Source organism: Bittarella massiliensis (ex Durand et al. 2017) (assembly GCF_009876955.1).
In the GTDB taxonomy this organism is placed as follows: domain Bacteria; phylum Bacillota; class Clostridia; order Oscillospirales; family Ruminococcaceae; genus Bittarella; species Bittarella massiliensis.
Window position 1 is genome coordinate 359,878 of record NZ_WWVY01000002.1, and the last position, 56,269, is coordinate 416,146.

The 56,269-nt window shown below is 61.6% G+C and carries 60 protein-coding genes and 1 pseudogene (2 of these 61 running past the window's edge); 41 read left to right on the forward strand and 20 right to left on the reverse strand.

From position 1 onward, the window contains the following. The 3 genes from GT748_RS02750 to GT748_RS02760 form a co-directional block, all read left to right on the forward strand. Positions 1-14, forward strand: partial view of a helix-turn-helix transcriptional regulator gene (locus tag GT748_RS02750; protein WP_161213270.1) — the 3' portion only. Its footprint begins 589 nt before the window's first position; only the last 14 of its 603 coding nucleotides appear in the window; its start codon lies off the left edge, out of view; it ends in the stop codon at positions 12-14. A 148-nt stretch (positions 15-162) separates the two neighbouring features. After that, positions 163-378, forward strand: coding sequence for a DUF378 domain-containing protein (locus GT748_RS02755; RefSeq protein WP_021660486.1), 216 nt, complete (start codon positions 163-165; stop codon positions 376-378). 184 nt (positions 379-562) lie between these two features. Next, positions 563-1,750 (forward strand): M20 metallopeptidase family protein, encoded by a 1,188-nt coding sequence (locus tag GT748_RS02760; RefSeq protein ID WP_243147929.1) that lies wholly within the window; start codon positions 563-565, stop codon positions 1,748-1,750. Positions 1,751-1,874: 124 nt separating this feature from the next. Here the strand turns inward: GT748_RS02760 and GT748_RS02765 are convergent, their stop codons facing one another. Beyond that, a complete protein-coding gene (locus GT748_RS02765; protein ID WP_021660483.1) occupies positions 1,875-3,068 on the reverse strand; it encodes an acetate/propionate family kinase in 1,194 nt (397 codons plus the stop codon). A 125-nt stretch (positions 3,069-3,193) separates the two neighbouring features. Between GT748_RS02765 and GT748_RS02770 the strand changes: the two genes are divergently transcribed. After that, entirely contained in the window at positions 3,194-4,333 is a 1,140-nt protein-coding gene (locus GT748_RS02770; RefSeq protein ID WP_073261003.1) for a tRNA(Met) cytidine acetate ligase, read from the forward strand. Between the two features lie 161 nt (positions 4,334-4,494). After that, the gene (guaA, locus tag GT748_RS02775; protein WP_044992577.1) at positions 4,495-6,030 is read left to right on the forward strand and encodes a glutamine-hydrolyzing GMP synthase; all 1,536 of its coding nucleotides are present in this window, start codon (positions 4,495-4,497) and stop codon (positions 6,028-6,030) included. Between the two features lie 140 nt (positions 6,031-6,170). Here guaA and GT748_RS02780 read toward each other — a convergent pair whose 3' ends face one another. Continuing rightward, complete coding sequence (locus GT748_RS02780) at positions 6,171-6,707, reverse strand: helix-turn-helix domain-containing protein (RefSeq protein WP_021659477.1); 537 nt, start codon at positions 6,705-6,707, stop codon at positions 6,171-6,173. Between the two features lie 300 nt (positions 6,708-7,007). Between GT748_RS02780 and GT748_RS16080 the strand changes: the two genes are divergently transcribed. The 16 genes from GT748_RS16080 to GT748_RS02860 all read left to right on the forward strand — a co-directional run bounded on the left by GT748_RS16080 (position 7,008) and on the right by GT748_RS02860 (position 20,147). After that, on the forward strand, positions 7,008-7,328 hold the full coding sequence (locus tag GT748_RS16080) for a hypothetical protein (protein ID WP_438819066.1): 321 nt from the start codon (positions 7,008-7,010) through the stop codon (positions 7,326-7,328). Continuing rightward, positions 7,328-8,401, forward strand: coding sequence for a site-specific integrase (locus GT748_RS02790; protein ID WP_021659475.1), 1,074 nt, complete (start codon positions 7,328-7,330; stop codon positions 8,399-8,401). Before GT748_RS16080 ends, GT748_RS02790 begins: the two co-directional genes overlap by 1 nt. A 3-nt stretch (positions 8,402-8,404) precedes the next feature. Beyond that, positions 8,405-8,740, forward strand: coding sequence for a plasmid mobilization protein (locus tag GT748_RS02795; protein WP_021659474.1), 336 nt, complete (start codon positions 8,405-8,407; stop codon positions 8,738-8,740). After that, the gene (locus GT748_RS02800) at positions 8,730-10,004 is read left to right on the forward strand and encodes an AAA family ATPase (protein ID WP_081692988.1); all 1,275 of its coding nucleotides are present in this window, start codon (positions 8,730-8,732) and stop codon (positions 10,002-10,004) included. Before GT748_RS02795 ends, GT748_RS02800 begins: the two co-directional genes overlap by 11 nt. Continuing rightward, positions 10,001-10,234, forward strand: a complete 234-nt coding sequence (locus tag GT748_RS02805; RefSeq protein ID WP_021659472.1) for a hypothetical protein — start codon at positions 10,001-10,003, stop codon at positions 10,232-10,234. The genes GT748_RS02800 and GT748_RS02805 overlap by 4 nt, the downstream gene beginning before the upstream one ends. 469 nt (positions 10,235-10,703) lie before the next feature. Continuing rightward, positions 10,704-12,038, forward strand: a complete 1,335-nt coding sequence (locus tag GT748_RS02810; protein WP_044992575.1) for a plasmid recombination protein — start codon at positions 10,704-10,706, stop codon at positions 12,036-12,038. Between the two features lie 145 nt (positions 12,039-12,183). Further along, entirely contained in the window at positions 12,184-12,483 is a 300-nt protein-coding gene (locus GT748_RS02815; RefSeq protein ID WP_021659470.1) for a hypothetical protein, read from the forward strand. Positions 12,484-12,626: 143 nt separating this feature from the next. Then, the gene (locus GT748_RS02820; RefSeq protein WP_021659469.1) at positions 12,627-12,842 is read left to right on the forward strand and encodes a helix-turn-helix domain-containing protein; all 216 of its coding nucleotides are present in this window, start codon (positions 12,627-12,629) and stop codon (positions 12,840-12,842) included. Continuing rightward, on the forward strand, positions 12,826-13,875 hold the full coding sequence (locus GT748_RS02825; RefSeq protein ID WP_243147928.1) for a DNA cytosine methyltransferase: 1,050 nt from the start codon (positions 12,826-12,828) through the stop codon (positions 13,873-13,875). Before GT748_RS02820 ends, GT748_RS02825 begins: the two co-directional genes overlap by 17 nt. After that, on the forward strand, positions 13,823-14,698 hold the full coding sequence (locus GT748_RS02830) for an NgoMIV family type II restriction endonuclease (protein ID WP_021659467.1): 876 nt from the start codon (positions 13,823-13,825) through the stop codon (positions 14,696-14,698). Before GT748_RS02825 ends, GT748_RS02830 begins: the two co-directional genes overlap by 53 nt. Then, positions 14,698-15,120, forward strand: a complete 423-nt coding sequence (locus GT748_RS02835; RefSeq protein WP_021659466.1) for a very short patch repair endonuclease — start codon at positions 14,698-14,700, stop codon at positions 15,118-15,120. Before GT748_RS02830 ends, GT748_RS02835 begins: the two co-directional genes overlap by 1 nt. Positions 15,121-15,149: 29 nt before the next feature. Then, complete coding sequence (locus GT748_RS02840) at positions 15,150-17,072, forward strand: AAA family ATPase (protein ID WP_021659465.1); 1,923 nt, start codon at positions 15,150-15,152, stop codon at positions 17,070-17,072. After that, on the forward strand, positions 17,069-17,218 hold the full coding sequence (locus tag GT748_RS15895) for a DUF3825 domain-containing protein (protein WP_143161568.1): 150 nt from the start codon (positions 17,069-17,071) through the stop codon (positions 17,216-17,218). Before GT748_RS02840 ends, GT748_RS15895 begins: the two co-directional genes overlap by 4 nt. 255 nt (positions 17,219-17,473) lie before the next feature. Next, a complete protein-coding gene (locus GT748_RS02850; protein WP_021659464.1) occupies positions 17,474-18,316 on the forward strand; it encodes an HNH endonuclease in 843 nt (280 codons plus the stop codon). A gap of 170 nt (positions 18,317-18,486) precedes the next feature. Continuing rightward, a complete protein-coding gene (locus GT748_RS02855) occupies positions 18,487-18,837 on the forward strand; it encodes a cupin domain-containing protein (protein ID WP_021659463.1) in 351 nt (116 codons plus the stop codon). 143 nt (positions 18,838-18,980) lie between these two features. Next, positions 18,981-20,147 (forward strand): iron-containing alcohol dehydrogenase, encoded by a 1,167-nt coding sequence (locus GT748_RS02860; protein ID WP_021659462.1) that lies wholly within the window; start codon positions 18,981-18,983, stop codon positions 20,145-20,147. A gap of 51 nt (positions 20,148-20,198) precedes the next feature. Here the strand turns inward: GT748_RS02860 and GT748_RS02865 are convergent, their stop codons facing one another. After that, positions 20,199-21,095: a DMT family transporter gene (locus GT748_RS02865; protein ID WP_044992571.1), complete on the reverse strand. Its 897-nt coding sequence runs from the start codon at positions 21,093-21,095 to the stop codon at positions 20,199-20,201. A 117-nt stretch (positions 21,096-21,212) separates the two neighbouring features. On the opposite strand from GT748_RS02865, the gene GT748_RS02870 reads away from it, so the two are divergent. From GT748_RS02870 to GT748_RS02890, 5 genes are all read left to right on the forward strand, one after another. Next, positions 21,213-21,920, forward strand: a complete 708-nt coding sequence (locus GT748_RS02870) for a Crp/Fnr family transcriptional regulator (protein WP_021659460.1) — start codon at positions 21,213-21,215, stop codon at positions 21,918-21,920. Continuing rightward, positions 21,917-22,300 carry a MerR family transcriptional regulator gene (locus GT748_RS02875; RefSeq protein WP_021659459.1) on the forward strand — a complete coding sequence of 128 codons (384 nt, stop codon included), beginning with the start codon at positions 21,917-21,919 and terminating at the stop codon, positions 22,298-22,300. Before GT748_RS02870 ends, GT748_RS02875 begins: the two co-directional genes overlap by 4 nt. Before the next feature lie 180 nt (positions 22,301-22,480). After that, entirely contained in the window at positions 22,481-22,981 is a 501-nt protein-coding gene (locus GT748_RS02880; protein ID WP_044992569.1) for an RNA polymerase sigma factor, read from the forward strand. Then, the gene (locus GT748_RS02885; RefSeq protein WP_021659457.1) at positions 22,971-23,576 is read left to right on the forward strand and encodes a zf-HC2 domain-containing protein; all 606 of its coding nucleotides are present in this window, start codon (positions 22,971-22,973) and stop codon (positions 23,574-23,576) included. Before GT748_RS02880 ends, GT748_RS02885 begins: the two co-directional genes overlap by 11 nt. Beyond that, entirely contained in the window at positions 23,573-24,823 is a 1,251-nt protein-coding gene (locus GT748_RS02890) for a DUF6688 domain-containing protein (RefSeq protein ID WP_021659456.1), read from the forward strand. Before GT748_RS02885 ends, GT748_RS02890 begins: the two co-directional genes overlap by 4 nt. Positions 24,824-25,333: 510 nt before the next feature. Here the strand turns inward: GT748_RS02890 and GT748_RS02895 are convergent. Beyond that, positions 25,334-26,845: a catalase gene (locus GT748_RS02895; protein ID WP_021659453.1), complete on the reverse strand. Its 1,512-nt coding sequence runs from the start codon at positions 26,843-26,845 to the stop codon at positions 25,334-25,336. An 823-nt stretch (positions 26,846-27,668) separates the two neighbouring features. Next, a complete protein-coding gene (locus GT748_RS02900) occupies positions 27,669-28,397 on the reverse strand; it encodes a Bax inhibitor-1/YccA family protein (RefSeq protein ID WP_052537645.1) in 729 nt (242 codons plus the stop codon). Between the two features lie 300 nt (positions 28,398-28,697). Here GT748_RS02900 and fucO point away from each other — a divergent pair, with 300 nt between their 5' ends. Next, on the forward strand, positions 28,698-29,852 hold the full coding sequence (gene fucO, locus GT748_RS02905) for a lactaldehyde reductase (RefSeq protein ID WP_021659450.1): 1,155 nt from the start codon (positions 28,698-28,700) through the stop codon (positions 29,850-29,852). A gap of 88 nt (positions 29,853-29,940) precedes the next feature. Here fucO and pnuC read toward each other — a convergent pair whose 3' ends face one another. Further along, a complete protein-coding gene (pnuC, locus tag GT748_RS02910) occupies positions 29,941-30,675 on the reverse strand; it encodes a nicotinamide riboside transporter PnuC (RefSeq protein WP_021659449.1) in 735 nt (244 codons plus the stop codon). Positions 30,676-30,913: 238 nt separating this feature from the next. Next, positions 30,914-31,951 carry a peptide-methionine (S)-S-oxide reductase MsrA gene (msrA, locus tag GT748_RS02915; protein ID WP_081692985.1) on the reverse strand — a complete coding sequence of 346 codons (1,038 nt, stop codon included), beginning with the start codon at positions 31,949-31,951 and terminating at the stop codon, positions 30,914-30,916. 354 nt (positions 31,952-32,305) lie between these two features. Here msrA and GT748_RS02920 point away from each other — a divergent pair, with 354 nt between their 5' ends. Next, entirely contained in the window at positions 32,306-32,893 is a 588-nt protein-coding gene (locus GT748_RS02920) for a sugar O-acetyltransferase (protein ID WP_021661346.1), read from the forward strand. 548 nt (positions 32,894-33,441) lie between these two features. Here the strand turns inward: GT748_RS02920 and GT748_RS15660 are convergent. Next, positions 33,442-35,172, reverse strand: coding sequence for an adenine deaminase C-terminal domain-containing protein (locus GT748_RS15660; protein ID WP_161222306.1), 1,731 nt, complete (start codon positions 35,170-35,172; stop codon positions 33,442-33,444). Between the two features lie 192 nt (positions 35,173-35,364). On the opposite strand from GT748_RS15660, the gene GT748_RS02930 reads away from it, so the two are divergent. Further along, a complete protein-coding gene (locus GT748_RS02930; RefSeq protein WP_044993506.1) occupies positions 35,365-36,270 on the forward strand; it encodes a helix-turn-helix transcriptional regulator in 906 nt (301 codons plus the stop codon). A gap of 93 nt (positions 36,271-36,363) precedes the next feature. Next, entirely contained in the window at positions 36,364-37,374 is a 1,011-nt protein-coding gene (locus GT748_RS02935) for an AlkZ-related protein (RefSeq protein ID WP_021661350.1), read from the forward strand. On the opposite strand, the gene GT748_RS02940 is transcribed toward GT748_RS02935, so the two are convergent. Further along, positions 37,362-38,252, reverse strand: coding sequence for a LysR family transcriptional regulator (locus GT748_RS02940; protein WP_021661351.1), 891 nt, complete (start codon positions 38,250-38,252; stop codon positions 37,362-37,364). The two genes, GT748_RS02935 and GT748_RS02940, sit on opposite strands and share 13 nt — an antisense overlap. A 126-nt stretch (positions 38,253-38,378) precedes the next feature. On the opposite strand from GT748_RS02940, the gene GT748_RS02945 reads away from it, so the two are divergent. The 11 genes from GT748_RS02945 to GT748_RS02995 all read left to right on the forward strand — a co-directional run bounded on the left by GT748_RS02945 (position 38,379) and on the right by GT748_RS02995 (position 49,083). Beyond that, complete coding sequence (locus tag GT748_RS02945; protein WP_021661352.1) at positions 38,379-39,569, forward strand: coenzyme F420-0:L-glutamate ligase; 1,191 nt, start codon at positions 38,379-38,381, stop codon at positions 39,567-39,569. A gap of 138 nt (positions 39,570-39,707) precedes the next feature. Then, positions 39,708-40,616 carry a transglutaminase-like domain-containing protein gene (locus GT748_RS02950; protein WP_021661354.1) on the forward strand — a complete coding sequence of 303 codons (909 nt, stop codon included), beginning with the start codon at positions 39,708-39,710 and terminating at the stop codon, positions 40,614-40,616. Positions 40,617-40,646: 30 nt separating this feature from the next. Further along, positions 40,647-41,690, forward strand: a complete 1,044-nt coding sequence (locus GT748_RS02955; RefSeq protein WP_021661355.1) for a type II secretion system F family protein — start codon at positions 40,647-40,649, stop codon at positions 41,688-41,690. Between the two features lie 14 nt (positions 41,691-41,704). After that, positions 41,705-42,031 carry a hypothetical protein gene (locus GT748_RS02960; RefSeq protein ID WP_161213268.1) on the forward strand — a complete coding sequence of 109 codons (327 nt, stop codon included), beginning with the start codon at positions 41,705-41,707 and terminating at the stop codon, positions 42,029-42,031. Between the two features lie 34 nt (positions 42,032-42,065). Then, the gene (locus GT748_RS15365; RefSeq protein WP_021661357.1) at positions 42,066-42,536 is read left to right on the forward strand and encodes a DUF4860 domain-containing protein; all 471 of its coding nucleotides are present in this window, start codon (positions 42,066-42,068) and stop codon (positions 42,534-42,536) included. After that, positions 42,533-42,964, forward strand: coding sequence for a hypothetical protein (locus GT748_RS02970; protein ID WP_021661358.1), 432 nt, complete (start codon positions 42,533-42,535; stop codon positions 42,962-42,964). The genes GT748_RS15365 and GT748_RS02970 overlap by 4 nt, the downstream gene beginning before the upstream one ends. Beyond that, a complete protein-coding gene (locus GT748_RS02975; RefSeq protein ID WP_021661359.1) occupies positions 42,961-43,422 on the forward strand; it encodes a hypothetical protein in 462 nt (153 codons plus the stop codon). The genes GT748_RS02970 and GT748_RS02975 overlap by 4 nt, the downstream gene beginning before the upstream one ends. 40 nt (positions 43,423-43,462) lie before the next feature. Further along, on the forward strand, positions 43,463-44,530 hold the full coding sequence (locus GT748_RS02980; protein WP_021661360.1) for a type IV pilus twitching motility protein PilT: 1,068 nt from the start codon (positions 43,463-43,465) through the stop codon (positions 44,528-44,530). Positions 44,531-44,555: 25 nt separating this feature from the next. Beyond that, entirely contained in the window at positions 44,556-45,197 is a 642-nt protein-coding gene (locus GT748_RS02985) for an AfsR/SARP family transcriptional regulator (RefSeq protein WP_161213267.1), read from the forward strand. Positions 45,198-45,203: 6 nt separating this feature from the next. Then, positions 45,204-45,764, forward strand: a complete 561-nt coding sequence (locus GT748_RS02990; protein WP_161213266.1) for a hypothetical protein — start codon at positions 45,204-45,206, stop codon at positions 45,762-45,764. A 241-nt stretch (positions 45,765-46,005) separates the two neighbouring features. Further along, positions 46,006-49,083, forward strand: coding sequence for an InlB B-repeat-containing protein (locus tag GT748_RS02995; protein ID WP_161222307.1), 3,078 nt, complete (start codon positions 46,006-46,008; stop codon positions 49,081-49,083). Positions 49,084-49,616: 533 nt separating this feature from the next. Here the strand turns inward: GT748_RS02995 and GT748_RS03000 are convergent. The 11 genes and pseudogenes from GT748_RS03000 to GT748_RS03040 all read right to left on the reverse strand — a co-directional run. After that, positions 49,617-50,441: an NYN domain-containing protein gene (locus GT748_RS03000; RefSeq protein WP_021661365.1), complete on the reverse strand. Its 825-nt coding sequence runs from the start codon at positions 50,439-50,441 to the stop codon at positions 49,617-49,619. 823 nt (positions 50,442-51,264) lie between these two features. Then, the gene (locus tag GT748_RS03005; protein ID WP_021661367.1) at positions 51,265-51,540 is read right to left on the reverse strand and encodes a DUF3781 domain-containing protein; all 276 of its coding nucleotides are present in this window, start codon (positions 51,538-51,540) and stop codon (positions 51,265-51,267) included. Then, positions 51,537-51,959 carry a pyridoxamine 5'-phosphate oxidase family protein gene (locus tag GT748_RS03010; protein ID WP_021661368.1) on the reverse strand — a complete coding sequence of 141 codons (423 nt, stop codon included), beginning with the start codon at positions 51,957-51,959 and terminating at the stop codon, positions 51,537-51,539. The genes GT748_RS03005 and GT748_RS03010 overlap by 4 nt, the downstream gene beginning before the upstream one ends. A 56-nt stretch (positions 51,960-52,015) precedes the next feature. Beyond that, positions 52,016-52,429: a DUF3788 domain-containing protein gene (locus tag GT748_RS03015; RefSeq protein ID WP_044993508.1), complete on the reverse strand. Its 414-nt coding sequence runs from the start codon at positions 52,427-52,429 to the stop codon at positions 52,016-52,018. A gap of 82 nt (positions 52,430-52,511) precedes the next feature. After that, positions 52,512-52,697: pseudogene (locus GT748_RS03020) on the reverse strand (hypothetical protein); the annotation flags it as partial. A gap of 990 nt (positions 52,698-53,687) precedes the next feature. After that, entirely contained in the window at positions 53,688-54,398 is a 711-nt protein-coding gene (locus tag GT748_RS03025; RefSeq protein WP_052537735.1) for an alpha/beta hydrolase, read from the reverse strand. 83 nt (positions 54,399-54,481) lie between these two features. Then, positions 54,482-54,604 carry a hypothetical protein gene (locus GT748_RS15665; protein ID WP_279286024.1) on the reverse strand — a complete coding sequence of 41 codons (123 nt, stop codon included), beginning with the start codon at positions 54,602-54,604 and terminating at the stop codon, positions 54,482-54,484. 17 nt (positions 54,605-54,621) lie between these two features. After that, a complete protein-coding gene (locus GT748_RS03030) occupies positions 54,622-54,924 on the reverse strand; it encodes an HIRAN domain-containing protein (protein ID WP_021661374.1) in 303 nt (100 codons plus the stop codon). Positions 54,925-54,940: 16 nt separating this feature from the next. Further along, positions 54,941-55,081 carry a hypothetical protein gene (locus tag GT748_RS15135; protein ID WP_021661375.1) on the reverse strand — a complete coding sequence of 47 codons (141 nt, stop codon included), beginning with the start codon at positions 55,079-55,081 and terminating at the stop codon, positions 54,941-54,943. A gap of 162 nt (positions 55,082-55,243) precedes the next feature. Further along, a complete protein-coding gene (locus GT748_RS03035) occupies positions 55,244-56,248 on the reverse strand; it encodes a helix-turn-helix transcriptional regulator (RefSeq protein WP_021661376.1) in 1,005 nt (334 codons plus the stop codon). Positions 56,249-56,263: 15 nt separating this feature from the next. Further along, positions 56,264-56,269, reverse strand: partial view of a secondary thiamine-phosphate synthase enzyme YjbQ gene (locus tag GT748_RS03040; protein ID WP_044993512.1) — the end only. The gene runs 411 nt beyond the window's last position; the window shows 6 of its 417 coding nt (coding positions 412-417); its start codon lies off the right edge, out of view; its stop codon occupies positions 56,264-56,266.

Sequence of the window (56,269 nt, forward strand, 5' to 3'; positions counted from 1 at the left end):
TCTTTTGGGGATGAGCAGAAAAAAAGAACAAAAAATAAAAAAGGCCGTTTTTTCAAATTCGTTTGCCGGTGCATAAATCCTCCCCTCCCACCCATACTAGAGGTGAAGCGTTTGCAAGGCGCTGTCATTTTCAATATTTCTGCGGATGGAGGTACCATTTGTATGGGAGTCGTATCCAAAATTGCCCTGGTACTGGTCATCATCGGGGCCCTCAACTGGGGGCTGGTGGGCATCTTTTCCTTCGACCTGGTGGCCTACCTGTTCGGCGGAATGGCCTCTCTGGTGAGCCGGATCATCTACACTGTGGTGGGGATCGCCGGGATCTGGTGTATCGCCCTGCTGTTCAAAGACAGCCGTGCGCTGGATGTCACCGAGTAGACACGGGCGCAAAATCCACAAAAAAGGGGCTTGGCAACTGCACAAATGCAGTGGCCGCGCCCCTTTTTTGCAGCCTCTTTTTGTGGTATGATAGCCGCAGAGCGGCTGTCGGGCCAGATCCTTGCACCCTGTGCAGATGGCCCGGCGGCTGAAAAATCGCGAAAGTGAGAAAGAGGTGTTCGCATTGGAGAATCTGTTTTTGAACCGCGCCAAGCAACTGGAGGAGGAGATCCGCTGGAACCGCAGAGCGGTGCACAGCTACGCAGAGGTGGGGCTGGACCTGCCCCAGACCACGGCTCTGGTCGCCGAAAAGCTGCGCTCTTTCGGCCTTGACCCCCAGCCCTGCGGCCCCGGCATCGTCGCCCTGGTGGGCAAACCGGCCGGCACCGGCAAGACCTTTCTGCTGCGCGCCGACATGGACGCCCTTCCCATGCGGGAAGTGACCGGCCTCCCCTTTGCCGCAGACAACAGCAACTGCCACTCCTGCGGGCACGACTGTCACACCGCCATGCTGCTGGGCGCGGCCAAGCTGCTCAAGGAGCGGGAGGCGGAGCTGGACGGCACCGTCAAGCTGATGTTCCAGCCCGGTGAGGAGCAGCTGGCCGGGGCTAAGGCCATGGTGGAGGCCGGGGTGCTGGAAGGGCCCAAGGTCGACGCGGCCATGGCCATCCACCTCTCGGTGGGGCTGCCCGACTCCTACACCGGGGCCGTTCAGTACGTGCGGGGGACCGCCGCCAATTCCGGCGACATGGTGCGCATCACCGTCAAGGGCTTTGGCACCCACGGCTCCACCCCCCAGCTGGGGGTGGACGCCATCAGCGTGGCGGCCCACATCGTGGTGGCTTTGGAAGAGGTCATCGCCCGCGAGGTGTCCACCACCGAGGGCTCGGTGATGATCGTCGGCAAGATCGAGGGCGGCGACACCTGCAACACCGTCTCCGGCCACTGCGTAATGGAGGCGTCCATCCGCGCCACCACCCACGAGCGCCGCGAGTTTTTGAAAAAGCGGATCAAAGAGGTGGCCGAGGGCACCGCCCAGGTCTACCGGGCCGAGGCCGAGGTGGAGTTTGTCTACGGCATGCCCCCCCTGGTCAACGACGCCGACACCTGCGACGAACTGGCCGCCTACTGCGCCAAGGTCGTCCCCGAGAAGGACGTGCAGGCGGTCCCCCCCTCCAGCGGGACCGAGGACTTTACATACGTGGCCCAGTACGTCCCCTCCTGCTATCTCAACCTGGGGGCCGGCAGCATCGGCGAGGGGCACCAGTGCTCGATGCACAACCCCGGCATGGTGCCGGAGGAGTCGGTCCTCCCCACCGGGGCCGCCCTCTACGCCCAGTGCGCACTGGATTGGCTGAAGGCCCACAAGTAAAGGCCGCTTCTGTCCCCACTGAAACCGGGGTCCTCCCTCTCTGGCAGAGAGGGAGGACCCCGGTTTTTGCCGACCAAAAAGGGCCCGCGCCACAGAAGGCGCGGACCCTTACCGTCAAACGGCTCTATTTCTCGATCAGTTCCAGGGTATCCCGGGCAATCATCAACTCTTCGTTGGTGGGGATGACCCAGGCCTCCACCTTGGAGCCCTCGGCGCTGAACTTGGCGTCCTGGCGGGAGGCGGCCTTGTTCTTCTCCTCGTCGAAGGAGAGGCCCAGGGCCTCCATCTCGCGGCAGACCTCGGCGCGGAAGACGTCGTCGTTCTCGCCGATGCCGCCGGTGAAGATGACCGCGTCCACCCCGTTCATGGCGGCGATGTAGCTGCCGATGAACTTTTTGATCTGGTAGACCACGATCTCCAACGTCATCTTGGCCCGGTCGTTGCCGCTGTTGGCGGCCTGGCGCAGGTCACGGCAGTCGCTAGAGACGCCGGAGAGGCCCAGGAAGCCCGACTTTTTGTTGAGCAGGTCGCTCATCTCGTCGGGGGTGAAGCCCTCTTTGTTCATCAGGTAGGTGACCACCGAGGGGTCGATGCCGCCCGAGCGGGTGCCCATGATAAAGCCGTCCAGCGGGGTGAAACCCATGGTGGTGTCCACCACCTTGCCGTCTTTGACCGCGGCGATGGAGCTGCCGTTGCCCAGGTGGCAGGTGATGATCTTGGTGCCCTCGAGGCCGCCCTTGATCTTGCCGTAGCGGGCGGTCACATAGCGGTGGCTGGTGCCGTGGAAGCCGTAGCGGCGGATGGAATACTTCTCGTAGTACTCGTAGGGGATGCCGAACATGTAGGCCTTGCGGGGCATGCTCTGGTGGAAAGAGGTGTCAAACACCGCCACCATCGGCATCTCCTTGCCAAAGACCTCCTGGCAGGCACGCATGGCGATGGCCTGAGGGGGGTTGTGCAGGGGGCCCAGCTCTTTGAAGGAGAGGATGTCGTCGATGACTTGGTCGGTCACCACGGTGGAGACCTTGTACTTCTCGCTGCCGTGCAGCACCCGGTGGCCGACGGCGGAGATCTCCTGCACGTTGTCGATGACCTTGCCCTCGCCGGAAGTCAGCATCTCGACCACGGCCATGAAGGCCTCTTTGTGGGTCGGGAAGGGCATGTTCTTCTCGATTTTTTTATCCCCAGCGCTGTGGGTGATGAGACCGTCTACGCCGATGCGCTCGCAGTTGCCCTTTGCCAGAACGCTCTCGTCCTGCATGTCGATGAGCTGGTACTTCAGCGACGAACTGCCGGCGTTGATGACCAATATTTTCATGAAAAAAGTTCCCCCTCAATTGATTTTTCGCCTGTCCTCGTTTGTTGACGAACACACTTGCGTACTATATAGTAGTATAAAATGGGAAAAAGTGCAAGGGGAAAAGCCGGAAGGAGGGCGTATTTGTGCGGATTTTCGGGGTCGTCTGCGAGTGCAACCCCCTCCACACCGGGCACATCTGGCTGCTGTCGCAGGCCAGGGCCCGCGGGGCGGAGGCGGTGGTCTGCGCCATGAGCGGCAACTTTGTCCAGCGGGGGGAGCCGGCCCTCCTCCCCTGGTGGGTGCGGGCGAGGGCCCTGCTGGAAAATGGGGCCGATCTGGTGGTGCAGATCCCCACCGCCCACTGCCTCTCCTCGGCCCAATTTTACGCCCAGGGCGGGGTCTCCCTGCTGGCCGCGCTGGGGGTGGACACCCTCTTTTTCGGCAGCGAGAGCGGCGACCGGGCCGGGCTGGAGGCGACTGCCGACCTGGTGGAGAGCAAGGCCTTTGTCCAATTGGCCAAAGCGCTGCAGCGGGGGAACCTGGGGTACCCCGCCGCCCGGGCCGAAGCCTGCCGCCGCCTGGGGGGAGAGGCGGCGCTCCTCTCCTCCCCCAACGACACCCTGGCGCTGGAATACCTGCTGGCCATCCGCCGCGCCGGGGCGGGGATGGATATCCTCCCCATCCGGCGCATCGGCGCGGGCCACCACGACGGCCGCCTGGGGGGACAGACCGCCAGCGCCAGCGCCCTGCGCGCCCTGCTGCGCGCCGGAAAGGGCGAGGAGGCGGCCCCCTATCTGCCGAAGGGGCTGCCGGGGCCGCACCCCCTGGCAGATAGCCGCTGGTTGGGGCGGGCGGCGGTGCTGGCGGTGCAGTTGGCCCCCCTCGAGCGGCTGGCAGCCCTCCCCTTCTGCGACGAGGGGCTGGCCCGCCGGCTGCAGGCCTGTGCCGACGGCGCCGCCGATTTGGAGGAGCTGGCCGCCCGCTGCGCCAGCCGCCAGCACACCCGCGCCCGGGTGCGCCGGGCCGTCTGGTGCCTGCTGCTGGACATCCGCCGGGAAGAGGTCCTCACCCCGCCCGACTGCCTGCGCATCCTGGGGGCCACCGAGACCGGCCTCGCCCTGCTGCGGGGGCCCCAGCGGCTGCCGGTCTGCCACAGCCTGGCCCGGGCGGAGGGCACCTCCTTCGGCCGGGTGGAGGCCCGCGCCGACACCGTCTATGCAAACTGCTTTGAGAAACCGTTGCCGCAGGGGGAAAGCTATCGGCAAAAGTTTACAAAGATATGAGAAGCGATTGCTTTTTCGACAGCCCCATGGCACAATAGATGGAGTGAGAGACAGCCTGTCCGGCAGCGCGCCAGGCAGGCGGACGGTCCGACGCGCCGGTGGCGCCGGTTGGGCCGCCTTTTGTACGCCTTGACATCAAAACAGACAGCGGGGGTATCAATTTGAAACATCAGCTCATCTATGTCATTGACTTTGGCGGCCAGTACAACCAGCTGATTGCCCGCCGGGTGCGGGACCTGGGGGTCTACTGCGAAGTGCTGCCCCATACCGCGCCGGTGGAGCAGATCCGGGCCGGGAACCCGTCCGGCATCATCTTTACCGGCGGGCCCAACAGCGCCTACCTGCCCGACTCGCCCCAGTGCGACCCGGCCCTCTACCAGCTGGGGGTGCCGATCCTCGGCATCTGCTACGGCGCCCAGATGATGGCCCACATGTTCGGCGGCAAGGTCGAGGCGGCCCCGGTGGGCGAGTTCGGCAAGACCGTCTGCAAGGTGGTGGGAGAGACCCCTTTTTTTGCGGGCATCCAGCAGGAGAGCGTGGTCTGGATGAGCCATGTGGACTACATCTCCCAGCCGCCCGCCGGCTTCTCCGTCACCGCCGTCACCGACAACTGCCCGGTGGCCGCCATGGAGTGCCCCGAGAAAAAGCTCTACGCGGTGCAGTTTCACCTGGAGGTCAACCACACCCAGCAGGGAAGCGAGATGCTGCACAACTTCCTCTTTGACATCTGCGGCTGTGTGGGCGACTGGAACATGGAGAATTATCTGGACAGCGAGATCGCCCGGCTGAAAGAGCGCATCGGCGGCAAAAAGGTGCTGCTGGCCCTCTCTGGCGGGGTGGACTCCTCAGTCTGTGCGGCCCTGCTCTCCCGCGCCATCGGCAAGCAGCTCACCTGCATCTTTGTGGACCACGGCCTGATGCGCTACAAAGAGGGCGACGCCATCGAGGAGACCTTCGGCAAGATGGACGTCAACTTCAAGCGGGTCAACGCCCAGGCGCGCTTTTTCGGCAAACTGGCCGGGGTGACCGAGCCCGAGGCCAAGCGCAAGGCCATCGGCGAGGAGTTCATCCGCGTCTTCGAGGAAGAGGCCAAGGCGATCGGCAAGGTGGACTTCCTGGCCCAGGGCACCATCTACCCCGACGTGGTGGAGTCCGGCCTGGGCGGCGAGAGCGCCGTCATCAAGAGCCACCACAACGTGGGCGGCCTGCCCGAGCACGTGGACTTCGAGGACATCGTCGAGCCGCTGAACATGCTCTTTAAAGACGAGGTCCGCCGCCTGGGCATCCTGCTGGGTCTGCCTAAGGAGATGGTCTGGCGCCAGCCCTTCCCCGGCCCTGGCCTGGGCATCCGCGTCATGGGTGAGGTGACCCCCGAAAAGGTTGACTTGCTGCAAAAGGCCGACTTCATCTTCCGCGAGGAGCTGGACAAGGCCGGCGAGTCCGGCAGTTTGAGCCAGTGCTTCGCCGTGCTGACCGAGCAGCGGACGGTGGGGGTCGTGGGTGATTTCCGCACCTACGGCTACACCCTGGCACTGCGGGCGGTCACCACCGACGACTTCATGACCGCCGACTTTGCCCGCATCCCCTATGACGTGCTGGAGAAGATATCCACCCGCATCATCGGCGAACTGCCGGGCATCGGCCGCATCGTCTACGACGTGACCACCAAGCCCCCGGCCACCATTGAGTGGGAATGATTTCAGAGGCCCGGAAAAGCCCGTGATTACTAGGCTTTCTAAGGCTTGATGCCCTCCGTGGCAACGATTTGGCAACAGTTTTCATTATTCCAAAGAGAAAGAGCTACCTGATTTGTGAAAGTCAGGTAGCTCTTTTTGTTTTACTTCTCTTTGCCAGGCTGCTTCTTCAATTCATCCACCAGCAGATCGCTAAGACCCTGGGAGGGAATGACCTTGTGCCAGTGGCCTGTGGTATCAAACTCCGGGTAGCGGTAACGCCAGCGATCGTAATCCTCTTTACTGATCTCTCCCGACTTCAGCTTGGCTGCCTGTTCTCCCCAGGCGCAGAGCATCTCATGGAGCCTTGCTGCGTCCTTGCCCTGAAATACATCTACCCGGAGATGTATTTCTCCGTCGCACTCGCAGATTTTCAGGCCGTAGCGGTCCTCCAAGGTAAAGAGAGTGTGCATAAGCCCCACATAGGAGTCTATGTCCGGCACAGCCAAGGCTTGGGGTGAGACCTCCAATATCTGTGCCAGTGCAGCAGTTAGGTCTGCCTTGGGCGTCCGTGACCCATTCTCATACTGGGCGAGACGGACATCGGCGGACTTCTCCGGGAAGCCCAGCGCCATACCGAGATATTTCTGCGTCATGCCCCGCAGGGTGCGGAAAAAGTGAATGCGCTCTCCAATCGCCATAACGGCCAACTCCCATCTGGATTCTTGATAAATTCAGCATAGCAGAAATGTTTAGGATAGTCAAGATGATTCTAAACAAATTTATTTAATATTTTTTTGCAAATCGCTTGACTTTAACTGATATGCTTAGTATAATGAAGATGATATAAGCAAATAAGTTTAAGCAACAGAAATTTTACAAATTGGACGCCCTCAAAACGGCGAAAAAATGTCCGTTGTAAAGTGAAGGGGGGAATTTCAGACGAAACAAAACTGAATGACCGTCCGACAGATACTTTCTCCGGGGAAGCAGGCGACGATATGAGCGTGCCAAGGAGAAGAACAAACGGCACAGCGCCGGGAAGGGTTGCCTGCCAGAGTCTGAGAGAGAAAGCGGCAAATAGAAACCACTACGACAAGGAAAGGAAGGTATTTTTGTGTATGGCAGAAAAACAGTCGTTTATGCGAGTCGATGAAGTGGCGCAGGAATTGGGCGTTTCCAAGTCCTATGCTTACAAGATCGTACAGAAACTCAATGCGGAACTGAAAAGCCTCGGTTACTTGACCATATCCGGCAGAGTCAACCGAAAGTTCTTCTATGAGAAGCTGTGCTACGGCGAAAAGGAAGGGAGGGGTATCTGATGGCGGTCTATAAGGAAGAAAAGACCAACACCTGGCGGGCGGTCTACCGCTATACCGACTGGAACGGCGAGCGCAAGCAGACTCAAAAGCGGGGCTTCAAGACCAAGCGGGAGGCTCAGGCATGGGAGCGGGAACAGCTCAATAAAGCCACCGCTGATTTGGACATGACCTTCAAGAGCTTTGTGGACCTCTATACGGCAGACATGAAAACCCGGCTCAAAGAAAACACTTGGGCCACCAAGGAGCATATCATCCGCACCAAGCTGCTACCCTATTTCGGTAAACTGAAAATGTGTAAAATCACGGCTCAGCAGATCATCACCTGGCAGAATGAAATGATGAACCACAAGGACGAGCAGGGCAAGCCCTATTCGCCGGTCTATCTCAAGACCGTCCACAACCAGCTCAGCGCCATTTTCAATCACGCGGTGCGGTATTACAATTTGCGGGAGAATCCCTGTAAAAAGGCCGGGAGCATGGGCAAAAAGAAAAACCGGGAGATGTTGTTCTGGACCAAGGAGGAGTATCTGAAATTTGCAGAGGCTATGATGGACAAGCCTCTATCGTTCTATGCGTTCGAGATGCTCTACTGGTGCGGCATCCGGGAGGGGGAGTTGCTGGCCCTCACTCCCGCTGATTTCGATTTTGAGAAAGGCACCGTGTCCATCAATAAATCCTATCAGCGGCTGAACGGGCAGGATCTGATTACCACACCCAAAACGGAGAAAAGCAACCGCGTCATCACCATGCCGCAGTTTCTGGCAAATGAAATCCAGGACTATCTCAAAATGCTCTACGGCATTGGGCCGCATGATCGGATGTTCACTGTCACTAAGAGCTATCTCCATCGGGAGATGGAGCGGGGTGCGAAAGAGGCTGGGGTCAAGCGCATCCGAATCCACGACATCCGGCATAGCGCGGTATCGCTTTTGATTGATATGGGCTTCTCCGCCACGGCCATCGCAGACCGGGTGGGCCATGAGAGCATCGACATCACTTACAACTATGCGCACCTTTTTCCGTCCAAGCAGGCGGAAATGGCGGACAAATTGAACATGGAAAGGGGCAGTTGAATTATGTCACATAAAAACAGGGACGAACACAACCGCTGGCGGAATAAAACGGTAGCTTTCCGCGTTTCGCCGGAGGAGGACGAGCAGCTTGAAATCTTTGTCAAGCTGTCCGGCCTGACGAAGCAGGACTACATCACCCGGCGGCTACTGGAAAAGGAAGTGGTGGTCCAGGGCAATCCCAGGGTCTACAAGGCCCTGCGGGAGCAGTTGGCCGCCGTGCTGGACGAGCTGCGGCGCATTGAGGCTGGGCAGGGCGTGAACGACGATCTGGTGGACACCATCCAGATGATCGCAATTATTATGAACGGAATGCAGGAGGAAACTGCCTATGGAAATTGACGCAAAAGAAAAGACTGCCCGAAGCACATCTGTTGGCGCAGATGAAAGGCAGTCCATTCAAAAAGATTCTGGCAATAGTATACCCGCTTCGGAGGCAAAAGGCAATGGGGAAATGGAAAATTTGGAGGAAATGTACCGTAAGATGCAGCGTATGGCTGACCCGCGCTACCTGCACACGCTCACCATGACGGAACTGTTTCAGACCGCCTACAAAAGTCGCCCGCCCATTATTGAAAACTTGCTCCATTCAGGGGCGTACCTTCTCGCTGGCGCGCCCAAGATCGGCAAGTCGTTCCTGGTTGCGCAGATTGCCTACCACGTCAGCACCGGGCAGGACTTGTGGGGGTGCAAAGTCCATCAGGGAACCGTCCTCTACCTTGCGTTGGAGGATGACTTCCAGCGCATCCAGAACCGGATGTTTATGATGTATGGTGTGAACGATACTCCGAACCTGCACTTTGCCACCGCCGCCGGAAAAATCGGGAACGGATTGGATGAGCAGTTGGAGAATTTCATGCGGGAACACCCGGATACCAAACTCATTATCATTGACACCATGCAGAAAATCCGGGAAGTGGGCGGCGAAGCGTACAGCTACGCCAGCGACTACGAGATCGTGGGCAAGCTCAAGCAGTTTGCAGATAAGCACTGTATCTGCGTGCTGACCGTCCACCACACTCGGAAGCAACCCGCCGGTGACGCCTTTGAGATGATCTCCGGCACCACGGGCCTGCTGGGCTGCGCGGACGGGTCGCTGCTGATGCAGAAGAAAAAGCGAACTGCGTTGGAGGCCACCATTGATGTAGTGGGGCGCGACCAGCAGGATCAGATTCTCTATCTGAAAAAAGACCCGGAAACGCAAATCTGGAATTTGGAGCGCATGGAAACGGAGCCGCACAAAGAACCGACGGACCCTGTGCTGGAAGCGGTGGCCCGGCTGGTCAATGCCGGTCAACCGGAGTGGACGGGCTCTCCCTCGGAGCTGGCCGCAGAGGTACAGGTGGGCATGGCGGCAAATGCGCTGACCAAGTACCTGAATGTCAAATCCGGCAGGCTGCTGGAAGAATATCATGTGGGCTACGAGAATAGGGCGCGCCACGCCGGACGGCAGGTAAAGCTCACCTACATGCTGGTGGAGGCTCCGGCCTTTGAAGTGGTTGATGATGGGCGCGACGGTAGCGACGGTTGCAACGGTGAAAATGCTGCCGCCCAAACAACCGTCGCTATCGTCGCAGCCGTCGCGGAGAGGAACGGAAGCGAATGAAGAATGTGCAGATTCCCTATGACTTGTTCGTGGCGCTGGTGGAGTATCACCTCGGCTATGATGACGAATACGAGGATGAAATCCGGCAGGGATTGGAGCAAAAGCTGGACGCTTTGGTGCGGCACGAGCTGTATGCCAAATATAAAACTGCGCCCAGCCCGGAAGAACGAGAACAGGCCAGGCAGGCGTACCTGGACCGGCGAGGTGTGTTCCCAGATTTTCGCTGGTAACAGGGATTTACTTTCGTACTAATCTCGCAGATGAAATTAGCACCAAAGTCAATCTTCTCCCTGCCGGCATGGACAGGAGCGTGACACGCTCCTGTGGCTGGCGGACAAGGTAATTGGTCAGCAGCGTGTCTTCTGCATCCCCGTCCCCATCGAAAAATCCGCAGAGTTGGAGATGGCTAAGGCCGGGAAAATCCAGTAGATTTTCCCGGCCTGTGGGCGGTTGATTTGGAGCAAACACGGTTGCGAAAAATCCGCCGGTCACACCGCATTTTGAGGCTGTGGGTATCACCTGCAAGCCGAAAAAGGCGGCGAGGCTCCCGCAGGAGCCGCACTCCCCCTCGGAGAGCCCACGATACTTTGCAGCCGCAGGATGAAAGTATCATAGTGGGTTATTACACTTCCGCAGAAGTGCATCCCCCAAAAGCTACCCGCATCTCAACCGCCCCTCGTGGGGCGAGAAAGGAGTTCTATGGCAAGAGGCGACGGTATCCATCGTACCAGCGCAAGAAATATGAGACTGACCACACCCAAACTGAAAAACGCGCAGCAGCACAACGAGCGCGAAAAAGGATCGTATGTCAACCAGGATATAGTCCCGGAACGTGCCCACTTAAACGTCCATTTCAAAAAACCGGACGGCGGCTACCTGGAACAGTTTGAACAGATGGAGGCAGACGGGATGATCTCCACACGCGGCATCAAGGAGGACGCTTTCCGCTATGGGGAGCTGATCTTCGATGTGAACTCCGCCTACTTTTTCAACCATGGCGGATATGACTTCGCAAAACAATTTTACCACGACGCCTACCAGGCTGCAATCAAAATCGTGGGCGGCGAACAGTACATTCTGTCGGCGGTCATGCACGCCGACGAGCGCAACCGGGCTATGTCCGAGGCATTGGGGCAGGATGTGTACCACTACCACCTTCATGTGGTCTATGTGCCGGTGGTGGAGAAGCAAATCCGTTGGTCCAAACGCTGCAAGGACAAGTCGCTGGTGGGCAAGGTAAAAGAAACGGTCATGCAGGTCAGCATGAGCAAGAAGTGGGCATCCAAGCCGGTTCTGGATGAGACCACCGGCGAACCGCTGAAAACGGCGAAGGGTAAGCCTGTTCTCAAAAAATCGTACAGCGTGTTGCAGGACGATTTCTTTCAATATATGCGCGAGGCTGGATACGCGGATATAGAGCGCGGTGAGCGCGGCAGTTCCGAGGAACATCTGACGGTGACGCAGTTTAAGGTGGAAAGAGAACAAGCGCGGCTGGCGGAGCTGCAAACAGAAAAATCGGAGGTTCAGGCGGAGATCGGCCAGCTTCGGACGGATAAGGCTGAGGCGGAAAAATCTGCCAAAGAAGCGCAGACGGAACTCCGGCTGCTGGCTCCCAAACTCAAGAGCATGGAGAAGCTGGCAGCTGAGTATTCTTCCGACCCGGAGGACCTGCTGCCACTCCCCGATCGAATGGAGTCCGCCAAATCCTACCGGGAGAAAAAGTCCAAGCCGCTGCTGGAGAAGATCGTCAAGGTGGTACGCTCCGTTTACCGGGCTTATCTGGATGTCTGCCAGAAATTCGAGCTGTTGCAGCGCAAATATGATACGGAGGTTCCGTATTTGAAAAAGCAGTTGGCCGAGGTCAGGGACGAAAATGCGGAATTGCAGGAAACCGCCAGAGACTATGACCGGCTGTGCCGGGCCTATGGGCCGGAGCGGGTAGCTGAAACGGTTGCCGCTGTCAAGCGGCAGGAACAGGCAGAGAAAGAGCAGAAAAGCAGTCAAAAACGGCGGCATGACCGGGATGTACGGTAATCCCGTGTAGAGCTGAGAAACGTTGATTTTTGCGGATAGAGTTACCTGAACTGAATCATGTATCGTTTGGGTGCTTTCTATCCGAAAATCCGCTTACTTTTGCCAGTGTAGAGCTGGAGAAAATTTGTGAAAATACGGAGGTTTTATGAGAACAGGTCTTTCCAAGAAGCAAAAGACAACCAGTGTCTTTTTTGACGAGGCAAGCCCCATCATTGAGGTGTGTACCTACAACACTTCCCTCAAAAAGAGGTTAAGCGAGTATGCGGCAAAGTATCCGGTCGAGTGCCGGTTGGTGGATGACGATGAGAACGGTTGCCTCACATTCGAGATCAGGAAAGGGCGGTTCAGTTTCAAGCTGAACGCCCCATACAGCGCGGAGCGCCGGAGGGCAGCCAGCGAGCTGGCAAAGAAGAATATCCAGAATTTGCAGCAAGGCAAGAAGTGATGACACGCCGCCCGTGGGGAGAATGTTTCCCTGCGGGCGGTTTTTTCTGTTTTTGATGCTCATGTTTTTGTGAGATTATCTTGAATATTCGTGCCTGTCGTGCTATAATAAAAAAGAATTCGACAACGAATGGAGATTTCGTTATGCCGGTTAGCTATGATAAGTTATGGAAAATGCTGATAGATAAGAAAATGAATCGGACCGATCTAAAAGATGCGGCTGGTATCAGCTTTAATGTTTTGGCAAAAATGGGACGAAATGAGTTTGTTTCAATGGAAAGCCTGCATAAAATCTGTCACACCTTATCTTGTGATATAGGCGAAATCATGGAGTTTACTGACAATGATGAACACGAATAATACCAAAGTTTCCCCGTTTTACGGAACTGCCAGGAGAGATCAATTTATGCAGCAACCATTGACTTGCGTTGAAATTTGTGCCGGAGCAGGTGGACAGGCTCTGGGCCTGGCTATGGCGGGCTTTGTCCACGTCGCCCTTGTGGAATATGAAGCTGACTATTGCAAAGTTTTGAAAGAAAACCGCCCGGAATGGAATGTCATTTGTGCCGATGTCCACGATTTTGATGGGCGTCCATATAGAGGTGTAGACTTGCTTGCTGGTGGCGTTCCTTGCCCGCCCTTTTCTGTTGCGGGCAAACAACTCGGGAAAGATGATGAACGCGACTTGTTTCCGGAAGCGATCCGGCTTATTGAGGAAATTAAACCAAGAGCAGTCATGTTGGAAAATGTGCGTGGGTTCTTGGACCCTGGATTTGATGAATACAGGGAGCATATTTTCTCCGAAATCCAGAAACTCGGTTATGTCACTCACATTAAATTGCTTAATGCATCCAATTTTGGAGTTCCGCAGCTGCGGCCAAGGGTTGTAATTGTTGGAATACGGAAAGACCAGCTTGGTGCGTTTGCTTATCCCGAAGAAAAGCCAGACAGTGCGCCCCCAGTTGGAAAAGTGCTATATGACTTGATGGCTGAGAACGGATGGGAAAAAGCCAAGGAATGGGCGGCTCATGCTGACCGGATTGCTCCCACCTTAGTTGGCGGATCAAAAAAGCATGGCGGGCCCGATCTCGGCCCCACACGAGCCAGAAACGCATGGGCTGAACTTGGAGTTGATGGACGGGGGATTGCCAACGAAGCACCGGCTGCTGGATTCGAGGGAATGCCTCGGTTGACGAGCCGGATGATGGCCAGAATTCAGGGATTTCCAGATACATGGACGTTTGGCAAACGAAAGACTGTGGCTTGCCGCATGATTGGTAACGCTTTTCCGCCCCCGGTTGCCCAGGCAGTAGGAGAAAAAATTAAGGAGTGTCTTGAGTATGGATGCGCTGATTGCAAACGCGAGGTTCCACTTTCACAAGCAGTTATTTGAAACGAATACGTTGACTTTGACTTCGGCCGGTGTGGCGTCCAACGCCGATACCAGTAGCCGCGGCTCCAAGGCAATAGCCCGCAGGATTGTTGATATTCTGGTAGATGAGCAGCATCATGCGGTTTCAACGGTTGATAAGATTTCCGGTCAGACGCTTGGCAAGCAATTTGAGACTTTGACTATGGATTTCTTGCGGGAAACTTTTCCCAATCTCCAAAACCTTCGTCCTGGGCGCTGGACGATACTGCAGCTCGGCAATAATAACAAGCTAAAAACCAGCGATTTTGCCCAGTATGAGCATCTGGCATACTTGAATGAGCTTACCACTCAGAACGCTCAGCTGGCCGCTGCATTGGGGAACGATTACTTAGTCGCGCCGGATGTGGTCATTTACCGTGACCTGTATGAGGATAGCGAAATTAACGCTGCCCAGTGCATCGTTGATGGCGATGTTAGCAAAATGGCGGATATTCGTAAGGCGAACGGCGGAAAGCCTTTGCTCCACGCCAGCGTATCTGCCAAGTACACCATGCGGAGTGATCGGGCGCAAAATAGCCGGACCGAGGCTCTGAATTTAATTCGTAACAGGAAGGGACATCTGCCCCATATCGTTGTAGTGACAGCGGAGCCGATGCCTAACCGGCTTGCTTCTCTCGCTTTAGGAACAGGTGATATTGACTGTGTTTATCACTTTGCTCTTTATGAACTGATTCGTGCTGTAAAAGAAGTAGGGTCCGAGGATGCTGTTGAAACTTTGGAAACACTGGTCCAAGGGAAACGGCTGAAAGATATTTCCGATCTCCCGTTGGATTTGGCTGTATAATGGCTGATACGATTTCTTCTGACCGGAGAAGTAAAATCATGTCCCACATAAAGAGCAAGGATACCAGCATTGAGATGATGGTACGCCGCCGCCTCTTTGCAATGGGATACCGGTACCAGGTCAATTATAAGGCGCTGCCGGGCAAGCCTGATATTGTCTTTACCAAGAAGAGAATAGCCATTTTCATTCACGGATGCTACTGGCACGGGCATGACTGTGGAAGCCGGTACGCCCATACGAGTCAGTCAAACAAAACATATTGGGGACCTAAGATAGAGAGGACAAAGCAACGAGATCAGGAGCATATTCAAGAATTGGAGGCTCTTGGGTGGAAGGTTGTTGTGCTTTGGGAATGCGAAATTAAGCAGGACTTTGAAAATCTGCTATCAAAGCTTGATGACCTCCTAAAAAATGACTGGTAATATACTTTATCTGCAAAGGATGTGAAAAAATGCTTCTAATTGATGTCAGGATAAAAAATTACAAGTGCATTTTAGATTCTGAGACATTTTCAATTGATCAATTGACCTGCCTTGTTGGAAAGAATGAATCCGGGAAAAGCGCCATTCTCCAAGCACTATATAAACTAAACCCTGTCGACAAGGAAGATACCTACGATGCGTTGTATGAGTATCCAAAAATGTACCAAACAGATTTTGAGGCAGGTCTTATTGAGGATGGGGATACAGTTGTAATCTCGCATTGGAAATTCACTGCCGAAGAGATTGAAGCATTGGAAAAACAGTTCGGTACTGATTTTATAGGTGATTCAACTGTTGTCACTATTTCAAATGGCTACAAGAACAAGCGTACATGGGATTTTGATGCAAATTTTCATTCGCTATTTGAAAAGAAAATGGAAGAGTTTGGATTTGAGACCTCTGATCGAGCTCAAATTCCGTCGTATGATTCCATCGGTGAAGTGCGCGCACAGTTAAAAAGTATTAGTACATTATCTGAAGCCGAGCAAGAATTTAAGAAATGGTTTGAGGTATCTTTTCCTAACGACAGGTTAGATGCGTTCGCCGAAAAGAATTTACTACAGTATTTGCCCAAATTCTCTTATTTTTCAGAATACCAAAAGCTCCCCGGCAGAATTGCGTTAAATAATTTCGTTAGAAAAAGCTCTGAAGGAAAACTTACAGCGAATGAAAAGGTATTCGAGGCGCTGTTATCCTTGGCTAATACGTCTGTCTCTGAGATCAAAGAGTCGAACAAGTTAGAGGCATTGATAAATAAAACGCGTGGCATATCGAGTAAAATTACGCGAGAAATTTTTACATATTGGAGCCAAAACAAGCATTTGAAGGTCGAATTTCGGTGTGATATGGCAAAAGCGGGCGATGAGCCTCCATTTAATGATGGCTACATTTTTTCAACTCGCATAGAAAATACACGCCATGATTCTTCGGTATCTTTTGATGATCGAAGTGCTGGCTTTGTCTGGTTCTTTTCTTTCTTAATTTGGTTTAATTATTTGCAAAAAGTAGAGGATAATCTGGTCATCTTGTTGGATGAACCAGGACTTACTCTTCATGCAAAGGCGCAAGGAGATTTGATTCGCTACTTCAAAGAAAAAATTATCCCGAAGTTTCAATTAATCTACACCACGCATTCTCCGTTTATGCTGGATTTCTCAGACATTCTTTCGGCAAGAACTGTTGAAGATGTTACAGACGAAAACGAAAATATACTCGGAACGAAGGTGGGGTCGAAGGTTTTAAGTAAAGACCGCGACACTACTTTCCCGCTTCAAGCTGCTTTTGGGTACGATATTACCCAAACCTTATTTATCGGGAAAAATACACTGTTAGTTGAAGGCCCATCTGATATACTATATCTAACGTATTTTTCGGAAAAACTCCAAGAATTAGGGCGAAATGGGTTGAGCAAAGAGTGGACAATTTGCCCATCTGGAGGCATTGATAAAATTCAAAGCTTCGTTTCACTTTTTGGAGGGAACGCACTTAAAATTGTCACGTTGACAGATTATCATCCAGGAGATAAAAACAAGATTGACCGGCTTAAAAAGAGCGGGTTACTGGAAACAAGTCACATTCTTTTGGCCAGCGATTACACCCAATATTCTTCGAGCGACATTGAAGATATTATCGGCGCTGCAGCTTATGTAAAACTTATAAATGCTTGCTACGAGTTAAGTGGTGATAAAGCAATTGCAGTAGAGTCAGTCAAAGATGGGGAAGTTCTGCACTCAACTGAAGCAATACTTTCGCAAAATCCATCTATACGTTTTGACCACTACAGGCCAAGTATGTATTTAATTAAACATCCTGACATTTGGAAAATCGAGGATATATCCGATGCATTAGACAGATTTGAACGGGTGTGCTCTGACATAAATAAAGCGTTATGAGGAGTATTGCTCCCTTGATAGCTGTAATCGGCAAGTTTGCATTATTTCCGAGGTTGAAAAACACATCAACTTGTTTGACACTTGATCAAGCTATGAATAACGCACGCCTTTTAGCTCGGCCTGATCGCGATTGGCTCAATCCTTGATGTAGCGTTTGGCAACACCATGGCAACAAAAAATCAGATAGCCCAAACTATCTAGATAATGAAAACAATACAAACACTCTGAGCTAAATCCCATAAGCAAATCCGTTTAGAATATAGCTGACGGGAGCGAGTGGGAATAACTATCTCAAGTAAAGTAAGTGTTTGATGACAGGCGCGCCTAGGCTCGTCTGTCATTTTTGCAAGCGGGTCGTTTTGTCTTCCCGCGAGATGCCCGTGAGAAAAGGGAGGTAGCCCATGCCCTTTAGTGAGCAGACCAAGTTGACCGCCAAGAGGAAAAGCAATTTTAGATGTGTGGTTTGTGGGGAGCCGTTTGTGGAGGTTCACCACATTAAGCCACAACACGAAGGCGGCGATGACACGCTGGACAACGCCGTTCCGCTGTGCGCAAGATGTCACGACCTATTTGGTGAAAATCCCGCCAAGAGAAAGCAGATCAGGGAGATGAGGGACCACTATTACCAACAAGTCGAATCAATGACAGCCAGCGGCATTCTTGACAGAGGGCTCAGCGATAGCGCTTACACAGCACTGGAGAGTGAAAAAGTGGCTATCTACCACGTCGTATACGAAGATGAGGACTTCGATACGTCGGCGTGCATTCTAATGGACCTGGCAGCTGAGGCGCAGAGGGCTCATCCCGGGAAAAAGCGCGTTTTATATCTCGACATCGACGGGCATCGCAATCCAGCTGGAGGCTTTGACAGGGATATGCTGGAACTCCAAAAAGAGTTTCTCATTTTTCTGATGCAGTACATAAGTGAAGCCCACACTCCCCTAATCCACCTGAAAAATTCCAGGCCACAAAACGACGATCTCCCGGACCAACTTTTTGTTCAGGACGGCGATCGCGGCATCATCCGCTACCTGGGGGACGATGCAAAAACACTCATCACCATGGCCAAACAAGAAGAAAAGCCCATTGAATGGCGCTTTCTGACAGGATGTAAAAAAACCAGTGGACCCTGTGCCTCCTTCGCACATTGGACATCCTCCCTTTTCGCCCGTCTTCCTTCTCTCTTGTGGTCTCCCAAAACCGCCCCCTGGAGCAGTGCTCCAGGGGGCATTTTTGCCGCTTGACCCCTACTGAAAGGCAGCGCAAAACTGGCCCTTGACTTGGAGTGAACTCCAGGGTTTATCCTAGAACCAGACAACAAAACAGCGGCCCTTGCACGCCGCCGTTTGAGGAGGGATGAGAGATAGACGAAGAAAAGGGACTGCACGACCTGGGCGTTGGCGCCGCCTTCCCCATGGGGGCGGAAAACACCGCCTTCGCCGCTCACTTCAGCGGAAAATCCTATCTAAAAATGCTCACCGGCAGGGGGGTGAACATCGCCAACGTCACCTTTTCCCCTGCCTGCCGCAACGACTGGCACATCCACTGCCGGGGCGGCCAGATTTCATTGGTTACCGGGGGTCGGGAGTACTACCGGGCCTGGGGCGAGCCCGCCCAGGAACTCCGCCCAGGGGATGTGGTCAACATCCCGCCGGATGTCAAGCACTGGCACGGTGCGGCGCCGGACAGCTGGTTTTCCCACCTGGCGGTCGAGGTGCCTGCCGACGGCGGCGCGACCGAGTGGCTGGAGCCGGTGGACGGGTAGACCGATTGCCGCCTGCACCAAAAAATCCGCCCAAGAGGGCTATTGACCCCGGCCGACCGGCGCTTTAAAATGGGGTCGAGAGGAACTTGCGCCGGAGGGGTGCCGCATCTGCCCCCCTTCGGCCAGATGAAAGGAGTTTTCCAATGCAAAATTTTGTTTACGATATCCCCACCAAGGTCTATTTCGGGCCCGACCAGCTCTCCCATCTGGGAGAGGAGCTGAAGAAATTCGGCACCCGGGTACTGCTGACCTACGGCGGCGGCTCCATCAAAAAGACCGGTCTCTACGACCGCGTCGTCGCGGAGATCGAGCGGGCGGGGCTCACCCTCTTCGAGCTCTCGGGCATCGAGCCCAACCCCCGCATCACCTCGGTCAACAAGGGGGTCGCCCTCTGCCGGGAGCACAAAATCGACGTGCTGCTGGCGGTGGGCGGCGGCTCCACCATTGACGCCACCAAGTTTATCGGCGCGGGGTACTACCACGACGGCGACGCCTGGGACCTGCTGTCCGACAAAACCCCCATCACCAACTGCCTGCCCATCGTCACCGTGTTGACCCTGTCCGCCACTGGCTCGGAGATGGATGCGGGCGGCGTCATCAGCAACCTGGAGACCCGGGACAAGATCGGCCGGGGCCATCCCGCCATGCGGCCGAAGGTCTCCTTCCTCGACCCCACCGCCACCTACACCGTGGGGCCTTACCAGACCGCCTGTGGGGCGGCGGACATCCTCTCTCACCTCATGGAGACCTACTTCAACGCCGATGGCAGCCTTTACATGCTCGACCGGATGATGGAGGGGCTGATGGAGACGGTGGTCCACGCGGCCCCGGTGGCGCTGGCGGAACCCGAAAACTACGAGGCCCGGGCCAATTTGATGTGGGCCTCCTCCTGGGCCATCAACGGCTTCACCCGCACCTGCCAGACCTGTGAGTGGAGCTGCCACCCCATGGAGCACGAACTCTCCGCCTTTTACGACATCACCCACGGCCTGGGGCTGGCCATCCTCACCCCCCGCTGGATGGAGCACGTCCTCGACGAGGAGAGTGCCCCCCACCTCGCCCGCTTTGCCAGGAGCGTCTTCAGGGTCGATGCCGCCCTGCCCGACAGGGAGGCCGCCAGAGAGGGCATTGCCCGGCTCTCCGCCTTCCTCTTTGACACCCTGGGACTGAAGAGCACCTTCACCGCCCTGGGTATCGACGACACCCACTTCGCCGAGATGGCCAAAAAGGCCTGCGGCGGCGGGGTGCTGCAGGGCTATCGCCCCCTGCGCCCGGCCGACGTGGAGGCCATCTTCCGCGCCTGCCTCTAGCCCCAAAAGAGGGCGGCCGACTGTATACTGGCCGCCCTCTTGCGATAGGCGCTAGTCCTCCCCCTTCTCCCCCTTGCGGGCGGCCCACCTCTCCACCACAAGGTTGACAATGACCCCCGCGGCAATGACCAGCCCGCCGCGGAAGGTGGCGTCGGAAAAGCGGTTGCCCAGGAGAAGGTCCAGCAGGACGCCGGTGAAGATCTGCCCGATGAAGAGCAGGAGGGTCAGGCGGAAGGCCGGCACGCGGGGGACGGTCAGGTTGCTCAGCAGCACCACCGCCACCCCCAAAATGCCCCCGAGGTAGATCCAGGGCCGTCCCGCGCCGCTGCCGACTTCTGCCCCGCCCGCCAGGCAGATGGAGCCCAGCGCCAGCGCCACCGTGATGGGCAGCCCCACCAGGTGGTTGATGAGGGAGCCCCGCAGGGGTCCCGTCTGCTCGGCCAGCCGGGCGTTGACGGTGCGGGAGAGGACCACCGTCACCCCCGCGCCGAGGGAGACCGCCACCGCCACCGCCGCGGCGGCGACCGTGTGGTCGAGCATCATGGCGATGCCCGCCAGGGAAAAAGCCAGCCCGATGAGGGAGCTCTTTTGAAAGGGGCGCTTCTCCATCCCCAACAGGCCGAAGTGGTCGATGGCGAGGGCCGCCACCGTCTGCCCCAACAGCCCCAGGGCGACGATGCTCGTCATGCTGATTTTCCCGTAGGCGAGGTTGTTGAAGACGGTGGTAAAGACCCCGATGGCACCGCCCAGGTAGATCCAGCGAGGGCGGTGGCCCCACAGTGGCCGCTTCTCCCGCTGGGCCGCGCAGAGGACCAGGGCGAAGAGCGAACCCACCAGGTGGACGATCGCCGCCGCCACAAAGACGCTGTATGCAGCGGTGAGGTTGCCGTTGATGGACACCATGACCGCAAGGGTGACACCGGTCAAAAGAGCGAGCAGTTGATACATGGTTTCATCCCTCCCTGCCATGAGGATACCAAATCGCGCCGGGACGGCATAGGACATTTGTCATGGTGTTTTGGGGGAAGGGGTGCGATCCTATCTTGTAGAGAGGGGGCGAAACCGATGGAGCGGTGCGAGCTGGAGGAGCGGCATCTGGCCAAACTCGCCGAGTACAACCTGCAAGGGGTGGCGCGGGAGCACTGCGCGGCCCTGCGCTACCGTCCGGGAGAGGTCATTGTGCGGGAGGGGGACGAGATCGAGGGCCTGGCCCTGACGGTCAGGAGGCTGGCCAAGGTCTCCCGCTCCACACCGGGCGGCAAAAATCTCATCCTCTGCTACTACCTCTCGGACGGGATGATGGGGGAAATCGAACTGCTGACCCACCAGCGGTCGGCCACCACCACGGTGACGGCCATCTCCGACTTTGAGTGCGTCTCGGTCGACCGCGCCAGCGTCGCCGAGCAACTGCGGGTAAACATCCCCTTCTGGCAGCGGCTGGGGGCGGTGCTGGCCGACAAGTTGCAGAGGAGCTCTGAAAACTACGCCCTCTCCTCCCTCTGCTCGGCACAGGAGCGGCTCTGCGCCTACATCTGCAAGAACGCGCCCGGCGGGCTGTTCTGCGACCAACTCACAGACGTGGCCTGCTCCGTCGGCACCAGCTACCGCCATGTCTTTCGCCTGCTGGCCGACCTCTGCCGCGAGGGGGTGCTGCAAAAGAGCCGGCAGGGCTACCGGGTCAAATGCCCCGAGGAACTCGCCCGCCGGGCGCAGGCCGGCAGAGGGACGACAAAAACAGACGATCCAAACAAGAGAGAGGAGACTGCGCCATGACCATTGCCGAGGTGAGCCGCACCTACGATCTGTCCGCCGACACTCTGCGCTACTACGAGCGCATCGGGCTGATCCCCCCGGTGCACCGCAGCGCCGGCGGCATCCGCGAGTACGACGAGGAGGACTGCCGCTGGGTCGAATTCATCAAGTGTATGCGGGGGGCGGGGCTCCCCATCGAGTCGCTGGTGGAGTACGTCGCCCTCTTCCAGCAGGGGGAGGAGACCGCCCCGGCCCGCAAACTGCTGCTGGTGGAGCAGCGGCAGCGGCTGGCGGAGCGCATCGAGGAGATGCAGGCGGTGTTGGCAAGGCTCGACCGCAAGATCGAGGGCTACGACCGGCTGGCAGCCGCTGAGAGCAAGCTGCGCCGCAGCCGGGACTGACCGCCGACCCGACCGCAACGGGCCGTTCGCCAGAGGGCGGGCGGCCCGTTTCTCTGCCCCTCCCCCCTCGCCCGCCCCGACGGCCGGATGACCGCCGGGACGAAGGGGCAGAAAAAAGTGGGATGCTGTAACGGCGGGGAGGGGCAGGACGTCTTACCAGAAGAGAGGGGGGAAGCCGCCGTGGATGAATTTGAACAGCTGTACCGGGAGAACGCCCCTCTGGTCTACGGCTACCTGCTGCGGCTGACCGGCGATCCCGGCGAGGCGGAGGAGCTGTTGCAGGAGACCTTTGTCCGCGCCCTGACCCGGCTGGACGGCTTTCGGGGGGACTGCCGGCTCTCCTCCTGGCTCTGCCAGATCGGCAAAAACCTCTATCTGGACGCCCGGCGCAGACAGAGTCGCCAGCTCCCCCTGGAGGGAGCTGTGGCCGATGCGGCAGCGGAGGACCCAGCCCTCCTGCGCCAGGAGGAGCGAGAGGCGGCGGAGGCCATCCTCCGCCAGGTGGAGCGGCTGACCGAGCCGAGGCGCACCGTCTTTGCCCTGCACGCCCTGCAGGGGCTCTCGCTGGCCGAGATCAGCCGCCGCTTCCGCCGCTCTGAAAGCTGGGCGCGGGTGCTCTACTACCGGGCCAAACGGCGGCTCATTGCCGCCATGAAGGAGGATGGTTTGGATGGATTTTGACTGTGATTTGATACGCGACCTGCTCCCCCTCTACCTGGACGGGGTCTGCAGCGACGCCTCGCGCCGGGCGGTAAAGGCGCACCTGGCCGGCTGCGCCGACTGCCGCCGCGCCCTGGCGGAGATGGAGGCGGGGCTTGACCTCCCCCTCGCCGCCCCCCCGCCGGAGGGGACCGTCCTCGCCAACATCCGCCGCCGCTGGGCCAACTCCCTGTTGGCGGCCATCCTCCTCACCGCCCTGCTCTTCACCGCTGCCGGGGTGATGGTGGAGGGGGGCTGGCACACCCTGCCCCAGGGGCGGGCCGCCCTCTGGCTGGTGGTGCCCGGGATGAGTTTCTTTCTCTCCCTCATCCACTACTTCTTTGCCAGGGAATACCGCAGCGCCCCCCTCTTTGCCGCCGTTTCGGGGGGGCTGACCGCCCTGCTCTGCCTGGGGGGCAACGCCCTCGCCCTCTGGTACTACCGCGGCTGGGGGCAAGGAGGAGGCGGCCTTCTCCCCTGCCTGCTCATCGCCCTGGCAGCGGGGGGCGTTCAGCTGCTGCTGGCCCTCCTCTACGGCCGCTGGCTGGGCCTCGCGCCCCGGGGGAAAAGGGGATGAGCCCCGCCAAGGCCAAAGGGGCCTTCCTGCGCCACCCGCTCCTCTGGTCGCTGGCGGCCGGGCAGGCCCTGGGCTTTCTGGGCTGCCTGATCGCGGCGCTGGGCCGCGCCTCCTCCCTCTCGGGGCTGTTCGCGGTGTCGGCAGGCGTCGGCCTCTTTCTGGTCTGGCCCCTCCTTCTGACCCTCCTCAACCTGGCCTTTTTGATCCGCCGTGCCAAGGGGGCAGCCGCCCGCCGGGCCGGACAGGCGGTGGAGGGGGCGACACTGGCGGCCGGGGCTCTCTTTACCGCCCTTCTCCTCTCGGTCTCGGAGATCCGCTTTGCCGACTGGCCGGTCCCCCTGCAAAACACCCAGCGGCACACCCCCGTCGCCAGCTGGGGGGTGCCCACTGTGGCGGTGTTGGCGGCCGTGGGGCTGTTGGGATACCTGCTGTTGCGGCTGGTCCCCCTGCCCAAACTGCCGCCCCTGGCGGCGGTGCTGGCCATGGCCGCCCTCTACCTGGGCTGCGGCGTCTGCCTGCTCTGGATCGCGCAGGTGTTCACCGCCCGGTACTGGCTGCTGGCCCTTTTCCCCGCCAACTGCCTCCTCATCGCCGCCAAGGCGGTGCGGGATCTGGTGGCCCAGTGGCGGGAACAGTGCCCCCGGCGGGAGGCCGCGGCGCGCTACCAGACCCGCCCCTTGCTGGGACAGATGGCTGCCCTGCTCGAAAACGCCGCCAACTGGCCCTGGCTCGCCGGGCTGCTGATGTGGCCCCTGCTGGGGGTCCTCGTTGGGCTGCTGGCCCTCTTTGGCCAGGCGCCCGACGCGGTGCTGCGGGCCTGGAGCGAGACCAGCGACTGGAACCTCTCCCAGCAGGTCTCTCCCCCCAATGTCATTTACGACGAGCACTACCTCTGCACGGTGGCGGCGGGCGGGCACCGGCGGCTGGTCAAACCCCTGCGCCCGGGCTGCCGCCACGGCTACCGGGTGACGGTCAACCGGCAACTCTGCGTGGCCAACGCCTTTGAACAGCTGCTGGAGGAGCGCACCCCCCGCTTTCACCGGCTGGTGCGGGGGCTCTACGACCGGCTGGGCTACCCGGTGGCCCGGCACATCCGCTCCCCCTACCTGGCGGACGCCGTCTACCTGCTGATGAAACCGGCCGAATGGCTCTTCCTCACCGCGCTCTACCTCTTTGACCCCCTGCCGGAAAACCGCATCGCCGTGCAGTACCCCCACCGCCCCCTGCCCGGCGGATATCGCCGCTAGGGGCCGCTCCCCCGCCCTTTCAAGGGGGGCACCCACTTTTGCAGGGGGATGAATACAAAGCGACAGCGGGCGCAGGGGCCAACCGAAGTGGGGCAACAGCCCGGTCCGAGGGCGCTGCCCGCCAAGGCAGTCGTCCCACCCCTCGCCGAAGGGCAGAGCCGCCAAGCTGCCGGTGGCTTGGCGGCATCGCCCTCGATTGGGTCCCTTTCAAAATGCAGGTATCCCCTTCCATCTCTCTCCAACCTTCCAGCCAGCGGCCCCCACCCGCATTCGGCCGCTGCTTTTCGACCGGAGAAAAAGCCCCACCGGCCCTCCGTTGGGGCAGTCCACCTCTCCCCCACTCGCTCTTGCCGATGAAAAGCAGATTTGTCTTTCCCTCAGCCCCTGGCTGAAGTCGGGGAGGGACGGCCGGGCGACGACACCTGCCATCCCCGCAGCGCCGGACGGCGGGCCGCTGCGGGAACGGCAACTGAAAAGGGACCCGGCGCTTTGGCGCCGGGTCCCTTGTTTCTACTCCATCTCCCCCAACGTGGCCTCCTCCAACTTCTGGTGGGTCAGGCGGGAGAGGGCCTTGACCTTTTCAAAGTCCAGCCCCATGGCCTCGGTGATGCAGCGGCCGTACTCCAAGTCCGCCAGGTAACAGTGGACGGCATGGCGGTACTTGACGTTTTTGCTCACCGGTTCGATATTTCTGGCGGTGTTCTCGATGAGCAGGTCGCGCTGCTGCGGGGTCATCACCCGCCAGAGGTCGCCCCCCGCGCGGAAACAGTCGTCGGTGGGGTCGTCCTTGGGGTCGTAGGCGTACATGGCCCCCGACAGGTTCAGCGGCGGCTCCATCACCCCCGGCTGGGCCGCCCAGGCCCCCTGACTGTTGGGGGAGTAGGCGGGCGCGCCGCCGTAGTTGCCGTCGGTGCGCATGGCGCCGTCCCGGTGGTAATCGCTCACCGGGCAGCGGGCCCGGTTGACCGGGATCTGGTTGTAGTTGACCCCCAGCCGGTAGCGCTGGGCGTCGCCGTAGACAAAGAGCCGCCCCTGCAGGAACTTGTCCGGCGAGAAGCCGATGCCCGGCACCACGTGGGCCGGGGTGAAGGCGGACTGCTCCACCTCTGCAAAGTAGTTTTCGGGGTTGCGGTTGAGTTCCAGCACCCCCACCTCGATCAGGGGGAACTCCCCATGTCTCCAGATCTTGGTGATGTCAAAGGGGTTTTCATAGTGGGTTTGGGCCTGCTCCTCGGTCATGATCTGCACGTACATGGTCCAGCGGGGGTAGTCGCCCCGCTCGATGGACTCGTAAAGGTCCCGGCCGTGGCTCTCCCGGTCCTTGGCCACCACCGCCTCCGCCTCGGCGTCGGTGAGGTTTTGGATGCCCTGCTGGGTCTTGAAGTGGAACTTGCACCAGACCCGCTGATTTTTCTCGTTGTAGAGGGAGAAGGTGTGCTCCCCGTAAAAGTGCATGTGGCGGAAGGAGGCGGGGATCCCCCTGTCGGACATGACGATGGTGGTCTGGTGGAAGGTCTCGGGCAGCAGCGTCCAGAAATCCCAGTTGTTCTGCGCCGAGCGCATGCCGGTGCGGGGGTCGCGCTTCACCGCCCGGTTGAGGTCGGGGAAGTTGTGGACGTCGCGCAGGAAGAAGGTGGGGGTGTTGTTGCCCACCAGGTCCCAGTTGCCCTCCTCGGTGTAGAATTTCACCGCCACCCCGCGGATGTCCCGCTCGGCGTCGGCCGCGCCTCGCTCCCCCGCCACGGTGGAGAAGCGGAGGAAGAGGTCGGTCACCGCACCGGGCTGCAGCACCTTGGCCCGGGTGTAGCGGGAGATGTCGCCGGTGACCGTCAGCTTGCCGTACGCCCCCCAGCCCTTGGCGTGCATCCGCCGCTCGGGGATGACCTCCCGGTCAAAGTGGGCCAGCTTCTCCAGCAGCCAAACATCCTGCAGCATCACCGGGCCGCGGGGGCCCGCGGTCAGTGCGTTCTCGTTTTCCGCCACCGGCGCGCCCACTTCATTGGTCAAATTTTGAACGTCCATTCTGTATCCCTCCGTCTACTCCAGCGGTGTGACAGCTTCCACCCTCAGCTTATTCCCTCAACGCCCCCTTTTCAATTGTTTATCAGACAAGGTTTGTACATTTTTTTTAGAACAGCCCACAAAATTTCCCCACCTGTCAAAGAAAGTGCCCCACTCCACAGTGGGAGCGGGGCACTTTGCCGGTCAGTCGTCGGGGAGAGAGCGGGCAAACCGCCGCTGGGAGGGAGTGCCCTCCACCCGCTCTTTTGGGGGAAAGCCCTCTCGAAGGCCCGCAGTTCCGCATCGTCGGGGGAGAGGGAGAAAGCCTCCGCCTCACAGTAGCGGCCCGCGACCCCCGACAGCCCGCCGGGGCGCAGCTTCTTGCCAGCAGGGCCGCGTGATGGCGCCCGTCGCCCGGGCGGATGCCGAAGGCCCTGCCGGTGCGAAAGCCAAAGCGGCGGTAGCAGTCGGGATCGCCGGTGATGACCAGCCCGCCGTACCCCCGCTCGGCGGCCAGCGGGAGGGTGGCCTCGATTAGGGCGGAGCCCCCCTCCCTGCCAGTCGGGCAACACCCCGAGGGGGCCAAAGGTGGCCACCGGGCGGCGCACCCCATCCGCCCCCGTCACCAGGGCCTGGGAGTAGGCGATCCCCCCCACCGGGCGACCATCCGCCAGGGCCACCCAGTCCCGGCCCGGCAGGGAGGCGGGGTCCCTCCGCAACCGGTGCAGCAGGTCGCGCTCCGCACAACCCGGGGGCGAGGAGGTCTCAAAAGGCCTCCCGCACCAGCTCCTCGGCGGCGCGGTGCTCCCCCCGCCGGGTGGGGAGCAGTACCATGGCCGCCGCTCTACTTCCGGCGCTTGCCCAGCAGCCGCAGCAGATAGAGGAAGATGTTGATGAAGTCGAGATAGAGGTTCAGCGCCGAGTAGATGGAGATTTTTTTGAGCATCTCCCCGTCGTCCTCAAAGCTGTAATAGTAGTCCTTGGCCCGCTTGGCGTCGTAGGTGGTGATGCCCATGAAGAGGGCCAGACCGATGAAGCTGACGGCGATGTCCAGCCCCGAGAGGCGAAAGACCATCGACAACACGGTCATCACCAGCAGCCCGATCAGGCCGCAGGTCACCAGGCCCCCCAGGCCGGAGACGTCCTTTTTGGTGATGATCCCCGCCGCCGCCATCGCCCCGAAGTAGACGCAGGCCACCAAAAAGAGGAGGATGGCGCTGGGCACGTCGTAGAGCAAAAAGAGGGAGGAGAGCACCACCCCGGTGGTGGCCGCGTAGGCCAGGAAGATGGCCCGGGCCGCTCCCACACTGAACTTGTAGAGGTTGCGGCTGAGGACCGCCACCATCACCAGCTTGGCCACCACCATGGCGATGAGCAGGTAGGGGCTGGCAAAGACATAGTAGAGGGCGCCGGTGGCATATACCGCATAAGAGGTGACAAAGGTGATGGCCAGGGCCAGAAACATCCAGCCGAAGGTGGCCGCCAGGTGTTTGTAGACGGGCTCTCTCTGCAGGGGGGCGGACATCGGCTCCTTGCCGGGTTCGATCCATTCGCCGGTCTGGGTATCATACATGGTCGCTCGCTCCTTTTTTGGGTGGGTTTTTCCGGCCGGGGGCGCGGGCCGCCCGGCGGTTTGCTCCATTATAGCAGACTTCTCCAAAAACCAAAAGGGCGCGGCCCCAAACGGCGGGCCCGCCCCACCCCCAAGCTGCACAAAAGAAAGCGCAAAAGTTTAGCGTCTTTTTGGCAGAAATATGTATATTCTATCTACATTTTCTATTTTTGTTAATAGTTTGTTATCATATATATACTACACTAAAGGTGTTGAGAGAATCCATATCCCAACACAAATAACAGCGGGAGGGTTTGACAAATGATCCAGAGAATGCTGCTCAACGAAACGTCCTACTTCGGCCCCGGGGCCATCGAAAAGATTCCCGACGAGGTGCGGGAGCACTGTTGGCAAAAGGCCCTCATCGTCACCGACCGGGACCTGATCCGCCTGGGGGTGGCGGCGCGGGTGACCCACATCCTGGACGAAAACAAAATCAAATACAGCCTCTTTGACGACATCCACCAGAACCCCAGCATCGAGAACGTGCAGCACGGGGTGCAGACCTACCACTTTGTCAAGGCCGACTGCATGATCGCCATCGGCGGCGGCAGCGTCATGGACACCGCCAAGGCCATCGGCATCATCGCCAACAACCCCGACTACGACGACGTTCTCTCGCTGGAGGGGCGGCCCCTCACCCTCAATCAGGCCGTGCCCATCGTGGCGGTCCCCACCACCGCCGGCACCGCCGCCGAGGTGACCACCTCCTATACCATCACCGACGTGAAAAACCGCCGCAAGATCGTCTGCAACGACCCCCACAACATCCCCGTGGTGGCCATTGTCGACCCCGATATGATGGCCGGCATGCCCAAGGACCTGACCGTGGCCACCGGCATGGATGCCCTGACCCACGCCATCGAGGGGTATATCAGCAAGGGCGCCTGGCCCATGAGCGACATCTTCACCCTCAAGGCGGTGGAACTCATCGGCCGGTCGCTGCGCAAAGCTGCCCTTGAAAACGACCCGGAGGCCCGCAGCAGCATGGCCCTGGGCCAGCACCTGGCGGGGATGGGCTACTCCAACGCCGGGCGGGGCGTCGTCCACTCCCTGGCCCACGCGGTGGGCGGGGTCTACGGCACCTCCCACGGGCTGACCAACGGGGTCATCCTCCCCTGGGCGATGGAGTTCAACGCCGAGTGCACCGGCGAAAAGTACCGCGACATCGCCAAGGCCATGGGGGTGCACGGCACCGCCAACATGTCGCCGGAGGAGTACCGCAGGGCCGCGGTCGACGCGGTGCGCCAGCTGGGGGCCGATTTGGGGGTCCCCGCCAATCTGGGCGCCCTGGGCGTCAAGGCAGAGGACGTCCCCTTCCTGGCCCAGCAGGCCATAAGCGACGTCTGCACCGCCGACAACCCGCGGGAGGCAAGCCAGGCCGAGCTGGAAGAGCTGCTGAAAGCGATGCTCTGATTTCCCCACACTTGCTGTCAAGGAGAGAGGGGTCTGCGCCTCTCTCTCACAAAAAAGGGCTCCCCTTGGGGGGAGCCCTTTTTGCACTTCATCGGGCCGCGCTCTGCCGGATCTGCATCCTTCGCCAGTTGACAAACCCGTAGAGGTCATTGAGCAAAAACATGGCAAAACAGATGACCACCGAGAGGTAGGAGGGGTCTGTCAAAGAGGCCATCCCCCACAGGGCGATCAGCACCAGGTCGTTGGCCGCGTAGGCCAGCGCGTAGTAGGGATTTCGCCGAAAGGTGAGGTAGACGGCGAGGAAACTGGTGGCGACAGAAAGGGTGCTCACCCCCAGATTGGCCGTGTGAAAGGCCCTCAAGACAAAGAAAAACACCGCGGTGACAGCCGCCGTCAGGGCCAGCATGACGGCGCCCTCCCCCCGCTTCAACCGGTCCACCTTCACCTCTGCCCGGTTGCCGCCATAGGGGTTTTTCAGCCACGAGATGAGGGCGAAGAGGGCCATCGGCCCCGTCATTCCGAGATAGGTGATCATCTCCCCGTAGTAGGCAAACCGCAGGGAGATCACCCCGTACAGCAGGCTGAAAACAACCATCAAAAACTGTCCGATGGGGTTTCCTTTGGCGTTTAAAACCAGCGAGGTCGCGCCGACGATCGAGGCGACCAAGGTCAGGTAGTTGGCCCGGTCAAAAAGGCAGAAGGAGAGGGTGATCAGCAGCACCGACGAGCACCACAGCAGCCTCTCCGCCCTTGTGAAGTAGTTGGACAACGCCTTTCTGTTCACTGTAAGCACCTCCAAAAAAAGAAGCATCCGCTCGCACATCTTCAAAGACCTAACGATGTGCAGACGAATGCTTTTCGCACCCTTTGCCCGGTGGCAAAATAACTTTTATAAAAATAGCACAGCCTCCGCCAAAACACAAGGGCGGGCCGCGAGAATCCCCCTTTTGCAGGGTGAGCGGGGATTTTTCGCCCCCTTTTTTAGGGAGTTTGCCCAGCGGGCGCCGAGGCCCTGTCCCCCTCGCCCGGGCGGCCAACGGACGGTTTGAGGGGGCGGGCCCTCACTCCCCCTGCCCTTCCAGCCGGGCGAGGTAGGCGCCGTAGCCCTCCTCCTCCATCCTTTCCCGGGGAATGAAGCGGAGGGCGGCGCTGTTGATGCAGTAGCGCAGACCGCCCATCTGCGCCGGGCCGTCGTCAAAGAGGTGGCCCAGGTGGTTGTCGCCCCCCTGGGAGCGGACTTCCACCCGCTCCATGCCAAAGCTCTCGTCCCGGCGCTCGGTGAGGGCCGCCCCCTCCACCGGGCGGGAGAAGGCGGGCCAGCCACAGTCGGAAGCGAACTTGTCGCAGGAGAGAAAGAGGGGCTGGCCGGTGGCGGCGTCCACGTAAAGGCCGTCGTCAAAGAAATCCCAGTAGGGGTTTTCAAAGGCGGGTTCGGTGCCGTTTTCGCGCAGCACCCGGTACTGCTCGGGGGGCAGCTCCTCCCGCAGCACCTCCTCCGGCGGGTTTTTCCACCCCCGCTCCCCCGCCTCCCTGGGCGGGGGATTGGCCGCCTCGGCCCGGCGAAACTGCTCGGGGCCGATGTGGCAGTAGCCCTGAGGATTTTTTTGCAGGTAGTCCTGGTGGTACTCCTCCGCCGGGGCGTAATTTTTCAGCGGCTCCACCTGGGTGACCACCGGGGCGCTGTACTGGGCCTGCACCCGCGCAACCGCCCGGCGGATGGCGGGGAGATCCTCCTCCCGCAAGTAGAAGATGCCGGTGCGGTACTGGCTGCCCATATCGCCCCCCTGGCGGTTGCGAATGGTGGGGTCCACCGCCCCAAAATAGCACTCCAGCAGCCCTTCCAGGGAGAGGACGGCCGAATCGTAGCGGACCATCACCGCCTCGGCGTGGCCGGTGTTGCCGTAACAGACCGCCTCGTAGCTGGGATCTTCGCTAAAGCCGTTGGCGTAGCCCACCTGGGTGGCCGTGACCCCCCGAATGAGGGAGAGGTACTTCTGCAGCCCCCAAAAGCAGCCGCCGGCCAGGCAGATGGCGTCCCCCTCGGTCGAAAGGGGGGCCGGGCGCGCGGGCTCCCGGGCGGAAAACAAGCGGTGTCTCATCTCTTTTAAAACCTCCTTGAAAAGCGGTGAAACCGGGTTCCCCCGGCGGAGAAATATGGTATAATAGCCACGAAGCGGCCACGATGCCGGGGATGGCCAGGCGGACGCGCAGACGCCGTTTGCCCCCTGCCCCACGGCCAGATCCCCCCGCGCCCCCGGCGCTGGCGAGACAATGGCCGCAGCGCGGCCGGTGCGCCGGGATGGCTGGGCAGGCGGCGTCTGTCCCCGCCCGGCAGCGGGCGGCAAAAACGGCTGCAGACCCTGGCGGCAGAGCGCCGGCCAGGGGGCGACCGCCGCCCTCCCCCACAGCGCGGGGCAGGGCGGAGAGGACAAAAAAGGAAAGGCGGCAGAGAGATGTACGACACCCCTCCCCTGCGGGACAACTACGGCGGCTACACCAAGCCCTGGTGGGAAAAGGCCTACAAACCCGGTCAACTGCTCTACGACTACAACCAGACCCGGATCGACGAGCTGGAGCGCCGGCGGCAGATCTTGGAAGAGATGCTGGGCGACATCGGCGAGCGGGAGCTGATCACCCCGCCCTTTTACTGCGACCAGGGCGAAAACGTCCACATCGGCCGGCAGTTTTATTCCAACTACAACTGTATCCTCCTGGACGGGGAGCGCATCGACATCGGCGACCGGGTCCTCTTTGGCCCCAACGTCACCGTCTGCACCTTCCGCCACCCCATCCACCCCGACGAGCGCTACGGCCCCGACGGCAGCACCACCATCACCCTGGAGCCGGTGGTGATCGAGGACGACGTCTGGATCGGCGCCAACTGCTTCATCGGCCCCGGGGTGCGCATCGGCCACGGCTCGGTGGTCGGCGCGGGGAGTGTGGTCTTGAAGAGCATCCCCCCCATGTCGGTGGCCGCCGGCGTCCCCTGCCGGACGATCCGCCCCATCACCGACGACGACCGGGTGGAGCGCCCCCTCTGACAAACCATTTATCAAAAGCCTGGAGCAGCCGCTCCAGGCTTTTTTTGCCCTTCTCTCTCATTCTCTCCCCCGGCGGGCAGGTTATTCCCCCGCGCCCAACTCGGCGGCCCAGTCTTTGGCGCAGCGCTGGGCCTGGGTCCACCACGGCTGGGCGCACCTGCCCCCGCCGCGCAGCAGCTCTTCACGGCGGCCCCGCTGGATCGGCCGCCCGCGATGCCCCGGCAGAAGCGGTGGCCGAAAAGCCGGTGGGAGAGGCAGAGGGCCGTCTTCTCCCCCGCCATCTGCCCAAAACGGCTGTCCATTTCAAATCCCACCACCGGGTCAAGGGCCGCTGTCGGCCCGGCCAAAATGGCAAAGAAAACGATTTTATAAAGCCCTGGCGACGGCGCTCTTCTGCGTTTGGTCCGGGGAACGGCCTCTCCTCTATTTTGGAAAGGGGGACGACTGCCGCTCGGGCCACCGGCACCAGAGCTGGACCCGCCGCCAAAAGCGCGGCCGCCAGGGCGCACCCGGCCGCTCCAACGGCCTTTATCGCGGCTTTCCCCCGCTCATCCCTCACAAAACAGGGGGACGACCGCCCCTTTGGCCACGTCCACCAGCCCCTTGTCGGTGATTTTCAAAGCCGGGCTCACCGGCAGCGAGAGGGTGCACAGGGACATCACCGGCTCGTAGTGGCGGTACCCCAGCCGGCGCAGGGCGAGCTGTACCTCCCGCAACTGGGAACCGATGACCTCCATCGGCTCCTCGCTCATCAGCCCCGCCACCGGCAGGGGGATCTCGGCCAGGATCTCGCCGCCCTCGGCCACCGCCATCCCCCCGCCCAGCTGCCGCACCCGCTCGGCCGCCAGGGCCATGTCGGCGGCGCTGTGGCCCACCGCCATCAGGTTGTGGTGGTCGTGGGCATAGGTGGTGGCCACCGCCCCGCGCTGCAGCAGGTCGCCGCAGGCAAACCCGCGGCCTACGCCGCCGCCCCGGCCGTGGCGCTCAAAGACGCAGACCAGGGCCGCACCGCTGCCCTGCCAGTCCACCAGCCCCCCTCGCACCGGCAGGGAGAGGTGCTCCTCGGTGGTCTGGGTCCTTAGGCGGCTGACCCCCATGGCCCGCACCGTCACCCGCTGGGCCCCCTGGGGGGCGGGCACCCGAAAGGCCTCCTCCCCGATGGGGGAAAGCTGCACCGAGCGGTAGAAGTGGGGCGGGAACATCCCCGCGCGGCGGCGGGGGGGGGCCGGGGCCGCCGCGTCCCACACCAGCCGCCCGGCCTTGTAGGTGCGCTGGGGCAGAAAGTCCTCGGCCCGCTCGGAGAGCAGCACCATGTCCGCCAGCCGGCCGGGGGCAAGGGCCCCCCGGTCGTACAGCCGCATCCGCCGGGCGCCGGTGTAGCTGGCGCAGTAGACGGCCTGTTCCAGGGGCATCCCCTGTCGTACCGCCTCCCTCGCCAGGGCGTTGAGGTGGCCCCGGTCGACGAGGGCGTCGGCCATGGTGTCGTCGGTGACAAAAGCGGTCTGCCCGTAGAGGCGGTTTTGCACGATGAACGCCACCACCTCGGGCAGCATCATCTTCTGCTGCAGCTCGAAGAACATCCCCTTAAAATAGCGGTGCTTCACCTCTTCCAAGTCGTGCTCGGTGTGGTCCGAGTCGATGCCGGTGAAGAGGTAGCGGGAGAGGTCGACCCCCTTGAGGCGGGGGCAGTGCCCCTCCAGGGGGAGCGCCGGGGCCCGGTCGCGCAGGTAGCGGGTGAAAACATTGGGCTTGCAGGCGGGTTCGCTTAGCACCCCGCGGGTGTTCATCACCTCGCCCAGGCAGGCGATGCGGGGGTCTTGGAGCAGCTCCTTCAGCTCCTCCAGCCCGATCTCGCCGCCGGTGGTCTCCAGCGCGGCGCTGGTGGAGGGCACCGAGCTGGGGATACCGCAGAGCACCTCCACCGCGCTGTCAGGGGCGGCGTCGAGGATGGCACGGATCCCCTCGAGCCCAAAGACGTTGGCGATCTCGTGGGGTTCGCTGACGATGGTGGTGACCCCACAGCGGGCCAGGTAGTCGGTGAAGGGCAGCGGGGCGGCCATGCTGCTCTCGATGTGCATGTGCACGTCCACCAGCCCGGGAATCAGGTAGCGCCCGCCGCAGTCAAAGCGCGCCGGGGCCGAAAACTCCTCCAGCCCCTCCTCCCCCAGGCCCACATGGAAGATCCGCCCCTCCAAAACGGCCAGATAGCCATGGAAAAAGCGCTGGAAATAGCTGTTGTATATCCGGGCGTTCTCGAGGATCAAATCAACTGGATACACGGCATACCACCCTTTCTGCAAACAGGCGGCCCGTCGGGGGCCGCACATCCCTTCTCTTTCCTGCATGATAGCACAGCGGCGGCCGGGGGGACAAGGGTCACCGCTTGTCAATTTGCCGGGAATGCCGTACACTCTCTTCAGAGGGAGCGCACAGCCGCGTTTCCGATCCAATTTGACCGGCGGGGTGAGCGCGTGAAAACAGATCGTCTGGTGGGCATTTTGACCTACCTTTTGCAGACCGACCGGGCCACCATGCCGGAGCTGGCGGCCCGCTTTGAGGTGTCCCGGCGCACCATCCAGCGGGACGTGGATGCCCTCTGCCGCGCGGGCATCCCCCTGGTGAGCACCCGGGGCGGCGGCGGAGGGGTCGCCATCATGGACGGCTACAAGCTCGACCGGCGGCTGCTCAGCCCCGGTGAATTGCAGGGCATCCTCGCCGGTCTGCGGGGGCTCGACAGCGTCAGCAAGACCTCCTCGGCCGAGCAGTTTTTGCAGAAGGTCTCCGCCCGGGGGGAGGCCCCCTTCTCCCCCGACGGCGACCTGGTCATCGACCTGGCATCCTTTTACAAGGACAGCCTGTCCGAAAAGATCGAGCTGCTGCGCCGGGCCATCGCCCAGCAGGAGCTGGTGCGCTTTCACTATTACTACGGCAAGGGCGAGGCCGACAAGCGGGTGGAGCCCTATTCCCTGGTCTTCAAGTGGTCGGACTGGTACCTCTTCGGCTTTTGCACCCAGCGGCAGGACTTCCGCCTCTACAAGCTGGGGCGGCTCTGGGCCCTGACCCCCGCCGGAGAGGGGTTTGTCCCCCGCCCGGTGCCGGCGGAAAAGCGCCGCTTCGGCAGCCAGATGCGCGATGACTACCTGGTCACTGCCCTCTACTGCCCGGCGGCCAAATACCGGCTGGTGGAGGAGCGGGGCCCCGACTCCTTTTCCGTCGCAGAGGACGGCCGCCTGCTGGCCCGCTGGGGGTTTGCCGGGCCGGAGGAGGCCCTCGCCTGGTTCCTCAGCTTCGGCGACGGGGCGGAGGTCATCGACCCGCCCCAGATGAGGGAGCGGGTGCGCGAAGAGGCCGAAAAAATCGCCGCCCGCCACCGCTGAATAGGACAGGCTGTTGTCCTGTTCGCCCTGCTACGATAAGGGAGAAATGACGGCGGACCGCCCAGGGGGCAGCCCGCAGAGGAGGCGTCTTTGATGGTGGAGCCCCGCTGCGGCCTTTCCCGTACCGGACGCACCTGGAGGGAGCGCTGCGGCGGCGGCAACGAGACCGACGGCTCTCCTTTCACGGGACCTGCCCCCTGGCCCGGTGCCGCCAGGGCAGGGGACAGCCCCGCCTTCCCCTGCGCGCTGTCGGCGCGCCATTCCAGCGACACCCCGCCCGGCGCCCGCATCGAGCGGTGCCGGGGCTGGGCTGAAAAGAAGGAGGAGAAAAAAGTGGTGGAGATTTACAGCTACGGCGACTTTGTCGAGGGGCTTTTGGCGGCGGGGTTTGCCCTGGGCGGCAGCAACGCCGAGAGCATCTACACCCTGGTGCCCTGGGACTGGCGGGAACAGCCGCCCTACGACACCCCGGTGCGCTGGCACACCGGCGACCCCGAGACCGACCCCTGGGAGTGGCGGATGCGGGTGCTGACAGAGCGCGACGACATCGCCTACGGCAAGGTGTTTTTCAAAAAGAGCGGCTACATCACCCGGGCCTGGTACCCCTATTTCCTCGCCGCCCGCCGACAGGGGCGGACCCTTTTCGAGGCCTATGAGGAGGGACAGGTCAGCCGGGAGGCCAAGCGGGTCTACGAGGCGCTGCTGGCAGCCGACAGCCTCCCCGCCCACGAGCTCAAGCGCCGGGCCGGCTTCTCTTCCCAGGAGAAGGCCCCCTTTGAGCGGGCCCTGACGGAATTGCAGATGCGGCTTTACATCACCGTCTGCGGCCGGCAGCAAAAGCGCTCCCAAACCGGGGAGGGGTACGGCTGGCCCTCGGCCGCCTTCTGCACCGCCGAGCGCTTCTGGGGCTGCGGCCTGTTTCGCGAGGCGGACGCCCTCTCCCCCCGGGAGGCGGAGGAGGCCATCGCCCGTCAGGTCTACCGCCTCAACCCCGAGGCGCCCCCCAAAAAGTGCAGAAGTTCATCCGCGGGTAGGACCAAAACAAGGCGGCCCGGGAAAGGCGACATCGCTTTTCCCGGGCCGCTTCTCCGTCACCAGCCGTAGCGGCCGCCGATGAAGTCGACAAAGCGCTTGGCGCTGGGGGAGAGGGAGACGTCCCGCAGCTTGCACCAGCTGATGTGCCGGGGCGGCAGGGAAAAATCCACCGGCAGCTTCACCACCAGTCCCCGGCGCAGGTAGTCCTCGGCAAACTCCTCGATGGCGCAGCAGACCCCTAGACCGATGCGGGCGAAGTCCAGCAGCAGGTCGTGGGAGCCCAGCTCGATTTCCGGGGAGATGGGCAGGCCCTGCGCGGCAAACCAGTCGTCCACCAACCGCCGGGCGTTGGACTTGCGCTCCAGCAAGATCAGCGGCAGGGCCGCCACCTCGGCGGCGACGAGGGGACGCTGGGGCAGGGGGTAGCGGGGCCCGGCCAGAAAGACGTCGTGCACCCGGAAAAAGCGGTGCTCCTCCACCCGCTGGTCCCGCACCGGGGAGTTGACAAAGGCCAGGTCCACGCTGTGTTCGGCCAACATCTCCACCGCCTCGATGGAGGTGCCGTTTTGGATGACCAGCTGGATGTGGGGGTACTCCCGGTGAAAGCGCTCCAACTGGCCCAGGATCACAAAGCGGGAGATGGTGTCCGACACCCCCACCCGCAGTTGCCCCTGCTCCAGGTTCTGCTGCTCCCGCAGGCTCTGCTGCCCCTGTTCCAGGGTTTTGAGGGCGGCGTCCACATAGCCGTAGAGCAGCTCCCCCTCGCTGGTGAGGGAGAGCCGCTTCCCCCGCCGGTCGAAGAGGGGGACCCCCAACTGGCTCTCCAGGTGTTTGACCGTCTGGCTCACCGCCGACTGGGAGACAAAGAGCTTCCCCGCCGCCGCCGAGAAGCCCCCCTGCCGCGCCACCTCGCGAAAGACCCGATAGTGTTCCAGCTTGACCTCCATACTATTAGACCACCTTATAAATTATATTATGAAAAGATATTTTACTTATATATACAATTGCATTATACTGGTAGAGCAGTTGTTTGTAAACCGGGCTTTTGGGCCCGCCAAAAAAGGAGAGGCAAGATGAGTAACTTCGTAGGCACCGTATCCAGAGGGATCAAACTTCCCATCGTCAAAGAGGGGGACGACCTGGCCGCCATCGTGGCCAGGTCGGTGCTGGACGCCGCCGCGGGCGAGCCCTTCGCCCTGCACGATCGGGACGTGGTGGCCATCACCGAGTCTGTGGTGGCCCGCACCCAGGGCAACTACGCCACCGTCGACGACATCGCCGCCGACGTGCGGGCCAAGCTGGGGGGCGAGCACATCGGGGTGGTCTTCCCCATCCTCAGCCGCAACCGCTTCTCGGTCTGCCTCAAGGGGATCGCCAAGGCCGCCAAAAAGGTGACGGTGCTGCTCAGCTACCCCTCCGACGAGGTGGGCAACCACCTGATCGACATCGACCGGCTGGAAGAGGCCGGCATCAACCCCTGGAGCGACGTCCTCACCGCCGAGGAATTCCACGAGACCTTCGGCACCGTGCTGCACCCCTTCACCGGGGTGGACTACCTGGACTACTACGCCCAGGTCATCCGCGAGTGCGGGGCCGAGCCCCAGATCGTGTTGGCCAACAAGCCCGCCGCCATCCTGCGGTACACCAAGCGGGTGCTGGCCTGCGACATCCACACCCGGCAGCGCACCTGCCGCCAGCTGAAGGAGGCCGGGGCCGAGGCGGTCTGCTCCCTCAGCGACATCCTCAACCAGAGCATTGGCGGCCGCGGCTACAACGAGCAGTACGGTCTGCTGGGCTCCAACAAGGCCACCGAGACCTCGGTGAAGCTCTTCCCCCGGGACTGCGACGCCTTTGTCCAGCGGGTGGCCGACCTGCTGCGCGAGGGCAGCGGCAAGCAGATCGAGGTCATGGTCTACGGCGACGGTGCCTTCAAAGACCCGGTGGGCCAGATTTGGGAACTGGCGGACCCGGTGGTCTCCCCCGCCCACACCGCCGGGCTCGACGGCACCCCCAACGAGGTCAAGCTGAAATACCTGGCCGACAACGACTTTGCCGACCTCAGCGGCGAGGAGCTGCAGGCCGCCGTCCGCGAGCGCATCGCCCACAAGAAGGACAAGCTGGTGGGCGACATGGCCGCCCAGGGCACCACTCCCCGCCGGCTGACCGACCTCATCGGCTCCCTGTGCGACCTGACTTCCGGCAGCGGCGACAAGGGCACCCCGGTGGTGCTGGTGCAAAACTACTTCGACAACTACGCCAAATAAGGCCCGCCGTACGGCCTTGAGAGGGCGCCCTAAAATGGGCGCCCTCTCTCTGTTTTACCCCCCAAAAAGGGCATGGCATTGGCCGCATAACTGTGTTATACTGAATCTATATACGCCAGGAGGAGGTGGGGGGCCGCTTTGAAATACAGACGACTGTTTGCCGCCGCACTGGCCGCCCTCGCCCTCCTGAGCGGCTGCGCCAAGGACAGCCCCCAGCGGGAGGGGCACCCCGCCGGCAACTACCAGCGCCCCCCGGTGGCCGAGGCGGTCTTTGACGGCAGCGACGCGGTCTCGGGCGGGGGGGCCGACATCGACCTGACCAACCTGGGCGAGGGCTATGTGGCGGTGCGGGCCCAGCACAGCGCCCGCCTGAAATTTCAGGTGCTCAAGGGGGAGGAGACCTACAACTACGACCTGGCAAACGACGGCACCCCCTGCTTTTACCCCCTGCAGATGGGGGACGGCGAATACACCTTTCGGGTGATGCGAAACACCACCGGCGACCGGTATGCCCAACTCCTTTCCACCGCCCGGCAGGTGCAGCTCACAAGCGAGTTCGCCCCCTTCCTCCGCCCCAGCATCCAGGTCAACTACACCCCCCGGTCCGCCTGCGTGGACAAGGCCGCCCAGCTGTCGGCGGAGGACACCAGCCAGATCGGGGTGGTCAACAGCATCTACGACTACATCGTAAAAAATATCCGCTACGACGTGGGGAAGGCGGAGACCGTCCCCAAGGGCTACACCCCCGACCCCGACGAGACCCTGAAAAGCGGCACCGGCATCTGCTACGACTATGCGGCCCTGGCGGCTGCCATGCTCCGCAGCCAGGGCATCCCCACCAAACTCGTCACCGGCTACGTGGCCCCGAACGACCTCTACCACGCCTGGAACTTGATCTATTTGGAGGAGTCGGGCTGGATCGCGGTGGAGTTTCAGGTGGAGGCCGGCAATTGGGTGCGCATCGACACCACCTTCGCCGCCGGCGGGGCGGACCTAAAGGATTTTGTGGGCGACGGCAAAAACTATGTCGACCGCTATGTGTACTGATATGGGCGCGAGAAAAAGAGGAGGCGGCAGATGAAACAGACGCTGTTGAACGACCTGGAGCTGAGCCTGTTTTGCGAAAATCTATCCATGATGCTGGGGGCCGGCATCCCGTCCAGCGAGGCGCTGGAGCTCTTTTGCGAGGACATGGAGCCCGGCCCCTTTCAGGAGGGGGTCCGGCGGGTCTTGGACTGCCTGGAAGAGACCCACTCCCTCCCCGGCGCCCTGCGGGCGGCGGGCTGTTTCCCCAGCTATTTGAGCGACATGGTCGAGGTGGGCGAGATCGCCGGGCGCACCGAGCAGGTGCTCAAACGGCTGGCCGTCTACTACGAGGGGCAGGACGCCCTGCAGAAAAAGCTGCGCAGCGCCGTGGTCTACCCCACGGTGATGCTGGTTTTGATGACCGCGGTGATGCTCTTTTTGGTCTTTGAGGTGCTGCCGGTCTTTTCCGGCGTCTACGCCCAGTTGGCGGGGGACCTGACCGGCTCCTCCGTCGGGTACATGTCGGTGGCCAAGGGGGTCGCCTGGGCGGTGCTGGTCATCACCCTGGTGCTGGCGGTCCTCCTCTTGGTGGGGCTGCAGATGATGAAGCGCCCCCGGGGGCTGCAGCGGCTGGCCGCCCTGGCCCAGCGCCTCCCCCTGACCAAGGGGGTCGCCTACCAGGTGTCTCTGGCCCGCTTCACCTCGGCCCTGAGCACCTTTTTGGCCAGCGGGGTGGACACCGACCGGGCCATGGCCGTCTCCAGTGAGATGGTGGACCACCCCCTCCTGCGCGCCAAACTGACCCGCTGCCGGGAGCGGATGGAGACCGGCGAGGGGTTGGCCCAAGCCATCTACGCCGAAAAGGTCTTCCCCTCCCTCTACGCCCGGATGCTCGTCAGCGGCTTTCAGAGCGGGAGCGGCGAGGAGTCGCTGGCCCGTCTCACCCGCCTCTTTGCAGAGGAGTCCGACCGCCAGATCGACGGGGCCCTCTCGACGGTCGAGCCGGGGCTGGCGGCCTTCCTCACCCTCTCGGTGGGGGTCATCCTCCTAGCGGTCATGCTGCCCCTCATCGGCATCATGGGCGCCATCGGCTAAAGGGGGGCTTTGCTGTGTACACCTCGTTTGCCCAGCGGCGGCGGGCCCGGCGGGTCCGGCTGCTCCTCCTCGCGCTGGCGGCGCTGCTGCTGGCCGGCTGTCTCCTGCTGCTGCCCAGGGTGCAGGGGGATCTGAGCCGGCAGTCGGCCGCCGCGGCCGAGGCGGCGGTGCGCCGGGCGGTGGTGCAGTGCTACGCCGTCGAGGGGGCCTACCCCGCCGACTTGCAGTACCTGGAAGAGCGCTACGGGCTGCAGATCAACCACCGGCGCTACATTGTGGACTACAACATCCTCGCCCCCAATGTGGCGCCCCAAATCACCGTGCTGGAAAAAGAGAGCTGACGGCGAGAGCGGCCGAGGAAAGGGGGAATCAGGCGTGAAGAAAAAGCAGGCGGGGGGGCAGTTCGCCTCGGCGACGGCCGTCTTTTTCTCCTTTTTGCTGGCGATGCTGCTCCTGGTCATCCTGGGCTCTTCCAGCTACCGGGACACCGTGGCCGGGATGGAGGGGAACCAGGCCGCCCGGGCCGGGCGCGCCTATCTGCTGACCAAGCTGCGCAGCGGCGACCAGGCGGGGATGGCCGCCGTCGAGACCGGGGCGGCAGGGGACGTTCTGGTCCTCTCCGAGCGGGCGGGGGACGAGGTCTTTGAGACCCGCATCTACCTGGCAAACGGCAACCTGGTGGAGGAATACCTCCCCGCCGGGGAGGGGGGCGACCCCTCTCTGGCCCAGGTGGTCTGCCCCGCCGGGCAGTTTTCCGCCCGGCGGGAGGGGGACACCCTGCACCTGCAAATAGACGGAAGCGCCTTTTCCTATGCCCTGCGCAGCACAGAGGGGGGAGAGCAATGAGCCGCCGCAACCGAAGCGCCGCCTTTTATGTGGAGACGGCCATCACCCTCTTCTTCCTCCTCTGCACCGCCGCGGTCATCGCCCAGCTCTTCTCCACCGCCCTGCAAAGCAGCCACCTGGCCGAGGAGATGACCCGGGCCGAGTTCGCCGCCGAGGAGGAGGCGGAGCGGCTGGCCGCCGCCCCCACCCTGGAGGATTGGGCGGCGGCCGTACAGGGCGCCGGGGCCCAACTGTCCCAAGACGGGGACCGCTACACCGCCCGCCTCCTCCTCGGGGAGGGCGACGGTTGGGTGCTGGTGGAGCTGCAGGCGGAGGAGACCGCCGGCGGCCGGCTGGCCCGGGCCCAGATCTCCGCCGGGCGGAGGGAGAAGGCCAGCTTCTCCCTGGAGTCCGGCCGGTACTGGCAGGGAGAGGGGGGACAGCCGTGAGGCGGCAGACAGCGGGCCAACAGCCGGTCAAGACCGGGGCCCTGACCATCTTGCTGGTGGTGATGAGCATCTGCCTGGCAGCCCTGGCGGTGCTCTCCCTCACCACCGCCGCGGCCGACCGCAAGCTGGCCGAGCGCAGCGGCGAGACCACCCGCACCACCTATGCCCTGGAGCTGGCGGGCCAGCAGTGGCTGGCCCAGCTGGACGCCCTCCTCCTCGAGGCGGGAGACCAAAGCCCCGCCGACCTGCAGGCCCTGGCCGCCCAGCGGCTGGATGGGCAGCTGCGGTGGGAGGGCAAGACCCTGGTCGCCACCCTGGGCGACCAGGGGGAACGGCAATTGCAGCTCACCGTCGAGCTGACCGGCGGCAAAACCCGTTACCGGGTGCGCGGCTGGCAGGTGATCACCCCCTGGGAGGGGGGCGGTCCCCAGGGCGGTCTCTGGGACGGCCAGAGCTAGGGCCGTCAACACATCCATTCATCCGGGAGGTATCAGGCCAATGGACATCACAGCTATTTTGAAACAGGCGGTGGACTGCGGGGCGTCAGACATCTTCGTCATCGCCGGACTCCCCCTCTCCTACCGGCAAAACGGACACATCGTCCGCACCGAGGGGGAGCGGCTGATGCCCGACCGGACGGCGGCGGTGGTCAAGGCCGTCTACGAGATCGCCGGGAAGGAGCAGTCCCCCCACTTCGCCCTGGAGGGGGACGACGACTTCTCCTTCTCCATTCAAAACCTGGGGCGCTTTCGGGTGAACATCTTTCGCCAGCGGGGCAGTCTGGCGGCGGTGATCCGGGTCATCCGCTTCGGCCTTCCCCAGCCGGAGGACCTGCACATCCCCCCGGTGGTGATGCAGATCGCCGAAAAGACCAAGGGGTTGGTGCTGGTCACCGGCCCCGCCGGCAGCGGCAAGTCCACCACCCTGGCCTGCATGGTGGACCACATCAACCAAAACCGCGAGGGCCACATCATCACCATGGAAGACCCCATCGAATACATCCACCGCCACCAGAAGTGCATCGTCACCCAGCGGGAGATCACCAGCGACGCCGGCAGCTATGTGCGGGCGCTGCGGGCGGCCCTGCGGGAGAGCCCGGACGTCATCTTGCTGGGGGAGATGCGCGACTATGAGACCATTGAGGTGGCCATGACCGCCGCCGAGACCGGGCAGCTGCTCTTCTCCACCCTGCACACCACCGGGGCGGCCAACACCATCGACCGCATCATCGACGTCTTCCCTGCCAACGCCCAGCAGCAGGTGCGGGTGCAGCTGTCCATGGTGCTGCAGGCGGTCATCTGCCAGCAACTTGTCCCCACCCTGGACGGGGCGCTGGTCCCCGCCTTTGAGATCATGCTGGTCAACCCCGCCATCAAAAACATGATCCGGGAGCAGAAGAGCCACCAAATCGACTCGGCCATCTTCGCCGGGGCCGACCAGGGGATGCGCACCATGGACCAAAGCCTGCTGGAACTCTGGAAACAGGGGGCCATCTCGGCCGAGACCGCCGCCATGTACTGCCTCAATTTGGAGACCATGCAGAAAAAGTTGCAGGCCGGCCGCTAGGCCCGCGGGAGAAAGGAGCATTGCCGTGAACACACTGACTGTCCGCCTCTTTGGGGGGCTGCGCGCCGTGCAGGGCGACCGGGTCCTGTTGGAGAGCAAGGGCCGGCTGGGCCGCCCGGCGGAGGCCTTTGCCTACCTGCTGCTGCACCGGCAGGAGGCGGTGACCAACGAGCAGCTCATCGAGGCCCTCTGGGAGGACGAGGACCTGGAAAATCCCGCCGGCGCCCTGAAAAATGCCATCTACAACCTGCGCAAACAGCTGCGGGACGCGGGGCTGGAAGGGGATTGTATCCGCAGCTCCAAAAACCGCTACCAGCTGACCCCCGACTTCCCGGTGGAGCTGGACACCGAGGAGGCCGAGGAGTGCTACCGCACCATCACCCGCCCCGGCGTGTCCGACGGCGAACTCCTCCGGGCGGGAAAGGCCCTCTTCTCCCTCTACTCGGGGGACCTGCTGCAAAACCTCCCCACCCAGCGGTGGATCGTGCAGTACAACGTCTACTACCGCCGCCTCTACCTGGACGCGGTGGACAGGGTCTGCACCCAGCTGCTCAAAGACCCCTCGAGCGAGCACTGCGAGGAGGTGCTGGCCATCTGCCGCAAGGCAAACCTCATCGAGCCCCTGCGGGAGCCCATCTACCTCTATATGTTCACCGCCATGCAGTAGTTGGGGATGAAGAAGGCCATCCTCAACTACTACCCCATCACTGCCAACCTCTTTTACGACGAGCTGGGGGAGCGGCTGTGCGCCGAGATCCGCCAGATCTACTTCTGGGCCAGCGAGGGCACCAACCTCATCGAGCAGGACCTGCAGCAGATCCAGGAGGACCTGGCCGAAATCACCAAGGACCAGCGGCCCATCCGCGGCGCCTATTTCTGCCCGTATGAGATGTTCAAGCACATCTACCACATGGTGGCCCGCAGCGCCGAGCGGGCGGGCAACAACGTGGTGCTGCTCCTCCTGACCCTCACCAAGCCCAGTGGCGGGGTGCTGCCCAAAGACCTCAACGTCACCGCCATGCTCAAACTCAAGAGCGCCATCTCCCGCGCCCTGCGCAAGGGGGACGTCTTCTCCCGCTACTCCAAGAGCCAGTATATCCTCATGCTCTCGGTGCGCCAGTTCTCCGACGTGGAGATCATCACCGAGCGGCTGCAGAAATGTTTTGCCGCCGAGCAGCCCCCCAAAGGGGTGCGGCTGCAGCCCAAGGCCAGAGAGCTCTCCCCCATCGTCTAAACAGGTCCCCCTCCGCCCCGGACGCCGCTGTCCGGGGCTCTTTTTGCCTCCTTTTCGCCCGGTGCGGCGGCGCGCCCTCCTCGCCCCCTGCCGGCAGCCGTTAAAAAACTTCTTGCCTTTTTTGTAAAAATTTCGGTTTCGTGACCGGTTCTGTGACCGCTCGCCGATAGAATGAGGACAGAAACAGAGATCGCGTGCCTTTCGTGACGCTTGAAACACTGCAATAGAGGAGGAAACCAACATGAAAAAACGAGTGCTGGCCTGCCTGACCGCCCTTGTTTTGGCACTGGGCTGCTTCCCCGCCACCGCCTTTGCCAACAAGCCGGAATCCGGCATCGGCTCTTCTTCGGTCACCGAGCAAAATTCCAAGCACGACACCGAAGTCAAGTTCGACCACAAGACCTACTCCATCACCGCCCCCCGCAACATCGAAACCGTCACCTACAAGCTGACTGCCTCCCTGGCCGCCAGCCCCGCCAACCTCTCCCTCAAAAATGGGGAGAGCGGGGATGTCGCCTTCGCCCCCTCGCTGGAAAACACCGTCGCCAAGACGGTGAGCGACAAGGGCTTCCAGCTCGGCTTCAAGCTGGTGCGCGGCTCCTACACCGACACCTACTACGACATCCAGCGCATCGAGTACACCTTTACCCCGAAGGGGCAGGGCGAGACGGTGCACACCACCATCCACTACCCCCTCGACGGCAACCACAAGCTGGAGGGAGTCGGCAACGGCTACTGGGTCGAGCAGCAGTTTATCCTCGGCGCCGGCGGCGGCAACCGGGTCGACCTGAAACCCGGCACCAGCTACAAAGTCTCCGTCAGAGTCTATACCAGGGACCGCAACAACATCGAGCACACCGTCATTGCCTGCCCCGAGGTTGACAACTTCGGCAGCGTCACCATCCCTGAGGCCTACACCGCCGAGATCGGCAAGACCGACCTGAGCGGCAGCTACCTGACCTTTGCCGGCAACGAGAACTTCGGCGTCTCTCCCCAAGGGAGCGAAAACACCTACACCGTCACCAAACTGCAAAACAACAACGCCTCGGCGGTCCTCACCGCCCAGTTGCACCTGAAAGACGGCACCGCTGTCGCCAGCGCCGACGTGGCTGTTGGCGGCCCCCGCCTCAACACCGTCACCTTCCAGGTGAACGAGAGCGCCGGCTCCATCTCCGGCGGCAAACCGGTGCAGTCGGTCTACGGCGCGAGCAACGTCAAGGTCCCCACCGTCACCGCCAGATCCGGCTACTTCTTCATCGGCTGGGCCGCTGAGGGCAGCGACAAGATCGCCATCGGCCCCAACCAGAAAAATGTCAAAGCCCCCCTCGCCGGCGACATCACCTACGTGGCCCAGTTCTCCCGGCAGACCAACGTGGTCACCATCTTCTACGAAAACAGCGCCACCGGCGCCCCTCTCGGCCAGGTGAGCGAGCTGGTGGGCGACAGCGAGCAGCCTTTGACACTGATCGACGAACAGCACAACGGCCTCCCCGTCGGCAGCGAGTACACCCTCCCCACCGCCAAGACCCTGGTTGGCTACACCTTCGAGGGCATCTACGACAACTACGGCAACAAGGTGACCACCGATGCGGTGGAGGTCAAAGGGATGGCCAACCAAAACGCCTACTTTGTCCGCTACACCCCGGTCAACTACACCGTCACCCTGCACTTTGACAGCGCCGCCGGTTCGGCGGAGAGCGAGTCGATCTCGGTTCCCCTCTATGGCAAGCTGGACGCTCCCGCTTTCAACGCCAACGACGGCTACCTCTTCCACGGCTGGAAGCTGCCCGACGGCAGTGCCTACGACCCCTCGGTCCGCATCACCTCCGACCTGGAGCTGACCGCCGACATCACCCACCTTTCTTACACCGTCACCTTCCTGCCCGGCGAACACGGTTCCCTGGACGGGGAGACCACCCAGCAAGTCTACCACGGAGAGGCCGCGGTGGCCCCCACTCCTGTCCCCAATGAGGGCTGGGTGTTTGCCGGCTGGGACACCGATTTCTCGAATGTCACCGGCAAGCTGACCGTGACCGCTCTCTGGGAGGAAAAGACCTTTACCGTCACCTCTCAGTTCAGAGACACCGACGGCAACCCCCTGGAAAATGTCTCGGCTCTGCAGGGCGACGAGGAGACCCCTGTCACCCTGGAAGACAGTTCCCTGCCCGTGCAGGAGGGCACCGTCCTCCACGGCATGACCGACCGCCAGCTGTTCCCCACCCTCATCGGCTATGAGGCGGTGGGCGTCTACGACAAGGACGGCAATCTGCTGACCACCGATCCCAAAGTCACCGGCGACAACACCTACACCCTGGTCTACCAGGCCAAGGAGAACACCGTTACCTTTGCTCTGCCCGCTGCCGCCGGCAGCCTGGAGAGCAGCACCGCCAGCGTCCCCAACTACGGCAAGCTGGCCGACCTGCCCACCCCCGCCATGAACGACGGCTACACCTTCCAGGGCTGGGCCGACGAAAACGGCAACCTCTACGACATCAACACCCGCCTCACCTCTGACATCGAGCTGACCGCCCTCTACAACCGGGCCTCCTATACCGTCACCTTCCTGCCCGGCGAGCACGGCACCGTCTCTGGCGACGCCCAACAGACCGTCTGGCACGGCGAAGCCGCCGTGGCCCCTCAGGCCACTCCCGATGAGGGCTGGGTGTTTGCCGGCTGGGATGCCGACTTCTCGAAGGTCACCGGCGAACTGACCGTCACCGCCCTCTGGCAGGAGGTCGAGCCCGAAGAGCCCGTGAACCCCCCCCCCCCGGATGAGGAGGAGCCCCCTGTGGGCCCGGTCATTCCGACCGACCCCGCTATTCCGACTGATCCCACTGCTCCGGTCAACCCGACCAACCCCGTCCCCCCGGCTGTCACCCCCGGCGGCAATACCCCCGCTGACAATACGCCGGCCGACAACACCCCGGCTGACCAGGTGACCATTCCCGACAACGAGACCCCCGAGGCCCAGACCCCGGTCGACGGCCCCACCGAGGAGATCCTCGACAACGAGACCCCGCAAGCCCAGGCCCCCGGCGCTGACCGCATGACCCTGCTCGACTTGATTGGCGCCGCTGTCGCCCTGATCCTCGCCATCGCCGGCGCTTTGAGCAAAAAGCGCACCCTCGGCAAAAAGGGTATCCTGGCCGGTATCGCCACCCTGCTGGTTGTCCTCTTCTTCGTGACCCAGCCCATGGTCTGGCGCTTCCGCATCGCCGACATCTGGACCATCTTCTTCGCCGTCGGCATCGCCGCTCAGGCCTTCACCCTCCTCTTCAAGAAAGACGAAGAGGCAGAAGAGGCCCAGGAGAACCGCTAATCGGTTCAGGCGGCCCCACATTCTCGGCAGTCTTATCCCAAACCGGATAAGGTGATAAAAGCCCCTGCCGCCCACCTTTCTAGGAGGGCGGCAGGGGCTTTCTGTTGGGTAGTGGGATTTTTCTGCAGGGCGAGGAAGACGGGGCTCTTTTCAAAAAGAGGGCTTTCATCAGGGCCCTCTTGTCCCTATTCGCCTCCTTGCCCCCGCCCCGGCTTGCTCGATTTGCAGGTTGCAGGGCCCCCTCATCCCTTTGCCTCATCGCGGGCATAGAAAAAACCACCTGCCAAAACAGGTGGTCATATCTCTGTTTCAAATGGGAGTAGGTCTTTCCCTTTTGCAAATTTGGGACACGGCAAATTGCCGAAGTACACGCCGTCTGGCTTCCCCTCTGGGTATGCTTCGCAATTCCAGAGCAATATATGCTCTTTCTGTGCGTGTTTACAGGACCGGCAGGCAATCTCCCTTTCATCTCCGTGCTGAAACCCCACTATCGGGTCAAAACACATCTCTACGTTCCATTTTAAAGAGGATCCCTACCGTCCGCCCCTGCCGCCAGTCTTTTTCTGCTCCAGAAGGCGCACATAGACCACCTTGCTGTTTCCGTCGGCCGAGCGGATGCCCTTGATGTCCAGCATCCCCAGGGATTTGAGAAAGGGGGTCAGCTTCTTAAAGCCGAAATTGCGGACGTCAAAATCGGGGTAGCGCTTGGTGAGCACGCTCCCCAGCTCGCCGGTAAAGGCCCAGCCGTCCTCGTCGGAAATCTCCTCCACAATGTTGCGGATGGCCTTGCGGATGGTCTTTTGCGAGGTCATCTGCTGGGAGCCGCCGGTGGCGGGGACGCATTTGGCGGTCTCGGGGGCTTCGGTCTCCGCTTCCAGCTGTTCTGTCTCCTCGCTCTCGGCGGCCTGGGCGGCAGTCTCGGCCAGGATCTCCAGGTAGCGGAACTTGTTGCAGGCGCTGATGAAAGGCTGGGGGGTCTTTTTCTCCCCCATCCCCACCACGTACATCCCCGACTCCCGCAGACGGGCGGCCAGCCGGGTGAAGTCGCTGTCGCTGGAGACGATGTAGAACCCCTCCACATTCCCCGAGTAGAGGATGTCCATGGCGTCGATGATCATGGCCGAGTCGGTGGCATTTTTGCCGGTGGTGTAGCCGTACTGCTGGATGGGGAGGATCGAGTTGTCCAGCAGCAGGCTCTTCCAGGACTGGAGAAGCGGGCTCGACCAGTCCCCGTAGATGCGCTTGTAGGTGGCGATCCCGTCGCTAGAGACCTCGTCGAGGATGCACTTGATGTATTTGCCCGACACATTGTCGGCGTCTATCAGGACGGCAAAGCGCCGGTCCATGCTGTTTTCCATATGATTCCTTCCTTTTTCCTTGATACTTTCCAGTATACACCATCCCCTGCGCCGGATGCAATCGAAAAAGGCCGGTCGGGGGAAAGAGGGACAAGGGAATTGCGATCCGGCGCATAAAAATGACCGCCGGAGAGGCCCCGACGGCCAAATGCGGGGAAAGGGGCAAAAGCCCCCTTGTCCCTTCTCCTTTTGCAGGAGATAGCCCAGGCGCCGCGGCGCTCCACTAGAACCTCCGCGAGAATCTGTCCCCAGGACTTCAGACTGTACCCGCCCGGCAAGACATCTTCAAAGCACCGCTTTTCCCTCCGCAAACGATGCCTTCGCCCGCTGCCAAAGGCCACAGCCCTCCCGGCTTGGTCGGGTCGGAGGGTTCCACGGCTCTCCTTCAAGTAAACGCCCTCAACCGCACACGGCGCACTCTGCTCGGCGAGCAAAGACGGCGGCGCTTTCTCTGTACCTTTTCGGGTTGACAGAGCGGTGAAATAGGCAGCGGCTCACAGATTGCTTGCGTCACCGATCTCCCCCGAGAGGGCCTGCGCCATTTCGGCGGGAAGGGGGAACCCTCTACTCCCCTATTCGGTGGGCTCCTCTCTCTTTTGTAAAACGACCTCTCAGAGCAATGCCTTTGCGCTGGGCTCCACTGTCATCCCGCCTAGCCACCTTCCAAGCTCGTCGGCAAAGCGGCTTCCCTTCTCCGTCTGCGCGGGTCTAAAAATTGGGCTCTCCGCCCGGCCACATCTGTTTTCGCGGGTCTCGTTCGATGCCAGACTCAAAAAGCCCCTTCGCACGGCAGCGGCCAGGCCCTTCCATCGCAGGGCACACCTTACTCCCCTTTTCGCCCTCCTGTCTGCCGATGGGCGGTAATAATGGTGTAGCTGTGCGCATTTACCGTTATGGTGCAGCCATCTATTCGCACATACCAGTTCTTACCGGCCCTGACGATGGCGGCGCTGGAGGAGGCGACCTTCTCCCGGCACCACTCCACCACATCATCCGTGTCCAGGGTGAGGTTCCTTTTGACCCGCGCAGCGCCCCCCGGCGTCGTGTGCAACCTCTCCAGCTGAGAGAGCAGCCCCTCCGCCTTCTCCGCCCCACTCAAGCGATTTCAAAGCTCTGCGAGTGAAAGTCTGTGTAGTAGCGGCCGCCGGTCGCCACAAACTTCAAAACACAGTAGTCCGGGTCGGTCACCCCCTTGGGGTAGTAGAGGGTGTCGCCCTCCCGCCAGATTATCTCCTTGCTGGCAGGGTCCTCCAACACCTCCATGCGGCCGACCAGCATGACCCCTCGAAAAAGGCGGCTGTCGCAAAAGTAGATGCTGGCCTTGGGGTCCTTTCTGTACTGGGCCACCCGCATGGAAGAGGTGTTGGTGGTAAAGTAAAACGCCCGGATACCCACCCGCTTGCGGGGCGGGAGCATCGCCTTCATGTGGGGAAATCCGTCCTCCGAGACGGAGGCGATAAAGGAGACCCCTTGCCGGTCAATCAATTCCTCAATCGTTGTTTCAATATCGCGCAACATCTGTCTGTCCTCCCTCTATCCGGTTTGGCAGGCGTTTTGCCGGCCACCTGAAAACTCTATTTTCTGTTGGGCCTTCTCTTGATGGCGAGCAACCGGACAAAATCGTCAACCATCGAGAGGTCGGACGGCTCAAACATCACCCATTTCCCATCGCGGTAGGTCTTTGCCCCGTCGTAAATCGCCTGAACCCGCTGTGGGTACTGCCCCCGCTCCGCTTCAAACGCCGCTTGCTCTGCCTTCCCGAAAATCACCATAAAGCCGATCTTCTTCTCCCTTGCGTACAGCGCGCAGAGCGTCTTGCCGCCTCTGCGATACTTGTACTCATAGGTCCACGCCTTGCCGCCGCTGTTCCAGAGGCGGTCCATATCGTACCTCTCGTCGATGGCGGCGCACAGCGCGACCCAAACATCAAACAGGGGCCGACCGACCAAGGCGGTCATCTCCTCTGCACTCGGCATTCTCTCCAACACAGTATCACACTCCTTACAATCGTTTCATTCCTCTCCTCGCCCCTGCCGCCCCAGACAGCAGGCAACAAAAAGTGCCCTCTCCCCTTACCGCTGCCGGGTAGGTGGCGCTCATCTGCCGCTGGGACTCGGCGGCAATGGTGTCGAAGACAATGCTGGATTTGCCGGAGCCGGACACACCGGTAAACACCGTGATCTTCTCCTTGGGAATTTGAAAGGTGATGTGTTTCAGATTGTTCTGGGTCAGTCCGTGCACAGTGATGTCGCCCATCTGTCGATCCCCCGCTCTCTCATCCGTCTGTCGCAGCGCCCATCTTTGCAGAGCGTCACCGACTTTCAGTATAGCAGGTAAATCTGACCCCTTCATGACATATTTTGCACAGTTTTGTACGGTCCCACCGGCCGCCAATAAGCCGGGCGCAGGGTGTCCTTTTCCACGCGGCCACCCTATTTTTTAAAACACCTTGCCACCGAGCAGAGAGGGCCAGCTTTTGGACGGCGGCGAGGGCATGGCCTCGGACGGCAGGAGCACGGTCCCAGACGGCAGGAGCACGGTCCCAGACGGCAGGAGCACGGTCCCAGACGGCAGGAGCACGGTCCCAGACGGCAGGAGTACGGTCCCAGACGGCAGGAGCACGGTCCCAGACGGCAGGAGTACGGTCCCAGACAGTGGAGAGATGGTCTCAGACAGTGGAGAAGCATGGCTTCAGACAGGAGAAACACGGCCTCCGTCAGGGATATGGCCTCGGACAGGGAGGGAGGTATGGCTTCAGGTAGAGGGCTCACGGCCTCAGGCAAGAGGAGATACAGCCTCGGACAGTGGGAGAGAGCTTCTCCCCTGCGGCGCTGGGGACGGCCGCTGCAAAATGTGACGGCTCGCCCTTGCCCTCCCTCCAAAGATTGCATTGCCCCTTTGCCCACAGTAGACAGCCCGGCAAAGCCGCCATTCACAGTGTTTTGGCGCATCGGAAGGATTGCCGTCTCCGCCTGCCGCAGTGCTGAGGACAATCAGTTGAAAACTCGGCGTGCATCGGCTGCAGTGGTGAAAAAGGGATAGGAGGAAAGGGAGCAGCTTTGGGCTCTACGCAGGACACACCCCTTCTATAAAGAGGCCAACGGGTCCAGCGCCTCCAAATTTTCCCATTAAAGGCAATGTCCGGGCAGAGGCGCAGCAAGCGGGGCGGCGCTTTCGCCGCCCCGCCCAAGATGCCAAGCCGGTTTGGGCTGTCGAAATCACAACCGCCGGTCCCTCATTTGTCCCCTAAAGGCGGGCCGCCAGCCAGCGCAGCGCCCGCTCGTGGCGGGCGGCGATCCCGGTGATGTGGCCGCCCGGATTCCACTCCAACACGCACCGGTCGGGGTTGTCCAGCCGCCCTTGCAACTGTTTACAGAGGGCGCGGGTACAGTCCCCCACCGGGGCCAACCGCGCCATTCGGGTGTGCTCCTCTCCCTCCCCTAAAGAGAGGTAGAAGAGGTCCTGTCCCCGCTGCGGCAACTTCTCCTCTGCGTACTCCCGCCAACCATCGTACCAGAGGGAACCCGAAAGGCTGGCAAAGGCCGCGAAGGGGGCGTTCGGCTGGGCTGCTGCCCAGAGGGTGAAAAGTCCCCCCAGCGAGTACCCCAGCAAGGCTGAGCGCTCACTGTCCGCCCCCAGAGCGGCCTCCGCCGCCGCCTTGGCCCGGCAGAGGCGGGGCAGGTATCCCGCCGCGTCGCCGCCAAAGGGCCTGTCCCTCTTTTTCAGGTTGGGGGCGGGCCAGGGGGTGTAGTCGTCGTCCCGGTTCCCAGTGCTGTGCAGCACCAGGGCCAGGGGCGGCAGAGTGTCCCCCTCCCCCTCCAGTCCGGCCAGCAGTTCGGGCAGCATCCCCTCCACCATCTCGCCGTCCAGCAGATGAACAGCGGGCATCCCCCGCTCCCAGCGCGCGGGCAGATAGCAGCGGGTCCCCTCCGGGCCTGCATGCAGCGTTCCCTTCACAGAACATCCTCCTCCCTCCCGGCGCGCCAGAGTACGCCGGTTTTCCTCCAGTATACCCCTGCGGGGAGAAGGGCGCAACTCCCCTACTGCTCGGGGCAGACCCGACAGATGACCTGACTGCCCGCCGCGGAGAGGACCCGCACCTGAAACACATCAGGCACCTGGTCGTAAAGGCAGCCGGCACTCATACGCCCGCTACGAATCATCCTCCCGGCACACCCCCTCACTGCTCCGGGCAGACCCGGCAGATGACCTGGCTGCCCGCTACGAAGAGGACCCGCACCCGGAACACATCGGGCACCTGGTCGTAAAGACGGCCGGCGCTCATGGTCCCCTTGGCCACCGTGTAGGGGCTATTCGCCAGGTATCCCGCCTGACAGCTGGGGGACACCCCCACCCAGACGGCTTCGGCATCGTGCGAGTTCTGGGGCTCCTTTTTGCAGACAAGCGTCTGTCCAGGGGAAAATACCTCCGTCCCCAGATAGTGCTTTCCCCCCACGACGGTCACAAAGCGCTTTTTCTTCATCTGTGATCCCTCCTCTTTACGCGGCCCGGTCGGGCAGCAACCAGCCGTCCCGCAAGTCCCGCAGGGCCTCCTGCTCGGTGTCGGCGGAAAACTGAAACCTCCCGCCCCTGTCGTACACTTCCACATGGCCGTTCACATAGCGAATCTCGCAATCCATCTTCCGTCCTCCTCACAGGTCGTCGGTTTTGTTCTCTCTGGTACCAGTATACAAAACCAACTGTCCCATAAAACGGACTGTTTTCTTTCGTCCTCCCGGCTGGGCGGGATCTTTTCTGGAATGTGGCAAAAAAAGGAGACAGCCGCAAGCTGTCTCCCCTCTCTATTGTTCCCCCTCCCCGTAGGGGGCCAAGGTCTCTCTGGCGTAGCGCAGGTAGGCGTTTACCGCCTCCGGCGGCTCGAGGATGCGCGCCCCGGCCCCCAGGCCGAAGAGCCAGGACCAAAATGGGGGGCTGACCCGCACCTTGACCCGCACCGCAAACCCCTCTCCCACGGGGCGCAGGGGCGTCTCGGGGCCAAAGCGGTCGGCCACCACCCCCGCCAGGGTGGGGGCAAACCAGAGCAGCAGGGTCTCCTCCTCCCCGCCGAACATCCCAAATACCCCCTTGGAGTAGGCCCCCATGTCGAAATTGGCAAAGGCGTCCGCCCCCTCCCGGGGCATCTCCGGCAGCGGGCGGATGTGGGCCATCTTGTCCACCCGGTAGTGGCGGATGGCCTCCGACCGGCTGTCAAAGGCGATGAGGTAGTAGTTTTCGTCGTCCCAGGTGAGGGCCCAGGGGCTGACCCGATAGGCCTGTCCGTCCCGGCGGGCCCGGCGGACAAACCGCCTCCCCCCGGGGGCCAGGGCCCACTCCTCGTAGACAAAGGAGACCTGCACCCCCTGGGAGATGGCCCCGTGCAGGGCGTCCACACTGAAGTAGACCGCCTCGTTTTCGGTCTTGACCCGGCCGGCCACATAGACCTGCCGCTGCAGCTGGCGGGCCTGGTGGGCGCTGCAGAGCCCCTCCACCTTGCCGATGAGTTGGTCGGATTTGCGCCGGGTGATGAACTTGCAGGCCTGCACCGCATCCACCAGCAGCTTCAGTTCAGGCAGCTGAAAGGGACGCTCGGCCACAAAGTAGCGCCGTCCCTCCCGCATCACGTCCAGCCCGTAAAGGCGCAGGGTCTCGATGTCGTCGTAGAGGCTTTTGCGCTCGGCAGCCAGCCCCCGCCCCTCCAACTCGCCCTGCAGCTGGGCCAGGGTGAGGCCGTGCTCCTCGTCGGTCTGGCGCAGAAGGATCTCCCGCAGGGCCAGCAGCCGCCCCTTCTGTCCCCCGCTCTTGGCCACAGCCCTTCCCCCTCTCTACTC

Coding starts and splice junctions, on each gene's coding strand:
- GT748_RS02755 (WP_021660486.1), top strand. CDS start 163: ATGGGAGTCGTATCCAAAATTGCCCTGGTACTGGTCATCATCGGGGCC.
- GT748_RS02765 (WP_021660483.1), bottom strand. CDS start 3,068: ATGAAAATATTGGTCATCAACGCCGGCAGTTCGTCGCTGAAGTACCAG.
- GT748_RS02780 (WP_021659477.1), bottom strand. CDS start 6,707: ATGGCGATTGGAGAGCGCATTCACTTTTTCCGCACCCTGCGGGGCATG.
- GT748_RS16080 (WP_438819066.1), top strand. CDS start 7,008: ATGAGCGTGCCAAGGAGAAGAACAAACGGCACAGCGCCGGGAAGGGTT.
- GT748_RS02790 (WP_021659475.1), top strand. CDS start 7,328: ATGGCGGTCTATAAGGAAGAAAAGACCAACACCTGGCGGGCGGTCTAC.
- GT748_RS02795 (WP_021659474.1), top strand. CDS start 8,405: ATGTCACATAAAAACAGGGACGAACACAACCGCTGGCGGAATAAAACG.
- GT748_RS02800 (WP_081692988.1), top strand. CDS start 8,730: ATGGAAATTGACGCAAAAGAAAAGACTGCCCGAAGCACATCTGTTGGC.
- GT748_RS02805 (WP_021659472.1), top strand. CDS start 10,001: ATGAAGAATGTGCAGATTCCCTATGACTTGTTCGTGGCGCTGGTGGAG.
- GT748_RS02810 (WP_044992575.1), top strand. CDS start 10,704: ATGGCAAGAGGCGACGGTATCCATCGTACCAGCGCAAGAAATATGAGA.
- GT748_RS02815 (WP_021659470.1), top strand. CDS start 12,184: ATGAGAACAGGTCTTTCCAAGAAGCAAAAGACAACCAGTGTCTTTTTT.
- GT748_RS02820 (WP_021659469.1), top strand. CDS start 12,627: ATGCCGGTTAGCTATGATAAGTTATGGAAAATGCTGATAGATAAGAAA.
- GT748_RS02825 (WP_243147928.1), top strand. CDS start 12,826: ATGATGAACACGAATAATACCAAAGTTTCCCCGTTTTACGGAACTGCC.
- GT748_RS02830 (WP_021659467.1), top strand. CDS start 13,823: ATGGATGCGCTGATTGCAAACGCGAGGTTCCACTTTCACAAGCAGTTA.
- GT748_RS02835 (WP_021659466.1), top strand. CDS start 14,698: ATGGCTGATACGATTTCTTCTGACCGGAGAAGTAAAATCATGTCCCAC.
- GT748_RS02840 (WP_021659465.1), top strand. CDS start 15,150: ATGCTTCTAATTGATGTCAGGATAAAAAATTACAAGTGCATTTTAGAT.
- GT748_RS15895 (WP_143161568.1), top strand. CDS start 17,069: ATGAGGAGTATTGCTCCCTTGATAGCTGTAATCGGCAAGTTTGCATTA.
- GT748_RS02850 (WP_021659464.1), top strand. CDS start 17,474: ATGCCCTTTAGTGAGCAGACCAAGTTGACCGCCAAGAGGAAAAGCAAT.
- GT748_RS02855 (WP_021659463.1), top strand. CDS start 18,487: ATGGGGGCGGAAAACACCGCCTTCGCCGCTCACTTCAGCGGAAAATCC.
- GT748_RS02860 (WP_021659462.1), top strand. CDS start 18,981: ATGCAAAATTTTGTTTACGATATCCCCACCAAGGTCTATTTCGGGCCC.
- GT748_RS02865 (WP_044992571.1), bottom strand. CDS start 21,095: ATGTATCAACTGCTCGCTCTTTTGACCGGTGTCACCCTTGCGGTCATG.
- GT748_RS02870 (WP_021659460.1), top strand. CDS start 21,213: ATGGAGCGGTGCGAGCTGGAGGAGCGGCATCTGGCCAAACTCGCCGAG.
- GT748_RS02875 (WP_021659459.1), top strand. CDS start 21,917: ATGACCATTGCCGAGGTGAGCCGCACCTACGATCTGTCCGCCGACACT.
- GT748_RS02885 (WP_021659457.1), top strand. CDS start 22,971: ATGGATTTTGACTGTGATTTGATACGCGACCTGCTCCCCCTCTACCTG.
- GT748_RS02890 (WP_021659456.1), top strand. CDS start 23,573: ATGAGCCCCGCCAAGGCCAAAGGGGCCTTCCTGCGCCACCCGCTCCTC.
- GT748_RS02895 (WP_021659453.1), bottom strand. CDS start 26,845: ATGGACGTTCAAAATTTGACCAATGAAGTGGGCGCGCCGGTGGCGGAA.
- GT748_RS02900 (WP_052537645.1), bottom strand. CDS start 28,397: ATGTATGATACCCAGACCGGCGAATGGATCGAACCCGGCAAGGAGCCG.
- fucO (WP_021659450.1), top strand. CDS start 28,698: ATGATCCAGAGAATGCTGCTCAACGAAACGTCCTACTTCGGCCCCGGG.
- pnuC (WP_021659449.1), bottom strand. CDS start 30,675: ATGTGCGAGCGGATGCTTCTTTTTTTGGAGGTGCTTACAGTGAACAGA.
- msrA (WP_081692985.1), bottom strand. CDS start 31,951: ATGAGACACCGCTTGTTTTCCGCCCGGGAGCCCGCGCGCCCGGCCCCC.
- GT748_RS02920 (WP_021661346.1), top strand. CDS start 32,306: ATGTACGACACCCCTCCCCTGCGGGACAACTACGGCGGCTACACCAAG.
- GT748_RS02935 (WP_021661350.1), top strand. CDS start 36,364: ATGGTGGAGCCCCGCTGCGGCCTTTCCCGTACCGGACGCACCTGGAGG.
- GT748_RS02940 (WP_021661351.1), bottom strand. CDS start 38,252: ATGGAGGTCAAGCTGGAACACTATCGGGTCTTTCGCGAGGTGGCGCGG.
- GT748_RS02945 (WP_021661352.1), top strand. CDS start 38,379: ATGAGTAACTTCGTAGGCACCGTATCCAGAGGGATCAAACTTCCCATC.
- GT748_RS02955 (WP_021661355.1), top strand. CDS start 40,647: ATGAAACAGACGCTGTTGAACGACCTGGAGCTGAGCCTGTTTTGCGAA.
- GT748_RS02970 (WP_021661358.1), top strand. CDS start 42,533: ATGAGCCGCCGCAACCGAAGCGCCGCCTTTTATGTGGAGACGGCCATC.
- GT748_RS02980 (WP_021661360.1), top strand. CDS start 43,463: ATGGACATCACAGCTATTTTGAAACAGGCGGTGGACTGCGGGGCGTCA.
- GT748_RS02990 (WP_161213266.1), top strand. CDS start 45,204: ATGAAGAAGGCCATCCTCAACTACTACCCCATCACTGCCAACCTCTTT.
- GT748_RS02995 (WP_161222307.1), top strand. CDS start 46,006: ATGAAAAAACGAGTGCTGGCCTGCCTGACCGCCCTTGTTTTGGCACTG.
- GT748_RS03000 (WP_021661365.1), bottom strand. CDS start 50,441: ATGGAAAACAGCATGGACCGGCGCTTTGCCGTCCTGATAGACGCCGAC.
- GT748_RS03010 (WP_021661368.1), bottom strand. CDS start 51,959: ATGTTGCGCGATATTGAAACAACGATTGAGGAATTGATTGACCGGCAA.
- GT748_RS15665 (WP_279286024.1), bottom strand. CDS start 54,604: ATGATTCGTAGCGGGCGTATGAGTGCCGGCTGCCTTTACGACCAGGTG.
- GT748_RS03030 (WP_021661374.1), bottom strand. CDS start 54,924: ATGAAGAAAAAGCGCTTTGTGACCGTCGTGGGGGGAAAGCACTATCTG.
- GT748_RS15135 (WP_021661375.1), bottom strand. CDS start 55,081: ATGGATTGCGAGATTCGCTATGTGAACGGCCATGTGGAAGTGTACGAC.